The 54837-nt window shown below is 70.3% G+C and carries 58 protein-coding genes and 1 pseudogene (2 of these 59 cut by a window edge); 32 read left to right on the forward strand and 27 right to left on the reverse strand.

All coding sequences use genetic code 11. The features are described 5' to 3' along the window. The 4 genes in view from KBX34_RS09410 to KBX34_RS09425 are tightly spaced (at most 6 nt apart) and all read right to left on the reverse strand, a layout consistent with a single transcriptional unit that may run on beyond the window. On the reverse strand, positions 1 to 52 hold the 5' portion of the coding sequence (locus KBX34_RS09410; RefSeq protein ID WP_088947004.1) for an aromatic ring-hydroxylating dioxygenase subunit alpha. Its footprint begins 1214 nt before the window's first position; 52 of the gene's 1266 nt are visible here — the first part of the coding sequence; it begins with the start codon at positions 50 to 52; its stop codon lies off the left edge, out of view. 6 nt (positions 53 to 58) lie between these two features. After that, complete coding sequence (locus KBX34_RS09415; protein WP_210793353.1) at positions 59 to 1048, reverse strand: dienelactone hydrolase family protein; 990 nt, start codon at positions 1046 to 1048, stop codon at positions 59 to 61. Beyond that, positions 1045 to 1851: an oxidoreductase gene (locus KBX34_RS09420; RefSeq protein ID WP_210793354.1), complete on the reverse strand. Its 807-nt coding sequence runs from the start codon at positions 1849 to 1851 to the stop codon at positions 1045 to 1047. The genes KBX34_RS09415 and KBX34_RS09420 overlap by 4 nt, the downstream gene beginning before the upstream one ends. A gap of 2 nt (positions 1852 to 1853) precedes the next feature. Further along, positions 1854 to 3494, reverse strand: a complete 1641-nt coding sequence (locus tag KBX34_RS09425; protein WP_210924479.1) for a nitrilase-related carbon-nitrogen hydrolase — start codon at positions 3492 to 3494, stop codon at positions 1854 to 1856. Between KBX34_RS09425 and KBX34_RS09430 the strand changes: the two genes are divergently transcribed. Further along, the gene (locus KBX34_RS09430; RefSeq protein WP_255509111.1) at positions 3487 to 3849 is read left to right on the forward strand and encodes a Dabb family protein; all 363 of its coding nucleotides are present in this window, start codon (positions 3487 to 3489) and stop codon (positions 3847 to 3849) included. The genes KBX34_RS09425 and KBX34_RS09430 overlap by 8 nt on opposite strands. A 29-nt stretch (positions 3850 to 3878) precedes the next feature. On the opposite strand, the gene KBX34_RS09435 is transcribed toward KBX34_RS09430, so the two are convergent. The 6 genes from KBX34_RS09435 to KBX34_RS09460 are packed head-to-tail and all read right to left on the reverse strand — an operon-like array spanning position 3879 to position 11196. Then, positions 3879 to 5348 (reverse strand): aldehyde dehydrogenase family protein, encoded by a 1470-nt coding sequence (locus KBX34_RS09435; RefSeq protein WP_210924480.1) that lies wholly within the window; start codon positions 5346 to 5348, stop codon positions 3879 to 3881. After that, positions 5345 to 6550 carry an NAD(P)/FAD-dependent oxidoreductase gene (locus KBX34_RS09440; RefSeq protein WP_247671631.1) on the reverse strand — a complete coding sequence of 402 codons (1206 nt, stop codon included), beginning with the start codon at positions 6548 to 6550 and terminating at the stop codon, positions 5345 to 5347. The genes KBX34_RS09435 and KBX34_RS09440 overlap by 4 nt, the downstream gene beginning before the upstream one ends. After that, entirely contained in the window at positions 6550 to 7473 is a 924-nt protein-coding gene (locus KBX34_RS09445) for an oxaloacetate decarboxylase (protein WP_210924482.1), read from the reverse strand. Before KBX34_RS09445 ends, KBX34_RS09440 begins: the two co-directional genes overlap by 1 nt. Continuing rightward, positions 7470 to 8963, reverse strand: a complete 1494-nt coding sequence (locus KBX34_RS09450; protein ID WP_307871360.1) for an aldehyde dehydrogenase family protein — start codon at positions 8961 to 8963, stop codon at positions 7470 to 7472. Before KBX34_RS09450 ends, KBX34_RS09445 begins: the two co-directional genes overlap by 4 nt. Further along, positions 8960 to 10237 carry an acyl-CoA dehydrogenase family protein gene (locus KBX34_RS09455; protein ID WP_141908508.1) on the reverse strand — a complete coding sequence of 426 codons (1278 nt, stop codon included), beginning with the start codon at positions 10235 to 10237 and terminating at the stop codon, positions 8960 to 8962. Before KBX34_RS09455 ends, KBX34_RS09450 begins: the two co-directional genes overlap by 4 nt. A 5-nt stretch (positions 10238 to 10242) precedes the next feature. Continuing rightward, positions 10243 to 11196, reverse strand: coding sequence for a flavin reductase (locus KBX34_RS09460; RefSeq protein WP_210924486.1), 954 nt, complete (start codon positions 11194 to 11196; stop codon positions 10243 to 10245). A 205-nt stretch (positions 11197 to 11401) separates the two neighbouring features. Between KBX34_RS09460 and KBX34_RS09465 the strand changes: the two genes are divergently transcribed. Next, the gene (locus KBX34_RS09465; protein WP_210793360.1) at positions 11402 to 12220 is read left to right on the forward strand and encodes an IclR family transcriptional regulator; all 819 of its coding nucleotides are present in this window, start codon (positions 11402 to 11404) and stop codon (positions 12218 to 12220) included. Positions 12221 to 12234: 14 nt separating this feature from the next. Here KBX34_RS09465 and KBX34_RS09470 read toward each other — a convergent pair whose 3' ends face one another. Next, positions 12235 to 12942 carry a hypothetical protein gene (locus tag KBX34_RS09470; RefSeq protein ID WP_210924488.1) on the reverse strand — a complete coding sequence of 236 codons (708 nt, stop codon included), beginning with the start codon at positions 12940 to 12942 and terminating at the stop codon, positions 12235 to 12237. Between the two features lie 102 nt (positions 12943 to 13044). On the opposite strand from KBX34_RS09470, the gene KBX34_RS09475 reads away from it, so the two are divergent. Further along, positions 13045 to 13887: a CoA ester lyase gene (locus KBX34_RS09475; protein ID WP_210924489.1), complete on the forward strand. Its 843-nt coding sequence runs from the start codon at positions 13045 to 13047 to the stop codon at positions 13885 to 13887. Between the two features lie 98 nt (positions 13888 to 13985). Here KBX34_RS09475 and KBX34_RS09480 read toward each other — a convergent pair whose 3' ends face one another. Further along, positions 13986 to 14852, reverse strand: a complete 867-nt coding sequence (locus tag KBX34_RS09480; RefSeq protein ID WP_157743911.1) for a DUF4437 domain-containing protein — start codon at positions 14850 to 14852, stop codon at positions 13986 to 13988. A 216-nt stretch (positions 14853 to 15068) separates the two neighbouring features. Here KBX34_RS09480 and KBX34_RS09485 point away from each other — a divergent pair, with 216 nt between their 5' ends. The 13 genes from KBX34_RS09485 to KBX34_RS09545 are packed head-to-tail and all read left to right on the forward strand — an operon-like array spanning position 15069 to position 27240. Beyond that, positions 15069 to 15743 carry an isochorismatase family protein gene (locus KBX34_RS09485; RefSeq protein ID WP_210924491.1) on the forward strand — a complete coding sequence of 225 codons (675 nt, stop codon included), beginning with the start codon at positions 15069 to 15071 and terminating at the stop codon, positions 15741 to 15743. 39 nt (positions 15744 to 15782) lie between these two features. After that, complete coding sequence (locus KBX34_RS09490; protein WP_210924493.1) at positions 15783 to 16580, forward strand: SDR family oxidoreductase; 798 nt, start codon at positions 15783 to 15785, stop codon at positions 16578 to 16580. Between the two features lie 46 nt (positions 16581 to 16626). After that, a complete protein-coding gene (locus KBX34_RS09495) occupies positions 16627 to 18168 on the forward strand; it encodes a class I adenylate-forming enzyme family protein (protein ID WP_307871361.1) in 1542 nt (513 codons plus the stop codon). Next, positions 18168 to 18707 (forward strand): MaoC family dehydratase, encoded by a 540-nt coding sequence (locus KBX34_RS09500; RefSeq protein WP_088947019.1) that lies wholly within the window; start codon positions 18168 to 18170, stop codon positions 18705 to 18707. Before KBX34_RS09495 ends, KBX34_RS09500 begins: the two co-directional genes overlap by 1 nt. Continuing rightward, positions 18704 to 19738, forward strand: coding sequence for an LLM class flavin-dependent oxidoreductase (locus KBX34_RS09505; RefSeq protein ID WP_088947020.1), 1035 nt, complete (start codon positions 18704 to 18706; stop codon positions 19736 to 19738). Before KBX34_RS09500 ends, KBX34_RS09505 begins: the two co-directional genes overlap by 4 nt. Further along, the gene (locus KBX34_RS09510; RefSeq protein ID WP_210924494.1) at positions 19735 to 20994 is read left to right on the forward strand and encodes a CaiB/BaiF CoA-transferase family protein; all 1260 of its coding nucleotides are present in this window, start codon (positions 19735 to 19737) and stop codon (positions 20992 to 20994) included. Before KBX34_RS09505 ends, KBX34_RS09510 begins: the two co-directional genes overlap by 4 nt. Further along, positions 20991 to 22385, forward strand: a complete 1395-nt coding sequence (locus KBX34_RS09515; RefSeq protein ID WP_210924495.1) for an MmgE/PrpD family protein — start codon at positions 20991 to 20993, stop codon at positions 22383 to 22385. Before KBX34_RS09510 ends, KBX34_RS09515 begins: the two co-directional genes overlap by 4 nt. Beyond that, entirely contained in the window at positions 22382 to 23617 is a 1236-nt protein-coding gene (locus KBX34_RS34215; RefSeq protein WP_210924496.1) for a RidA family protein, read from the forward strand. Before KBX34_RS09515 ends, KBX34_RS34215 begins: the two co-directional genes overlap by 4 nt. Further along, on the forward strand, positions 23614 to 24114 hold the full coding sequence (locus KBX34_RS09525; RefSeq protein ID WP_210924497.1) for a MaoC family dehydratase N-terminal domain-containing protein: 501 nt from the start codon (positions 23614 to 23616) through the stop codon (positions 24112 to 24114). Before KBX34_RS34215 ends, KBX34_RS09525 begins: the two co-directional genes overlap by 4 nt. Continuing rightward, complete coding sequence (locus KBX34_RS09530) at positions 24111 to 24554, forward strand: MaoC/PaaZ C-terminal domain-containing protein (protein ID WP_210924498.1); 444 nt, start codon at positions 24111 to 24113, stop codon at positions 24552 to 24554. Before KBX34_RS09525 ends, KBX34_RS09530 begins: the two co-directional genes overlap by 4 nt. Before the next feature lie 5 nt (positions 24555 to 24559). Further along, positions 24560 to 25693 (forward strand): acetyl-CoA acetyltransferase, encoded by a 1134-nt coding sequence (locus tag KBX34_RS09535; RefSeq protein ID WP_307871362.1) that lies wholly within the window; start codon positions 24560 to 24562, stop codon positions 25691 to 25693. Continuing rightward, positions 25693 to 26070, forward strand: coding sequence for a Zn-ribbon domain-containing OB-fold protein (locus KBX34_RS09540; protein ID WP_088951569.1), 378 nt, complete (start codon positions 25693 to 25695; stop codon positions 26068 to 26070). The genes KBX34_RS09535 and KBX34_RS09540 overlap by 1 nt, the downstream gene beginning before the upstream one ends. A gap of 12 nt (positions 26071 to 26082) precedes the next feature. Continuing rightward, positions 26083 to 27240 carry an acyl-CoA dehydrogenase family protein gene (locus KBX34_RS09545; RefSeq protein WP_210924501.1) on the forward strand — a complete coding sequence of 386 codons (1158 nt, stop codon included), beginning with the start codon at positions 26083 to 26085 and terminating at the stop codon, positions 27238 to 27240. A gap of 147 nt (positions 27241 to 27387) precedes the next feature. On the opposite strand, the gene KBX34_RS09550 is transcribed toward KBX34_RS09545, so the two are convergent. Further along, positions 27388 to 28035: an alpha/beta fold hydrolase gene (locus KBX34_RS09550; RefSeq protein WP_247671652.1), complete on the reverse strand. Its 648-nt coding sequence runs from the start codon at positions 28033 to 28035 to the stop codon at positions 27388 to 27390. Beyond that, complete coding sequence (locus KBX34_RS33470) at positions 27941 to 29236, reverse strand: YbfB/YjiJ family MFS transporter (RefSeq protein ID WP_247671633.1); 1296 nt, start codon at positions 29234 to 29236, stop codon at positions 27941 to 27943. The genes KBX34_RS09550 and KBX34_RS33470 overlap by 95 nt, the downstream gene beginning before the upstream one ends. A gap of 79 nt (positions 29237 to 29315) precedes the next feature. Between KBX34_RS33470 and KBX34_RS09555 the strand changes: the two genes are divergently transcribed. Then, positions 29316 to 29960, forward strand: a complete 645-nt coding sequence (locus KBX34_RS09555; protein WP_210924504.1) for a TetR/AcrR family transcriptional regulator — start codon at positions 29316 to 29318, stop codon at positions 29958 to 29960. Here KBX34_RS09555 and KBX34_RS09560 read toward each other — a convergent pair. After that, positions 29957 to 30307, reverse strand: coding sequence for a YrdB family protein (locus tag KBX34_RS09560; RefSeq protein ID WP_210924505.1), 351 nt, complete (start codon positions 30305 to 30307; stop codon positions 29957 to 29959). The genes KBX34_RS09555 and KBX34_RS09560 overlap by 4 nt on opposite strands. A gap of 303 nt (positions 30308 to 30610) precedes the next feature. Then, positions 30611 to 31102 (reverse strand): MarR family winged helix-turn-helix transcriptional regulator, encoded by a 492-nt coding sequence (locus KBX34_RS09565; RefSeq protein ID WP_210924506.1) that lies wholly within the window; start codon positions 31100 to 31102, stop codon positions 30611 to 30613. A 71-nt stretch (positions 31103 to 31173) separates the two neighbouring features. Between KBX34_RS09565 and KBX34_RS09570 the strand changes: the two genes are divergently transcribed. Genes KBX34_RS09570 through KBX34_RS33995 form a run of 3 tightly spaced genes read left to right on the forward strand, consistent with a single transcriptional unit; the run spans position 31174 to position 33120 of the window. After that, positions 31174 to 31767 carry a disulfide bond formation protein DsbA gene (locus tag KBX34_RS09570; RefSeq protein WP_374223672.1) on the forward strand — a complete coding sequence of 198 codons (594 nt, stop codon included), beginning with the start codon at positions 31174 to 31176 and terminating at the stop codon, positions 31765 to 31767. Continuing rightward, positions 31748 to 32998 (forward strand): MFS transporter, encoded by a 1251-nt coding sequence (locus KBX34_RS09575; protein WP_210924508.1) that lies wholly within the window; start codon positions 31748 to 31750, stop codon positions 32996 to 32998. Before KBX34_RS09570 ends, KBX34_RS09575 begins: the two co-directional genes overlap by 20 nt. Beyond that, entirely contained in the window at positions 32995 to 33120 is a 126-nt protein-coding gene (locus tag KBX34_RS33995) for a hypothetical protein (RefSeq protein WP_282102602.1), read from the forward strand. Before KBX34_RS09575 ends, KBX34_RS33995 begins: the two co-directional genes overlap by 4 nt. Positions 33121 to 33316: 196 nt before the next feature. Here KBX34_RS33995 and KBX34_RS09580 read toward each other — a convergent pair whose 3' ends face one another. Further along, complete coding sequence (locus tag KBX34_RS09580; protein ID WP_210924509.1) at positions 33317 to 34096, reverse strand: aminoglycoside phosphotransferase; 780 nt, start codon at positions 34094 to 34096, stop codon at positions 33317 to 33319. 112 nt (positions 34097 to 34208) lie between these two features. Here KBX34_RS09580 and KBX34_RS09585 point away from each other — a divergent pair, with 112 nt between their 5' ends. Continuing rightward, a complete protein-coding gene (locus KBX34_RS09585; RefSeq protein ID WP_210924510.1) occupies positions 34209 to 35243 on the forward strand; it encodes a questin oxidase family protein in 1035 nt (344 codons plus the stop codon). Between the two features lie 5 nt (positions 35244 to 35248). Here KBX34_RS09585 and KBX34_RS09590 read toward each other — a convergent pair whose 3' ends face one another. Then, a complete protein-coding gene (locus KBX34_RS09590; RefSeq protein WP_197699598.1) occupies positions 35249 to 35683 on the reverse strand; it encodes a MarR family winged helix-turn-helix transcriptional regulator in 435 nt (144 codons plus the stop codon). 71 nt (positions 35684 to 35754) lie between these two features. On the opposite strand from KBX34_RS09590, the gene KBX34_RS09595 reads away from it, so the two are divergent. Then, positions 35755 to 36849 (forward strand): bifunctional NAD(P)H-dependent oxidoreductase/GNAT family N-acetyltransferase, encoded by a 1095-nt coding sequence (locus tag KBX34_RS09595; RefSeq protein WP_210924512.1) that lies wholly within the window; start codon positions 35755 to 35757, stop codon positions 36847 to 36849. 16 nt (positions 36850 to 36865) lie between these two features. Here the strand turns inward: KBX34_RS09595 and KBX34_RS09600 are convergent, their stop codons facing one another. Continuing rightward, a complete protein-coding gene (locus KBX34_RS09600; protein WP_247671634.1) occupies positions 36866 to 37198 on the reverse strand; it encodes a hypothetical protein in 333 nt (110 codons plus the stop codon). Positions 37199 to 37700: 502 nt separating this feature from the next. Here KBX34_RS09600 and KBX34_RS34220 point away from each other — a divergent pair. Next, positions 37701 to 38213 (forward strand): PH domain-containing protein, encoded by a 513-nt coding sequence (locus KBX34_RS34220; RefSeq protein WP_210924514.1) that lies wholly within the window; start codon positions 37701 to 37703, stop codon positions 38211 to 38213. A 468-nt stretch (positions 38214 to 38681) separates the two neighbouring features. Next, positions 38682 to 39917, forward strand: coding sequence for a low temperature requirement protein A (locus tag KBX34_RS09610; protein ID WP_210924516.1), 1236 nt, complete (start codon positions 38682 to 38684; stop codon positions 39915 to 39917). Positions 39918 to 39947: 30 nt separating this feature from the next. Here the strand turns inward: KBX34_RS09610 and KBX34_RS09615 are convergent, their stop codons facing one another. Then, positions 39948 to 40556: a TetR/AcrR family transcriptional regulator gene (locus KBX34_RS09615; protein ID WP_210924518.1), complete on the reverse strand. Its 609-nt coding sequence runs from the start codon at positions 40554 to 40556 to the stop codon at positions 39948 to 39950. A gap of 123 nt (positions 40557 to 40679) precedes the next feature. Between KBX34_RS09615 and KBX34_RS09620 the strand changes: the two genes are divergently transcribed. The 7 genes from KBX34_RS09620 (at position 40680) to KBX34_RS09650 (ending at position 47878) form a co-directional block, all read left to right on the forward strand. Then, complete coding sequence (locus tag KBX34_RS09620) at positions 40680 to 41297, forward strand: hypothetical protein (protein WP_247671635.1); 618 nt, start codon at positions 40680 to 40682, stop codon at positions 41295 to 41297. 1 nt (position 41298) lies between these two features. Continuing rightward, a complete protein-coding gene (locus KBX34_RS09625; protein WP_210924520.1) occupies positions 41299 to 42720 on the forward strand; it encodes an NAD(P)/FAD-dependent oxidoreductase in 1422 nt (473 codons plus the stop codon). 118 nt (positions 42721 to 42838) lie between these two features. Next, on the forward strand, positions 42839 to 43162 hold the full coding sequence (locus KBX34_RS09630; RefSeq protein WP_282102606.1) for an alpha/beta hydrolase: 324 nt from the start codon (positions 42839 to 42841) through the stop codon (positions 43160 to 43162). Positions 43163 to 43229: 67 nt separating this feature from the next. Beyond that, on the forward strand, positions 43230 to 43613 hold the full coding sequence (locus KBX34_RS09635; RefSeq protein ID WP_210924522.1) for a VOC family protein: 384 nt from the start codon (positions 43230 to 43232) through the stop codon (positions 43611 to 43613). 380 nt (positions 43614 to 43993) lie between these two features. Further along, entirely contained in the window at positions 43994 to 45541 is a 1548-nt protein-coding gene (locus KBX34_RS09640; RefSeq protein ID WP_247671637.1) for an RICIN domain-containing protein, read from the forward strand. A gap of 341 nt (positions 45542 to 45882) precedes the next feature. Next, the gene (locus KBX34_RS09645; protein WP_247671638.1) at positions 45883 to 46827 is read left to right on the forward strand and encodes a mechanosensitive ion channel family protein; all 945 of its coding nucleotides are present in this window, start codon (positions 45883 to 45885) and stop codon (positions 46825 to 46827) included. 442 nt (positions 46828 to 47269) lie between these two features. After that, on the forward strand, positions 47270 to 47878 hold the full coding sequence (locus tag KBX34_RS09650) for a DUF1345 domain-containing protein (protein ID WP_307871363.1): 609 nt from the start codon (positions 47270 to 47272) through the stop codon (positions 47876 to 47878). On the opposite strand, the pseudogene KBX34_RS09655 reads toward KBX34_RS09650, so the two are convergent. The 7 genes and pseudogenes from KBX34_RS09655 to KBX34_RS09685 all read right to left on the reverse strand — a co-directional run bounded on the left by KBX34_RS09655 (position 47861) and on the right by KBX34_RS09685 (position 54244). After that, positions 47861 to 48711: pseudogene (locus KBX34_RS09655) on the reverse strand (IS5 family transposase). The gene KBX34_RS09650 and the pseudogene KBX34_RS09655 overlap by 18 nt on opposite strands. Positions 48712 to 48903: 192 nt before the next feature. Continuing rightward, positions 48904 to 49749, reverse strand: coding sequence for a hypothetical protein (locus tag KBX34_RS09660; protein ID WP_210924527.1), 846 nt, complete (start codon positions 49747 to 49749; stop codon positions 48904 to 48906). Positions 49750 to 49908: 159 nt separating this feature from the next. After that, the gene (locus KBX34_RS09665; protein ID WP_088947045.1) at positions 49909 to 50316 is read right to left on the reverse strand and encodes a DUF2267 domain-containing protein; all 408 of its coding nucleotides are present in this window, start codon (positions 50314 to 50316) and stop codon (positions 49909 to 49911) included. Positions 50317 to 50388: 72 nt separating this feature from the next. Next, positions 50389 to 51018, reverse strand: coding sequence for a TMEM175 family protein (locus tag KBX34_RS09670; RefSeq protein WP_088947046.1), 630 nt, complete (start codon positions 51016 to 51018; stop codon positions 50389 to 50391). A 190-nt stretch (positions 51019 to 51208) separates the two neighbouring features. Continuing rightward, positions 51209 to 52384 (reverse strand): zinc-dependent alcohol dehydrogenase, encoded by a 1176-nt coding sequence (locus KBX34_RS09675; RefSeq protein ID WP_210924529.1) that lies wholly within the window; start codon positions 52382 to 52384, stop codon positions 51209 to 51211. Continuing rightward, a complete protein-coding gene (locus KBX34_RS33480) occupies positions 52381 to 53292 on the reverse strand; it encodes an SRPBCC family protein (RefSeq protein WP_231927284.1) in 912 nt (303 codons plus the stop codon). Before KBX34_RS33480 ends, KBX34_RS09675 begins: the two co-directional genes overlap by 4 nt. Before the next feature lie 370 nt (positions 53293 to 53662). Further along, positions 53663 to 54244: a type 1 glutamine amidotransferase domain-containing protein gene (locus KBX34_RS09685; protein WP_210924532.1), complete on the reverse strand. Its 582-nt coding sequence runs from the start codon at positions 54242 to 54244 to the stop codon at positions 53663 to 53665. Positions 54245 to 54523: 279 nt separating this feature from the next. On the opposite strand from KBX34_RS09685, the gene KBX34_RS09690 reads away from it, so the two are divergent. Continuing rightward, positions 54524 to 54837, forward strand: partial view of an aldo/keto reductase gene (locus KBX34_RS09690; RefSeq protein ID WP_247671639.1) — the beginning only. It continues 484 nt past the right edge of the window; 314 of the gene's 798 nt are visible here — the first part of the coding sequence; it begins with the start codon at positions 54524 to 54526; the stop codon falls past the right edge of the window.

Raw genomic sequence — 54837 nt, forward strand, 5'->3', positions numbered from 1 at the left:
TGGTGGTGACCCGGTCGGAGAACTCGACCGCGTACCAGAAGTTCTTGAGCATGGTGGCTTACCTCCGACGGAACGAGGCGATCGAAGAGGTGGTGCCGAGCTGTGCCAGCAATCGGTCGAAGCCGTCGGCCGGTTCGCCGCGAAGGTGGACGGCGAGGAACCCGGACAGCAGGTCGACCAGGAGCGCGCGGGTGGCTTCCGGCTCGGCGGTCGCCTCCTCGTCGAGGAAGGCGCGCGCCGAGGTGGGATCGAGCGGGTGCACGATGCTGAAGTGGTTGGCGCCGGCCAGCCGCACCAGCAGGTTGGTGCCGCCCGCGTCGGGCAGCGCCTCGTCGAAGGTGCGGGTGATCGGGTCGGCGCGGGTGGACGTGTCCTCGCCGTACCGGTCGGCCGAGCCGTTGATCACGCCGTCGTGGGTGCCGGCGAGCAGCATGACCGGGCAGTCCACCTGGGCTGGCAGCACGGTGCCGGCCGGCCAACCGAGCATGGTCGCCACCATGGTGTGCGCCCCGTAGCTGGCAACCGCACGGACCTCGGGCAGGAACCGCGCCGACTGCAGCGCGACCGTACCGCCGGCCGAGTGACCCACCAGCGCCACCCGGTCGAGGTCGAGCAACCCGTCGAGCGGCCCGGTGAGCTGCGCCAGCGCGTCGAGCACCGGGCGCAGCGAGGGGCTGGTCGGTCGGCTGCCGTAGCCGTCCGGTCGGGCCGCGTCCAGGTCGACGCCGGGAGTGATCCCGTGCAGGCCGGCGAAGAGCACTCCGACCCAGTCGTAGGTCACCGCGACGACGCCCCGGGCGGCCAGTTCCATTGCCAGCCAGCGGTAGGCGTCCTGCCCGACGTTGACGCCGGAGACCAGCAGGGCCACCGGGTACGGGGCACCGGCCGGGTCGGCCGCGAGGACCCCGCTGAGCCGCTCGGCGTCCGAGCCGGTGGGCCGGGCCGGGTAGTAGACCCGCAGGTGCGCGGTGTCGAACGGTGCCGGCGCGCCGGGGACGCGTACGGCCCACCAGACCGACCGGACACCGCCTTCCTGGCCACCGCTCATGCCGACGGCCGGGGGAGTTCGCGGTCGCCGCCCCAGAGCGCGCGGACGAGTTGGTTGGTGGTCTCCTCGCCGAAGTAGCGCACGCCCATCACGTTCGCCGGGTCGCGGTCGGCGATATTGCGGCGGATCCGCAGATCGGTCTCGGCGAGCGCGGCCCGCTCCTCGGCCGGCACCGGTTCGGCCTCGTCGACCCAGCGCAGCCAGCGGTCGACGTGGGCGTGGGTCACCTGGCTGACCTTCTCGATGTTCTCCGGGCTGCGGTCGAAGGAGTAGCAGTATGCCGTCGGTGACAGGCTGGCCCGGATGAACCCGGCCCGGCTGATGAAGTAGTCGAACGCCGGGTCGTTGCGCAGTTGCAGCCACTCTTCGTTGGCCGGCTCGTAGTACCGGTCGTAGTAGTCGCCGTCCTCGACCATGTTGACCCGGGGCACCGAGTCGACGTAGAACCAGCCGCCGGGCCAGACCAGCAGGGCCAATCCCAGGTGCGGCACCCTGACCTGCGGGCCCAGCCAGCACGTCAGGTGCAGGTTGGCGAAGCTGGCACCCGGGTTGCCCAGCCAGGAGTGCACGAGCCAGTCGACCTCGGGTCCGGTGTACGCGGCGAGCGAGCCGCCCGGTCCGTTCGGGTAGTCCCCGTAGTTTTCCAGCGCCTCGGTGGACGGGTCGCGGGTCAGCGTGAACCGTGCGGTGATCTTGTCCTTCAGCTCATTCAGGAGTGCCTGGTAGCGGTGGAACGTCTCGTGGACGTCGACAGTGGGGGAGTCGTCGAGCATCTCCTCGACGTGTTTCAAGGTGTCGGCCACGGTCAGCGCCTTTCGGTAAGGGCCTGGACGAGCCGCCACGGGCGGCCGTCGACGAGGTCGGTGCGGCGGGAGACGAGCCTGTTCGCCGCCTGCGCCGGCGCCACGACGGCATGCGTGACGGGCCGGTCGGCGGCGATGTCGGTGCGCAGCGGGCTGCTGATCCGGCCGGTGAACGGCCCGGACCAGGTGGTCCAGAGGGTGAAGTCGGCGCTGAGGGCGAAGACCGCGGCGCCGGTGCCGAGCGGCCCGGCGGCGATCACGTTGAGCCGGTTCTCCGCAGCCCGCTCCGGCAGGCCCAGCGCCAGCTCCCAGGTCTCGCGCGGGGTGAACGGCACGGCGACCACATCGGCGTCGGCGAGCGCGGCGAGCCGGAACGTCTCCGGGAAGATCGCGTCGTCGCCGACCACGATCGCCAGCCGCCCCCAGGGCAGGTCGAAGGTGCGCAGCGCGTCTCCGGGCCGCGCGGCGTCGCGGGCCGCGCCGGCCCGATGCAGTTGTGGCTGCTCGCCGAGCACGCCATCCGGGCCGATGAGCAGCCCGACCGGGCCGTCGGCGGTGCGGGCGGTGGCCACCGCGTACCCGTTGGTGCCACGCAGTGTCGGTGTCAGCGCCGCGGCCACCTCGGCCGGCCCGACGTGCGTGCCGAGGGCGTTCTCGGCGAGCACGGCGAGCAGCGCGCCCTCGGCGACCGCCTTGGCGAGCAGGTCGGCAGCCTCGCCCGGGTCCCGCGGCCGGACCACGGCGACCGGCAGGCTCGACGCGCTGGGCGGCCGACGGCGGCCGGTCGGCACGTCCCCGAGCGGGCCGTAGAGCTCCGGCCGGCGGGCCGCGAGGATGTCGCTGCCGTCCGGGCGGTGCTTGTCGTCGGCGTGCTCTGGAGCGATGTCGGCGATGACGACGGCCTCACCGGTACGCGGCCCCTTGGCCAGCACCGTGCCGTCCGGTGCGACGATCTGCGACTCGCCGGCCCCGTGCAGCCACTGCTCCGGCACGCCCAGGCCGCGGCTCATGGCCGGCAGATGCTCGGCGGGCAGCAGCGGGCCGACCTTGTTGGCGGCGATCACCCAGGCCCGGTTCTCCGCGGCCCGCACCGGAATGTGCAGCGCGGCCTCATCGGTGGCGAACGAGTTCAGGCTGTTGAGCAGCACCTGCGCGCCGCGCAGCGTGAGCCCGCGGGTGGTCTCGGGAATGACGCCCTCCATGCAGGCGTACATGCCGAGCCGGCCGATCGGGGTGTCGAGCACCGGTCCGACCTCGGTCGCCGGGTCGAGGTGGTCGTTCTCGGCACCCATCAGGACCTGCTTGTCGCAGCTGCCGAGCAGCGCCCCGTCCGGGCCGAAGAGGAAGTTGGTGCCGCCGGTGCGTCCGTCGGGATAGGCGTGCGTGACATTGATCTTGAGATACACCCGGTGCTCGGCAGCGCTCGCGGAGATCGCGGTGAGGAAATCGTCGCCCGGCCGGGTGGCCAGGGCGTGCGCCTGGGCGCGGTCGGTGTACCAGGCCAGATGGTTGCAGAACTCGGGTAGCACCACGAGCTGTGCGCCCTGTCGGGCGGCGTCGGTGACCAGGCGCAGGCAGGTGGCCAGATTGGCCCCGATGTCCTGGCCGGCCTCGAACTGTACGGCGGCAACCCTGATGGTCATTCCCGCTCCGGTTCCCCTGGCGAAACGCTGTTTCCAGAACATACACTCGGGCGACGCCGGGGAACAGGGGGAAGAACAGGTGTTTACGCACGTGGTACTCATGAAGTTCGACGATGCGGCCGATGCTGCCAAGGCGAGGTCGCTGCTGGAAGGTCTGGCCAGCTCAATTGATGAGATCGCGACGCTGACCGTCGCCCTGGACACGCTGCGGACCCCGGTCTCCTACGACCTGTGCATGATCAGCACACACACCGACGTGGACGCGTTGCGCGCCTACCAGTCCCACCCCGCCCACCTGGAGGTGGCGGGCTGGCTCAAGCCGCGCCTCGCGGCCCGCGTCGTCGTCGACTACTGACGGCAGCGCTCGACCGACGCGGCCCGGCCTCAGCCCGGGTACGCGTTGGCGGGCAGCCCGGCGCCACCCGGCCGGAACGGGCCGGGCGCGTGCACGACGCAGGTCTGCGCGTACTCGGCCAGCCCCTCCTCGGCATACTCACGGCCGTAGCCGGAGCGCTTCACCCCACCGAACGGCGCCCGCAGCGACAGCCCGGTGCGGTTGTGCGTGTTGACGAAGACGAAGCCCGCCTCGACCCGACGGGCCAGCGCGAACGCCCGCTCCTCGTCGGCCGACCAGACCGAGCCTCCAAGGCCCAGCTCGTCGGCGTTGACCCGGGCCAGCAGTTCCTCCTCGTCGTCGTAGAGCAGCAGCGGCACCGTCGGCCCGAACTGCTCCCCGGTGATCACCTCGGCGTCGTCCGGCGCGTCCAGCACGAGCGTCGGGGCCACGAAGTACCCGCCGGCCAGGTCGGTGCCACCGTCGACAGTGCCCAGCGGCAGCGCCGTGGCACCCCGGGCGACGGCCGCCGCGACGATCCGCTCGATCCGGGCGACGGCACCGGCCGAGATTACCGGGCCCATGCTCACCCCCGGCGTGAGCGCGTCACCGACGCGCAGCACCTCCGCCGCGGCGGCCCGGTACGCCGCCACGAACTCGTCGCGGCGGTCGCGGTGCACATACAGGCGCTTGGCGGCCATGCACACCTGGCCGCTGGTGGCGAAACTCGCCAGGACCAGCCGGCGCATCGGCTCGGTGCCCAGGTCGGCGTCCGGCAGGAAGATCGCCGCGTCGTTGCCGCCCAGCTCCAGCACGACCGGTGTGGTCTGGGTGGCCGCGGTCGCCGCCACCTGCCGGGCCGCCACGCCGCCGCCGGTGAACGCCACCTTGCGCACCAGCGGGTGCCCGACCAACGCCGCACCGGCGGCGGCGTCGCCGTGGACGACCGCCAGCGTCCCGTCGGGCAGCGCCCCGGCGAGCAGGCGCAGCACCTCCGAGACCGCCAGCGGGGCCAGCGGCGAGGGCTTGACCACCACAGCGTTGCCGGCGGCGAGGGCCGGGGCCACCTTGAGCAGGGTGAGGATGATCGGCGCGTTCCACGGCGTGATCGCGGCGACCACACCGTACGGCCGGGGCAGCCGCAGCAGCCGACCGGCCGCGTCGTCGATCTCCCGATCCGCGTACGCCGCCGGGGCGTGCTCGACGACCCAGCGCAGGTACGTGTCGGCGAACCCGACCTCGCCGCGGCAGTCGGCGAGCACCTTGCCCGACTCCCGGGCCAGCAGCTCGGCCAACGGTTCGAGCCGCCCGGCGATCGCGTCGGCGCCAGCGGCCAGCGCAGCGAGTCGCCGCGCGATGCCGGTGGCCGCCCAACTGCGCTGCGCGGCGTCGGCCCGGCGGACCAGGGCGTCCACCCGCTCGGGCCCGCTGACACCGACAGTGCCGACCAGCTCGCTGGTCCTGGACGGGTTCTCCCGCTCGATCACCGCGCCGCGCGGGCCGTCGCCGGGTGCCGTCATGCCCGGGCCGCCGGCTGCCCGGCGTCGGGGCGCAGCGAGGCAATCATGGAGCTGCGCAGCAGGTACGCCCGGGCCGCCGCCGGATCCTCGGCCAGCGCGCGCAGGCCGGCCAGCTGCGCGGACCGCACCTGCGGATCGGTGGCCCGCATCCGGCGGTAGTTCTGGTCGGAGACCTCCTGCACGTAGGTCAGGGCGATCCGGCGCCGCTCGTCGGCCACCGCCGTCACCGCCCGGTCCAGCTCCCCGCCGTCCGGTGCCGGGCGGCCCGAGGCCAGCACCTGCGCGTAGGCGACCGCGTCGTGGATACCCGAGTTCATGCCCAGCCCACCGAGCGGGTTGTTGACGTGCGCGGCGTCGCCGGCCAGCAGCACCCGCCCCTGCCGGAACGTCGCGGCGACCCGCTGGTGCACCCGGTACAAACTGGCGTGCGCCACCCGCCACGGCCGGCCCGGATCGGCGATCGCCCGCAGCCGCCCGTCGAGCCGGTCCAGCTCGTGCGCGTCAGGGGTGTCCTCGGGGGTGGGCAGCAGCACCCGCCAGTGGTCCGGCGTGCGCAGCAGCACCGACCACTCGACCGGGTCGAAGACGTAGTTGACGTACGCCAGCGGGCCGAGCAGCGCCGGCAGGTCCTCGTCGGTGGAGGCCACCAGGAACCGTTCGGGGTAGGTGATCCCGTCGAACGGCAACTCCAGCGCCCGCCGTACCGCCGAACTGGCGCCGTCGGCCGCGATCAGCCAGTCGCCGGCCACCTCCCGGCCGTCCTCGGCGACCGCGACCACACCGCCGTCGGCCTGATCCGCGGCCTGTCGTACCGAGTCGACCGGCCAACCGAAGCGGACCCGGGCCGTCGGCTGCCGGGCCAGGTGCGCCAGCAGGATCACGCACAGCTTGGACTGCTCGCACTGCACCCGGTACGGGAACGGGGTGTCCTCGGCGAGCACCGAGAGGTCCAGCTCCGCGATCAGTCCCTCCCGGCGATCCCGGTAGGCGAACGTCGGCGCCACCAGCCCGCGTGCCAACAGGTCCGCGCCGACCCCCAACGCGTCGAGCATCTCCAGCGTCGGCGGGTGGAACGTGGAGGCACGGGACTCGGCGGCGAGGTCGTCACCGGCCTCCAGCACTGTCACCTCGCAGCCCCGGCGGGCCAACGCGAGCGCCGCGGTCAGCCCGACCGGCCCCGCTCCGGCGATCAGCACGTGCATCAGGCGTACCTCCGATCGAGAGTCAGCGCATCGTCCTGGCCGACCAGCGCGGTGAACGACGACCAGGCGAGCCGGGGCACCGCGTCGGCGTGACCGTGCCGGCCGATCGCGGCATAGGCGGCGGCAGCCGCGCGCAGCGCGGCCAGCATCGGCGCGACCGGGTGCAGCACGACCCGGACCCCGAGCGCGCCGAGCGCGTCGTCGGGCGGGAAGGCGCGTACACCAGCCGCCTCCGAGCGATTCACCACCAGGGGTACGCCGGGCAGCGCGGTACGCACCGCCGCCAACTCCTCGGCGGTGTCCACACCCTCCAGGAAGACCGCGTCGGCGCCGGCGTCGGCGAACCGGCCGGCCCGCTCGATCGCCTCGTCGAGGCCGGCCACCGAGTAGGCGTCGGTGCGGGCGATCAGCACCAGGCCGGTGCCCGCCTCGGCGATCGCCCGGATCTTCGCCGTCGCACCCGCGATGTCCAACAGCTCCTTGCCGTCCAGGTGGCCGCAGCGCTTCGGGCTGACCTGGTCCTCCAGGTGCAGCCCGGCGACGCCGGCCGCCGCGTACCGCTGGGCGGTCCAGACCGCGTGCAGCGGATTGCCGTAGCCGGTGTCCGCGTCGGCGATCAGCGGCACGCCGGCCAGCGCCGGGACGAGCCGGGCGGCCCGCTCCGCGACGTGTGTGCCGTGCAGGTATCCCAGGTCGGGAAGGCCCAGCTCGACCGCGGCGCAGACCGCACCGGACAGGTGCACGACGCGGTGCCCGGCCCCGGCGGCCAGCGCGGCGGTGAGCGGGTCGTGTACGCCGGGGGCGTGCACCGGCGAGGTGCCGCCCAGCAGCGCCCGCAGCACGTCGGCCGGGCGTGCGGTCGCCGCGCCGCCGGCCGTGAGCGGGGGCGGAGCCTGCGCCGGGGCGGTCTCGCCCGGGGTCATGACCGGCCGTGCAGCGCGAAGCCGCCTTCGACGCCGACGACCCGCGGGTTGGTGAAGAACCGCAGGGTCTCGGCGGTGCCCTCCTCGCCGTACCCGGACAGCCCGAACGCCGGGCGCGGGCTGAACAGGTGCAGGCTGAGCACCGAGGAGCCGTTGACCTTGACCTCACCGGCCCGGATCCGGCGGGCCACGGCCAGCGCGGCCTCCTCGTCCGCGCCGAGCACGTACGCCTCCAGCCCGTACGACGTGCCGTTGGCCAGCGCCACCGCCTCGTCGACGGTGGCGTACGGGTGCACCGCTGCCACGGGCCCGAAGATCTCGTCGCCGGTGTGCGCGGCGGCGACGCCGGTGACCAGCGTCGGGGCGAGGAAGTTCCCGCCGGCCAGCGGCCCGGCCGCCGGCAGCGTGGTGCCGGTGACCGCGGTTCCGCCGTGCGCCAGCAGGTCGTCGCGGGCGGCCACCACCCGGGCCAGGTGCCGGGAGTGCACCAGCGGACCGAGGTCGGTCGCGGGGTCCAACGGCGCGCCGGCGACCAGGCCGGCGAGCCGGTCGGCGATCGCGGCGACGATCTCGTCGTGCCGGTCGGCGGGCACGATCAGCCGACCCAGCGCCCGGCACCACTGCCCGTTGAGGGTGCTGAGCAGGTCGACCGCGGCCCGGGCGACATCGGCGACGTCGGCGTCGGGGAGCACGACCAGCGGGTTGTTGCCACCGAGCTCGAGCTGCACCGGCTTGATGTCGTAGGCGCAGGCTGCCGCGACCGCCCGCCCGGCGGCGAGCCCGCCGGTGAAGGAGACCGCCCGGATCCGGGGATCGCCGACCACTGCCGCACCGGCCTCGGCCCCGCCGTGCACGAGCTGGAACACCCCGGCCGGCACGCCAGAGGCGGCGAGCGTGGCCCCGACGACGGCGGCGAGCCGTTGGCTGCCGTGCGGGGCGTACTCGCTGGGCTTGAGGATCGTGGGGCAGCCCGCGGCGAGCGCGTTCGCGACCTTGTGCGCGGCCATCGGCGCGGGCGCGTTCCACGGCACCACACAGGCGGCCGGACCCCAGGGCAGTCGTTCGGCGTACGCGATCCGGCCGTCCTCGCGCTGGAACTCCTGGCTCTGCGGGCCCTGCCGTAGCTGGGCGGCGGCCAGCCGGAACGAGCCGCCGAGGATCACGCCCAGCGGTGTGGTCTGCCGGATCGGCACGCCGGTGGTCGCCGACTCCAGCGCGCAGATCTCGGCCGCGACGCCCTCGACCGCCTCGGCGACGGCGTCCAGTACGTCGGCGCGATCAGGGGCCGGTAGCACGGCCCAGCTCCCGGCCTCGTGCGCCGCCGACGCGGCGGCGACGGCGGCCTCGATCCGGTGCGACGGCGTGCCGGCAGCGGGCCGCCGCACCGCACCGGTCGCCGGATCCTCCAGGTCGAACCCGAGCGGTGCGTCGCTGGGCGTCCAGACCCCGTCGACCAGGTCGGCGAGATCGGGCAGGTCCGGCTGGGTCACCCGGCCACCGCCGCGAACAGGTCGTTGGACCGGTCGCTGGTCACCGAACTGGCCGCCTCCAACCGGCCGCGCTCCGGCGGGAACGTCATCACCAGTCCCATCGCCAGATCGCGCAGCGCCCGGCCGACGGACCCGTTCATGGTGGCGCCGGACGTGCCGGACGCCTTGAGCGCGCCGACCGCCACGTCGAAGCACGCCTCGCAGATCGAGCCCTTGGCCAACCGCCACTGCCGGTAGACCTCGGCGTGCGGGCGTAGCGGCGGCTCACTGGTCTCCAGCAGCAACTGGCGGCGCAGCCAGAGGTACGCGGTCTCCAACCGTTCCGTCATGTTGCCGATGATCACCTGGTGCATGGGGCTCTCCGCAATCGGCCGACCGGTGTCGGCGAAGGTCTTCTGGGTGAGACTGGTCAGCGTGTCGTCGTAGACACTCTGCGCCGCACCGACATAGACCGCCGTGATGGCCAGCTGGTTGCCGACGAAGCTGCCCCGACTGCACTGCAACATCTTCACGAAAGCGCCGGGCACGGTGAGCGCCTCGTCGGCCGGAATGAAGACGTCGTCGAGCCGGATGCCGTGGTTGGCCGAGCCGCGCATGCCGATGCCGTCCCAGGCCGGCCGTGAGGCGACCCCGGCGGCATCGCGGGGGACCAGGAACAGGGCCAGTCCGTCCGCCGTCTCGTGCCCGGCGAGCCGGGCGGTGACCAGGTAGGTGTCGGCGACGCCGGTGGCGCAGCCGAACGACTTCTCGCCGGTGAGCGACCAGCCGTCGACGCCGTCGCGGCTCGCCGGCGTGGCGGTGGTGGAGATGGCGATGTTGGCCGACGAACTCTTCACCGCCTCGCTGGCGAAGTTGGCCAGCCACACCCCACCAGCCATCCGGGTCAGCACCTTCTCGGCGAAGGCCTGCACGGCGGGGACGTCGGCGTCGTCGAAGAGGCCGCGCTCGATGGCCTCCAGCGGCAGCAGGCCCCGGGAGGCGCTGGTGTTGTGGAAGAAGAAGGCCAAGGCCGTCGACGGGCACGCGCTGCCCATGGCGAAGGTGGCGGCGGCGAGGTCACGCAGGCCACCGCCGAGACCGCCGTACTCCTGCGGAACCACCAGGCCGAGTAGCCCGGCATCGCGCAGCAGCGCGACGTGCGCGGCGGGGAACACCCCGTCGGCGTCGGCCTGCGCGGCGGCGGCCCGCAACGCGGGCAGCACCTTCTCCACTCGGGCCGCGCGATCCTGCTCGGCCGGGGTGAGGTCGTCGATGAGCCGTCCGCCGGTGGACATGTGGGTCACTCCTCTGGTTTGTTGGCGGGGAGCCGGGGACAGGACACCCCGAGTTGCCGGGCGAGAAAGACCAGGTCGCGGGTGCGCAGGGCGCTCGCTCGACCGCTGAGGGTGGTGTCGAAGCCGGTGACGCCGCTCTTCATCGCGACCATGGCGTTGACCAGGCCGAGCCCGCGCTGGGGCCGCAGCCGCACCCGGAGTGAGGCGCGGCGGGCGCGTACCGTGGCGTCGGCGAGCACGGCCCGCACCTGCACCGGGCTTGCGTCGGCCTCCTCGACCAGGGTGACGGCGGTGTGCCCGGCACGCAGCAACTGGTCCAGCTCGGCGAGGGTGGCATCCTCGCCGCCGGGCCGGAAGGCGTCGGCGATCATCGGGCCGGGGGTTGCCCGCACCGTGAAGCCGGCCGTCACCAGGGTGTTCGCGCGCAGGCGGGAGAGTCGGCCCCCGATCGCGATGTCGATCTTCTCCGGCAGCGGGTCGGCGAGCTGACTCCACGCGCTGGAGTGGAACAGCAGCGGGGCACCGACCCGGGGGGTGCTGGCCGCGAGCACCTCGCCGACGAAGATCGTGTGGTCGCCGCCGGGATAGGCGTGCACGACCCGGCAGTCCAGCCAGGCGGTCGCGTTGGCCAGGACCGGGCAGCCGGTCTCGGCGTGCGCCCAGTCCAGCCCGGCGAAGCGGTCGGTGACGTCGGGACGCATGCCGGCGAAGCGCTGGCCGATGCCGGCCTGGCCCTTGCCGAGAAAGCTGATCGCGAAGACGCCGGCCCGCTCCACCAGGGCGTGGCTGGGAAGGTGGACGCCCAGGCAGACGGAGACCAGCGGCGGGTTGAGGCTGACCGACGAGAACGAGCTCGCGGTCATGCCGTGCCGCTGGCCGTCGATGACCGTGGTCACGACACCGACGCCACTGGGCCACTGGGCGAGGGCCGAGCGGAACGTGATGCTGTCGACCGACACTGGCAGGTTCTCCGTTTCGCATGAGGAAACGTCGTTACCAGAAACGTAACGAGGGGTGGTGGCCCGTGTCAACCGCCGATCGGTCCGGGCGCCTCGCCGCCGAAAATCGGTGACCCGCTCAGGACACGGTGTTTCGCTAGGTGAAATCGAGCGCCCTACACTGCTCTGGAGACGGACGCACGAACAGCGCTGTGGAGGCCCAACCATGCCCAGTCGGACATCGGAGGCGAAGGCACCGGCCGCGGAGGACGGCGAGGGCCAGTCCCGCTCGATCGCGGCGGTCGAGCGGGCGATGGACGTGCTGCTCTACTTCGGGCGCAGTGGGCGCCCGGACCTGGGCGTCACCGAGATCGCGACCGCGCTGGACCTGACCAAGGCCGCCGTGCACCGTATCCTCACGGCGCTGCGCAGCCGGGAGCTGATCACCGTCGACCCGAGCACCCGTCGCTACGCGCTGGGCCACGCGGCCGTCACGCTCGGCCGGGCCTACCTGGCCCGCACCGACCTGCGCGCGATGGCCGGCCCGGAGCTGCGCGGGCTGGCGGCCGAGACGGGCGAGACCGCCACGCTGTCGCTGCGCCGGGGCGACACCCGGCTGTACGTCGACCAGGTGGTGCCCGAGCAGGAGCTGCGGCTGGACGTCAACATCGGCATCCCGTACCCGCTGCATGCCGGCAGCTCGTCCAAGGCGTTCCTGGCCTTCGTCGACGACGACGAGCTCGACGTCTACCTGGAGCGGCACCGGCTCGACGAGATCACCGACCGCACCATCACCGACCCGGCGAAGCTGCGCAAGGAGTTGGCCGCCATCCGTAAGCGCGGCTACGCCACCTCGCGCGGCGAACGCCAGCCCGGCGCGACGTCGATCGCCGCACCGGTCTACGACCACGACGGGCACGTGGTGGCGGTCGTCAGCGTGGCCGGGCCGGTGGGGCGGTTCAAGCCGGACTCGCCCGAGCTGGCGAAGTCGCTGCTGAAGGCGACCGGCCGGATCTCCGCTCAGCTCGGCTACAGCGGCGCCTGACCGACCTGCCCGGGTCACAGCGCCGCGAGCGGCTTCAGCACGCCGAGCGCCGCAGCCGCCAGCACGCTGCCCCAGATGCCCCACACGTAGGGTAGGCAGCCGTCGATCGCCCGCCGCATCGCGTGCTCCACCTCCGGCGTGGAGCCTGTCGTCATCAGCGCGCCGAAGGCCGGCCCGAACGGGCGCAGGGTGAGCCGGATGCCCAGTCCGCAGGCGATCGCGATGCTGTAGAGCAGGATCTTGCCGCCCAGCCACCGCGGGTTGGTGTCCACCCCGAACGGTGCGGCGGCGAAGAGCGTGTAGAGGGCGGTCCCGGCCAGGCCGGCGATCAGCACGATCCGGACCGTCCAGTCCGCCCGGCGTACCCACCGACGGTGGCCCGGGCGGTGGTGGTCGGAGATCGTGGCGGCCAGCCACGCCGCCGCGAACACCCAGACCAGTGCGACGATCGGCCAGCCGAACGGGTTGATCCCGAAGACCCGCGCGCCGTGCGGGTCCAGCGCCATCAGCGTGACGCCGCTGGGCAGGAAGAGCACCAGGCAGATCTTGGGCCCCAGGTCGAGCCCGCCCATGATCTTCAGCGCGGTGGCCCGGGCGGCCGGCGTGAGGTCGGGCTTGAGGACGAACCGGCTCGACCAGAAGACCCCGAGATCCCCGCCCAGCCAGAAGACGAAGAGCACGATGTGCAGCAGAATCCACCAGCCGTGCGGGTGCGGTCCCATGGGGCCTCCTTGACGTCTCGACCACTGATGGAAACACTGTATCCGTAGCCGAAACAATGGCCGCATCGCCGGAGCATTGTCGAACGGAAGGGCGCGAAGCCGTTGAGGTCGTACCTGTACGTGCCCGGGGACGCGCCCGACAAGCTGGCCAAGGCGGCGGGGCGCGGCGCGGACGCGGTGATCGTCGACCTGGAGGACGCGGTGCCGCAGGCCGGCAAGGACGCCGCCCGCTCGGCGGTCGCCGCCTTCCTGCGCTCCGCACCACCCGGGGTCGCCTGGTGGGTGCGGATCAACCCGGGCCGGTTGGGCCACGTCGACGCGGCGACCGTCGTGGGGTCGGGGCTCGCCGGGCTCTGTGTGGCGAAGGCCGAGTCCGCCGCCGAACTGGTCGCCCTGGACGAGGTGCTCGGCGCGGCCGAGTCGGCGGCCGGGTCGCCGGTGGGCACGACCCCCATGGTGCCGCTGCTGGAGTCGGCGGCGGCCGTGGTCGCGGCCCTCGACATCGCCCGCGCACCCCGGGTACGGCGACTGCAACTCGGCGAGGCGGACCTGCGCGCCGACCTCGGTGTCACGCTCGGGCCGGACGAGCGGGAACTGCTCTTCGTCCGCTCGCAGGTGGTGCTGGCCAGCGCGGCGGTCGGCATCGAGCCTCCGGTGGGGCCGGTCAGCACCGACTTTCGGGACCTGGTCTCGCTGCGCGAGTCGACGATGGCGCTGCGGCGGCTCGGCTTCGTCGGCCGGGCCTGTATCCACCCTGCGCAGGTCGCGGTGGTGAACGAGGTGTTCACCCCCGCACCCGACGAGGTGGCGACGGCGGCGGACCTGGTGGCCCGCTTCGACGCGGCGGTCCGCGACGGCGTGGGAGTCTGCCTCGACGCACAGGGCCGGCTGGTGGACGAGGCGGTGGTCCGCTCCGCCCGGCGCCTGCTCGCCCTGGCCGTGTAGACGCCCGCCCGGGACCCGGGCACTCACCGGCACGCGCGGCTGCGTGTGACCGGGGTGTGACGCGGCGGTGGTCGTGGCCGCGGCACACCCCGTCGCCATCACATCCCGTCGCCGGACCAGGGGCCACGCGAACGGGACCGCACCGGCAGGGTGGAGATGACCGGCGCCTCGTCGTGCTCGTGGTAGTTGGTCGCCGTGCCGCCCCACTTGACCCACTCGTCGGTGGTGTACCAGTTGATCAGCTCGCCGTCCGACCGGATGATCCAGTCGATGTCGGTCTCGGCGACGAAGTGGCCGTGCTTCACCCCGGCCGGCCGGAAGCAGTAGGTGCCCTCGTCGATGTCGCCGAAGTTGTACGCCATCTTCCCGCCGAGCGTGTAGAACTCCTCGTAGCAGGGGTGGTGGGCCAGCCGGTGGTCGCTCCAGCCCTTGTGGGCCCGGATCAGGCGGGTGTAGAAGTTGGTCACCGGGTCGCGGTGCAGCAGCTTGATGTAGAGCGGGGTGATCGGCCCGACCGTCGGGGCGGCGGTCCACTCCATGTCGTTGGAATCCACCACCGTCACCTCGCCGACGGCGGACTCCCACCGCGCTGAGGCCGGGCTCCACTGTGCTTTCCCGACGTCGAAACCGCAGTCGCCGTACTCGCGCCAGTGCAGCACCGACGAGCCCTCGCGGATCTTGATCCAGTCCATCGGCACGCCCCGGGGCACCTGAAGATAGCCGCCCGGGCCGATCTCCTGACCGCCGTAGATCAGCGAGCCGGACCGCACGAAGAACTCGGTGTCGGCGTGCGGCACGCCGGGCCCGCGCCCCCAGTCGCTGTCGAACCGCAACGCCAGCGAGGACGATCCGTCCTCCTCGTCTGTGGAGAGCCGGCGTTCGTGGACCCCGCCCTCGCCGTGCGGCAGCTCCCCGACGTGCCAGATGTAGTCATTCTCGTGAATCAGTTCGACGTGCGCTCGCACCCGCTGCTCCTCACTTCGCGTTTCAGGGTCTTCCCGGCGGCGTCTGCGGGCGGCGCCCCCAGCCGGAGGTGCAGGGCGCCAGGCAGGCGGCGATGGTGAGATCGGCGCCGTCCGGGACCAGCATGGCTGCAATGGAAACACTGTTTCCACGGACACGGCAAGCCCCGCAATGTTCCCCCTAGCGAAACGGTGTATCCAGCGCATACGATGCGTCGAATGAATGGTGCCGAGCTGTCCGCCACCCCCGGCGGCACCGCGCGCGGCGGCAGGCTCGATGCCGACTACGCCGGTGCCGGGTTCGCCCGTCGGCTCGGCTGGGGCACCCGGCCCGCGCTCGTGCTGGTCGACCCCGTCGCCGCGTACGCCGTACCCTCGTCGCCGCTGTTCCTGGCCACCGCGGAGGCCGCGCTGGCCGCGATGGCCGCGCTGGTGGCGGCGGCCCATGCGGCCGGGGTTCCGGTGGCTTTCACCGCGGTGCGGTACGCCGACGAGTCCTGCGCCGAAGCACCCCTGTTCGCCGCGAAGGTGCCGGCGCTGACCACGTTCGCCGCCGGCAACCCACTCGGCGACTTCCCGACCCAGATCACGCCCGCCCCGGGCGATCACATCGTGTACAAGCACTACGCCAGCGCCTTCGCCGGAACCGCCCTGGCCGCCTGGCTCACCGCGGCCGGCGTCGACACGGTGGTGCTCGGCGGCTTCTCCACCAGCGGCTGCGTCCGCGCGTCGGCGGTGGACGCCCTGCAACACGGGTTCCGCCCGATGGTGGTGCGCGAGGCGTGCGCCGACCGCGATCCCGGCCCGCACGAGGCCAACCTCTTCGACCTCGACGCCAAGTATGCCGACGTGGTGCCGCTGGCCGACGCGGTCGCCCGGTTGGCCGGCCACTGACCGGACCCGTTCTCCCGACTCGAGTGGGCAGGAGCAGTCATGCGTAAGGCAGTCATCACCGGCAGCACCAGGGGGATCGGCTTCGCGCTCGCCCGCGAGCTGCTCTCGCGGGGCCACTCCGTCGTCGTCTCCGGGCGCTCGCGGACGGCCGTGGACGACGCCGTCGCACGGCTGCGCCCACGGGCCCTCACGGCAGCGACGGTCCACGGGTTCGCCGTGGACGTCACCGACGCCGAGCAGGTCGAGCGGATGTGGAGCGCCGCGGTCGACGCGCTGGGCGGCGTCGACCTGTGGATCAACAACGCCGGTGTCGCCAACACCACCCGGCCGATCGTCGACACCGCGCCGGAGGACGTCCGGACGATGGTCACCACGAACATGCTCGGCACCGTGTACGGGTCGCAGGTCGCCGTCCGCGGCATGCTCACCGCCGGCGGCGGCCAGGTCTTCAACGTGCTCGGCGGGGGCAGCGACGGCCGGATTCGCCCCGGCATGGGGGTCTACGCGGCCACCAAGCGTGGTCTGGACTCCTTCACCCGGGCGCTGGCCAAGGAGGTCACCGGTACCGGCGTGCGGATCGGACAGATCCGCCCCGGCATCCTCATCACCGAGGGGTGGCTGCGCGAAGCCGCCGCCGCGCCGGAGCAGGTGGCGCGGCAGCGCAGGTGGCTGAACATCCTCTGCGACCACGTCGACGACGTCGCGCCGTACCTGGTCGAAGGAATGCTGACCAGCACCAGGAACGGCGACGCGATCGCGTGGCTCACCACCGGCCGGATGACCCGCAAGGTCCTCATCCCCGGCAAGCGGGACGTACTCGCCCGCTACGGACTCTGACCGGGGCCGTCGTGCACATCAATGACTCAGGGAAGGACGGCACCGGGTGAAGGGTGTGCAGCTCAACATGGCCGCCGGGATCCGCGAGTTCGGCCGGGCCACGCCGGGCCGGGTCGCGGTCGTCGACGGCGACCACGCCGTGACGTTCGGCGCGCTCGACGAGCGCTCCAACCGGCTCGCGTCCGCGACGCTCGCGCACGGCATCGCCCCCGGTGAGCGGATCGCGGTGCTGAGCAACAACCGCTACGAGTACTTCGAGATATCGGCGGCGATGGCCAAGGCCGGCATCCCGACCGTGCCGCTGAACACGAAGAACAACAGCTCGGACAACGCCTACATCCTCGCCCACTCCCGGGCGAGGGGGATCATCCTGGCCGACGAGCTGGCCGGCAACGTCGACGGCCTGCTCGACGACCTGCCGCTCGTGCTCAGCTTCGCCGGCGAGGTAGGCCAGCGGTACGAGACGTTCCTGGGACAGGGCCGCGCGGTCGATCCGCAGATCCCCGTCGACGAACTCGACCCGTTCTGCATCACCTACACGTCCGGCACGACCGGGCGGCCCAAGGGCGTCCTGCTGACCCACCGCGGACGGGTCCTCACCGCGTTCGGAGTCGGGCTGGACTACGGGCTCGGCCCCAACCGCAGCACGATCGCCGTCGCACCGATGTACCACGGCGCGGGGTTCGCGTTCGCCTACACCGCCCCGATGCTCGGCGGCTCGTGCAGCGTGCTGCCGACCTGGGATCCGGAGCGGCTGTTGGACCTGATGGTCTCCAGTCGCGCCTCCACGGTGTTCCTGGTGCCCACGCACGCCCAGCACCTCCGCCGGTTCTGCGAGGAGCCGGCCGCCCGGTACGACCTGTCGGCGCTGCGGACGCTCTACTTCAACGCCGCCGCGTTGCCGGTCGCGCTGAAGGAGTGGGTGATCGCCGCGTTCCCCGGCGTCGACGTGCACGAGCTGTACGGCTCGACCGAGTGCTCCATCGTCACCAACCTGCGCCCCGAGTTCGCACTGGAACGGGCCGGCAGCGTCGGGCATCCCTGGTTCTGGAACGAGATCCGGCTCAAGGACGACGACGGCAACGAGGTAGGGCCGGGTGAGCCCGGCGAGCTGTTCGCCCGCTCGCCGCTGCTGCTGGCCGGGTACCTCGACGACGAGGAGGCCACCCGGGCCGGATACGACGCCGACGGGTTCTTCTCCGTCGGCGACGTGGCCGTGCGCGACGAGGAGGGCTTCATCACCATCTTCGACCGGAAGAACGACATGATCATCGCGGGCGGGGTCAACATCTTCCCGCGTGAGATCGAGGAGGTCATCGCCCGCCACCAGCCGGTCGACGAGGTCGCCGTCATCGGCGTGCCCGACGAGGTGTACGGCGAGCGCATCGCCGCGTTCGTGGTGGGCCGCCCAGGGACGCGGATCGACGTCGGAGCCCTGGAGGGCCACGTCCGGCAGCACGTGGCGCGTTACAAGGTGCCCCGCGAGTGGCACGTCGTCGACGCGTTGCCGCGCAACCCGAGCGGCAAGATCCTCAAGCGGACGATCCGCGACGGGTACCTCGCGCGTTGTCAGAAGGAGATTGACTGATGGGGCTCAAGCAAGGCTGGACCGGGCGGTTCTTCGAGGACTTCGAAATCGGAGACGTCTACCAGCATCCGCTGGGACGCACCGTCACGGAGACCGACAACACCTGGTTCACGCTGCTGACCATGAACACCAACGAGATGCACTTCAACGCCGAGTACGCCGCACGGTCGGAGTTCGGCAAGCCGCTCGTGGTGTCGACGCTCACGGTGGCCATCGCGGTCGGGCAGAGCGTCACCGACCTGACCCAGAACGCGTTCGCGAACCTCGGCTGGGACGAGATCCGGATGACCCACCCGGTGTTCGCCGGTGACACGCTCTACAGCGAGTCACTTGTGCTGGAGAAGCGCGAGTCCGCGTCCCGCCCGCATGCCGGCATCGTCACGGTGCGCACCCGCACGCTGAACCAGCACGGCGACGAGGTCTGCTCCTTCAAGCGCACGTTCTATGTGTACCGCCGGGGCGCCGAACAGCTGGAAAACCTCTTCCCGGTGGGGAAGTCCCCACTCTCCCTCGACGGCGACAGCAAGGAAACGGCATGAGGCTCACGTACCAGCCGTGGGGGGAGACGCTAGCGGAGCTGGCCGACGCCGGGCGCCGGGCGGAACGCGCGGGCGCCGAGGTGCTGTGGGCCTCGGAGCTGCACCGGAGCGCGACCGGCACGGCCGCGGCCCTGGCCGGGGCGACGTCGACCGCACGGATCGGCACCTCGATCGTCCTGGCGTTCACCCGCAGCCCGATGATCACCGCGCTGGAGGCGCTCGACCTGGACGAGCTGTCCGGTGGCCGGTTCGTGATCGGCCTCGGCTCCGGGGTGCGCCGGCTCAACGAGCAATGGCACAACGTGCCGTTCGGCAAGCCGGTCGGTCACCTGCGCGAGACGGTCTACAACATCCGGCTGTTCTGGGACGCCTGCACCACCGGCGCCGAGATCCGCGCCGACGGCGAGTTCGAGCCGATGCACATCCGCGGTTACGAGCGGCCGTACGCCGTTCCGGAGCGGCCGATCCCGGTGTACCTGGCCGCGATGGGCCCGCTGATGACCCGGCTGGCCGGTGAGATCGGCGACGGCTGGATCAGCCACGAGCTGTGCTCACCGGGATACCTGCGGGAGCACATCCTGCCCGACCTCACGCTCGGCATCGACCGCGCGGACGGCAAGACGCGCCACGACGTCGACGTCGTCGTCTCCGCGTGCTGCTCGGTGGCCGCCGACCCCGCGCTCGCCCGCCGCCGCGCCGCCGGTGTGGTCGGCTTCTACGCCACGGTCCGCACCTACGCCGACTTCTTCGCGTTCCACGGCCTCGCCGAGGACCAGCAGGCCGTCATCGACGCGTTCCGGGCCGGTGCCGGCGCGGACCACCTCGCGGGCAGCGTCAGCGACCGGATGGTCGACGCGCTCACCATGGCCGGCACCCGCGACGACGTCGCCGCCCGGATCGCGGCCTATGACGGCATCGCCGACACCGTGAAGCTGAGCCCGCCGACCCACGGGCTGCCGGCCGTCGAGATCCGCGCGGCCCAGGACGAGATCATCGCGCTGATCGGTGAGCTGACGGGAGCGACCACGTGAGACCGCTGGAGGACCTGCGCATCATCGCGGTCGAGCAGTACGGTGCCGGGCCGTTCGGCAGCGTGCACCTGGCCGACCTCGGCGCCGAGGTCATCAAGATCGAGGACCCGCGGGCCGGCGGCGACGTCGGCAGGTACGTGCCGCCGTACGCCGAGGACGAGGACTCGCTCTTCTTCGAGACGTTCAACCGCAACAAGCGCAGCGTCTCTCTCGATCTGGCTACCGCCGCCGGGCGCGGCGTCTTCGAACAACTCGTCGCGGTCTCCGACGTCGTCTACTCCAACCTGCGCGGGGACGTGCCGGAGAAGCTGCGCATCCGGTACGACGACCTCAAGCACCTCAACCCGCGCATCGTGTGCGTGTCGCTGACCGGGTTCGGGATGACCGGGCCGCGCAAGCAGGAACCCGGCTACGACTACGTGTTGCAGGGTCTCGCCGGCTGGATGGAGCTGACCGGTGAGCCGGACGGGCCGCCCACCAAGTCCGGACTGTCACTGGTGGACTACTCGGGCGGCTTCGTGGCCGCGATCTCGCTGCTGGCCGGGGTGCACGCCGCCCGCCGCGACGGCGTCGGGATGGACTGCGACGTCAGCCTCTACGACACCGCGGTGTCGATGCTGACCTATCCCGCGACGTGGCACCTGAACGCCGGGTTCCAGCCGGTCCGCACACACCACTCGGCCCACCCGTCGCTCGTGCCGTTCCAGGCGTTCGAGGCCAAGGACGGCTGGATGGTCGTCGGCTGCGCGAAGGAGAAGTTCTGGGCCCGGCTGTGCCAGATCGTCGGCCACCCGGAGTGGGCCGAGGCCGGTTCGCCGTACGCGACCTTCGCCAGCCGGCGGGAGCAGAGCAGCGACCTGGTTCCCCGGTTGGAGGCGATCTTCCGGCAGAAGACCGTCGACGACTGGCTCGCGCAGCTCTACGCCGGGTCGATCCCGTGCGGCCCGATCAACGACGTCGGCGCGGCCCTGGCGGACGAGCACACCGCCGCCCGGAACCTCGTGGTCACCACCGACCACCCCCGCTACGGCGAGGTACGGCAGCTAGCGTCCCCGGTGCGGGTCGGCGACGAGACGCCCACCTACCGCCGGGCACCGCAGCGCAACGAGGACCTCGCACTCGTCACCGAGGAGATCCTGGGCCTGGACGCGCAGCAGGTGGTGGCGCTGCGGGCGGCCGGCGCGTTCGGCGATGCCGAGCCGGCACACGGCGCGAACACCCCCGACAGCCTCGACACCACGGCCACGTCACGATGATCGCCGAGGAGCTTGCCGAGTGGGGCACGGGCCACGTCGAAGTGCCGGCCGCGGTCCGTGCCGCAGCGCTGCGGCACCTGCTCGACGGGGTCGGAACGGCGCTGGGTGGGCTGCGCGCCAGCCCGATGACGGGCGAGCCCGGTGGGCGGTCGTCGATACCGGCCGTCGTCGTCGCCCGGGGACTGGGCGGGCCGCCGGAGGCGACGATCATCGGGTCGCGGGGCCGGGTCGGTGCGCCGGCCGCCGCGCTCGCCAACGGCACCCTCGTGCACGCACTGGACTTCGACGACACCCACGCCGGCGGCCTCGTGCACGCCACAGCCGTGGTGCTGCCGGCCGCGTTCGCCGTCGGCGAGCAGGTCGGCGCGCCCGGCCGGGCCGTGCTCGAGGCCGCCGTCGTCGGCTACGAAACCGTGTGCCGGGTCGCCGCCGCCGCGTCGCACGGCTTCCACGCCCGCGGGCTGCACGCCACGATGGTGGCCGGCGTGTTCTCCTCGGCGATCGTCGCGTCCCGGCTGCTCGGTCTCGACGCCGCGCGGACGACCGACGCGCTCGGCATCGCCGGCAGCCAGGCCGGCGGGCTCCTGGCGTTCCTGCACAGTGGAGCCTCGACGAAGCAGCTGCACCCGGGATTCGCCGGGCAGGCCGGCATCCTCGCCGCCCGGCTGGCCGTGGCCGGGGCCGGCGGCCCCGCGAACGTCCTCGACGGCCCGCACGGTGTCTACGACGCACTGGCCGCCGGCGCGGTCGACCTCGCGTCCATCACCGCCGGCCTCGGCACACGCTGGGAGACCACCCGGATCGGCATCAAGCCGTACCCGGCGTGCCAACTCTCCCACGCCGCGATCGACGCGGTCCGCGACGCGGTGCGCCGCGGCGGTGTCCGTTCCGGCGACGTCGCAGCGATCGACGTCGACGTTCACCCCGACTCGGTGCCCACGGTCTGCGACACCCGGCGGGACCTGGCGCGACCGGCGTCGCCGTACGCGGCGAAGTTCTCGCTGCCGTGGAGCATCGCCGCCGCCGTCGTCGACGGTGACCTGACCACCGCAACGTACGAGCCGGACTCGCTCGGCCGACCCGAGGTGGAACGCGTTGCCCGGCTGGTGCGTTGGCACGTTGCCCCCACCGGCGGCCCCGCGGCCGACGCGCCCGGCACCGCCCGCATCACGCTCGTCGACGGCTCGGCCGTTCCCGGCAGCGTGCCACGCAGCGCGGGCGGCCCGGACAACCCGCTGACCGACGAGCAGCTCGTCGCGAAGTTCCACGGCAACGCCGGTGGCCACACCACAGACGTCATCGACCTGCTGTCCCGTCTCGACGAGCTGGACACCATCGAACCGCTCATGGCGGCGCTGGCCGCCGCCGGTACAGGCAGGGACCACCCGTGACACCACACGCCATCAAACCGCCCTCCTTCCGCTGGTTCCCGTACGACGGCTTCACGTTCTGCCTCGGCCTCGCCGAGGGCGACGCGGCCTGGACCTCCGGCCACACCTCCGCCGCGTTCGACGAGGCCGTCGGCAGGATGACGGTCACCGGGGACATGGCGGCGCAGGCGCGCACCGCGTACGAGAAGGTGCTGACGATCCTGGCGGCCGCCGGGTTCGGGCCGCAGGACGTCACCCGAATCACCGAGAACGTGACGGTCGCCGGGCTCGCCGAGTACGAGGCGGCCGCGGCGGTCCGGCGGGAGGTCTTCGGCGACCACGAGCCCGTGCTGCGGACGGTCGTCGTCGAGCGGCTCGTGCGGCGTACCGCGCTGCTGGAGGTCGAGCTGCACGCGGTCCGCGGCGGCGGCGAGGTGCTGGCCGCCAGCGAGCCCCGGCCGGCCGGCACCTGGCAGGCCTCCACCGTGCGGGCCGGCCACGACGGTGCGGTGTACCTACCGACGATGGTCCCGGTCGACGCCACCGGCACCGTGGTCCACCCGGGTGACTTCGCCGCGCAGTACGCCTACTGCCTGGACCGGGCGGGCGACCTGCTCACGGCGGTCGGGCTGTCCCTCGACGCGGTCGTCACGACCTACGACTACTCGACGCCGGAGACCCGCGACGTGTACCGCCGGACGCACCGCGTGCGGCGGGAACGCCTCGGCGGCGCCGGCGTGTACCCGGGCGCGGGCGGCATCCTGATGAGCCGGCTGCACCACCCGGACGCGCTCGTCGCGATCGACGTCACCGCCTCCCGGCACCCCCTGGAACTGGTCAACCCCGGCTGGTCCCGCTACGACACGCTCACCTACGCCCCCGGGGTCAGGGCCGGCCGGACCCTGTACATGTCCGGGTTCGCGGCGCTGGACATGCAGACGCAGCAGGCCCTGCACCCCGACGACATCGTGGCGCAGGCCGAGGCGACGTACGGCGCGATCCTGCACCTGCTGCGCCACGCCGGCCTCGGACCGGAGCACCTGTTGGAGACGACCGAATACTGCGTCGAGTCCGCGCTGTCGGCGTACCGGGGCGTGGCCGGCGTGCGGGAACGGCTGCTCAGCCCGCCCTGGCCGGCGTCGACCGGAGCGATCTGCAAGGCCCTGCTGCGCCCCGAGTTCCTGCTCGAGGTGTTCCCGACGGCGCTGTACCCGGTATCAGCGCCACGCGGCGTGGCGGAGGTGACGGCATGAGCCTGCTGACCGACGACCTGCGTGCACTGCTGGGCACGAGGAAGGTCTACACCGCGCCGGAACCGCTCGGCGCCGCGGCCGGCCGGTACTTCGGCATGGCCGTCGGCGACGACAACCCGCTCTACTCCGACCCCGAGTTCGCCCGCGCGCAGGGCCTGCCGGGCGTGACCGCCCCACCGACGCTCATCTGCGAGACCAACCAGTACGCGAACCTCCCGATGGACAGCGACGGCTATGCCGGGCACTCCTGGCACCTCGACCTCCCCGGTACCCGCCAGGTCCGCGGCGGCAACAGCTACACGTTCCACCGCCGCGTACGCCCCGACGACGTCATCACCGCGAGCTGGGAGATCCACGACCTGACCGAGAAGCGGGCCCGCACCGGCGCGGACATGCTCGTGGTCTTCTCGCGCGCGACGTACACCAACCAGGACGGCGAACTGCTCGCCGTCAACGAGGAGACGATCATCCTGGTCGGCCTGGACGGTGCCGCATGACACCTCCGGTGCCACCGAACGTCGGGGCTGCGCTGCCCACGCTGGAGCGCACCATCACGCTCACCGACATGGTCGCCTACGCCGGCGCCACCTGGGACTGGTACCGCCTGCACTTCGACACCGAGTTCGTGGCGGCCGCGCGGGTCCCGGGCCCGGTCGTGGACGGGCAGGTGTTCGGGGCGCTCTTCGTCGAGCTGCTGCAGGACGCGCTCGGTCCGCGCTGCTTCGTGCACGAGCTGTCGTTCACGTTCCGGAACCTGATGTTCGCGGGCGAGACCGTGCGGTGCGAGGCGACAGTGGTCGAGGCCGGCGCCGACCGCGTCCGGGTCGAACTCTCCGCCACGATCCTGGCCAGCGAGTACGGCCCGCAACGGCCCGCCGCCCGCCCTGCCCACGCGACGGTCCTGCTGGGCACGGCCGACGGGCCGGGCGCGCAGTGACCGGCGTGGCGATCGTGGGCGCGGCCGAGTGCGACCTCGGCAGCACCGGGAAGTCCACGCTCACGCTTCAGACCCAGGCCGTCACCCGGGCGCTCGCCGACGCTGGGCTGACCCTCGCCGACGTCGACGGACTGGCCACCACCGGAGTGTCCCGTTTCTCCACCACACAGCTCGCCGAGTATCTCGGGCAGCAGCCCCGCTGGGTCGACTCGACGTTCGTCGGCGGGTCGGCCGCCGAGATGATGGTCGCCCGCGCCACGCAGGCCATCGAAGCCGGCCAGGCGTCCACAGTGGTCATCAGCTTCGCGTCGAACCAGCGCTCCGCGCGCTCGCGCAGTCTCGGCGGGATCGTCGAGGAGCACATCCCGGAGGCCCAGTTCGAGGCGCCGTACGGCCCGTTGTACCCGCTGTCGTACTACGCGATGGCGGCGCAGCAGTACTTCCACCGGTACGGCGGCACGCGGGAGAAGTTGGCCGAGATCGCGGTCGCCGCCAGGGAGTGGGCGCTGCTCAACCCGGCCGCGTTCCGCTACGGCGCCGGGCCGCTGACCGTCGACGACGTGCTCGCCGCGCCGATGGTCTCCAGCCCGCTGACCGTCGCCGACTGCTGCCTGGTGACCGACGGCGGCGGAGCGGTCGTGCTCACCACGCTCGACCGGGCCCGCGACCTGCGGCACCCGCCGGTACGGGTCCTCGGGTACGGCGAACGGTCGACGAACACGTCGATGACCGCTGTCGAGGACCTGACGGTCACCGGCGCGCGCGAGTCCGGCCGGGAGGCGTTCGCCCGGGCTGGCATCACACCGGCTGACGTGGACGTGCTGGAGGTGTACGACTCGTTCACCATCACGGCCGCGCTCAGCATCGAGGCACTGGGCTTCTGCGGACCGGGGGAGGTGCTCGACTTCATCTCCGACGGCCGGATCCGTCCCGGCGGTGAGTTGGCGCTGGACACCTCCGGCGGTGGCCTGTCGTACTGCCATCCCGGTCAGTACGGGGTGCTGCTGCTGGTGGAGGCGGTCCGCCAACTGCGCGGCGAGGCGGGAGCCCGGCAGGTGCCCGACGCCAGGGTGGCCGTGGCGCACGGCACCGGCGGGATCCTGTCCACGCACGCGACGGTCGTGCTGGGGGTGCGGTGATGCACGTGCCGCCACCCGACGACGTGACGGCCGGCTGGTGGGACGCCACCCGGGAGCACCGCTACACGCTGCAGACCTGCGGGTCCTGCGGGCACGTCCAGCATCCGCCGCGTGCGCTGTGCACCGCCTGCTCGTCGATGGTGGATCTCGGGTTCGTCGAGGCGTCCGGCCACGGCGTCGTGGACACGTTCACCGTGGTGCACCGGGCACCCGTGCCGGGGGCTGCCGTGCCGTACACGATCGCCCGGGTCCGGCTCACCGAGGGACCACTCGTGCTGTCCACCCTCGAAGGGCAGGACTGGCGGATCGGTGACCCGGTCCGTGTCGGTTGGCTCGACCTCGACGACGGCCGGGCGCTGCCGGTCTTCCACCGCTGACGGAGGCTACCCATGGACTTCACGCTCACCGAGGAGCAGCAGGACTTCCGCGCCCTGCTCCGCACGTTCGTCGACCGGGAGATCATCCCGGTCGCGCGGGAGTGGGAGCAGACCGGGCGGTACCCGACGGAGATCGTGCGGGGGATGGCCGAGATGGGGCTGTTCGGCATCACCGTGCCGGAACAGTACGGCGGCCTCGACCTCGACCCGGTCTCGTTCGCGCTGGTGTTCGAGGAACTCGCCCGCGGCTGGATGGGCATCGCCGGCATCCTCGGCAGCCACTCCCTGGCCTGCCGGATGATCGCCATACACGGCACCGAGGAGCAGAAGCAGGCCTACCTGCCCGATTTCGCCACCGGCGCCCGGCGGAGCGGCATCGGCCTCACCGAGCCGGACGCCGGCACCGACCTGCAGGGCATCCGCACCACCGCCCGTCTCGACGGCGACCACTACGTCGTCAACGGCACCAAAATGTGGATCACCAACGCGCGGTACGCCGACCCACTGCCGGTGCTGGTCAAGACCGACCCGCACGCCACGCCCGCGCACACCGGCATGAGCGTGCTGCTCGTCGACGCGACGCTGGACGGCTTCCAGGTCCTGCGGGACATCCCGAAGCTCGGCTACAAGGGCACCGAGTCCTGCGAGATCCTCCTCGACAACGTGCGGGTACCGAAGGACCGGTTGCTCGGTGGCGTCGAGGGCGTCGGCCTCAAGCAGGCGTTGTCCGCCCTGGAGTGGGGCCGGGTCAACATCGCCGCGCGGTCGGTCGGCATCGCGCAGCGCGCCCACGACGAGGCGCTGGCGTACGCCCAGCAGCGCAAGGCGTTCGGCAAGCACATCGCCGAGTTCCAGGCGATCCAGCTCAAGCTCGCCACCATCGCGATCCAGCTCCAGGCCGCCCGCCTGATGGCGTACTGGGCGGCCGACGCGGTCCGGCGCGGTCGCGCCGACGGGCAGACCGGGATGGCCAAGGTGTTCTGCTCGGAGGTGGCCCTCGAGGCCGCGATCGACGCGATGAAGGTGCACGGCGGCTACGGCTACTCCACCGAGTTCGAGGTCGAGCGCCTCTACCGGGACTCGATCCTGATGAGCATCGGCGAGGGCACGAACGACATCCTGCGGACCGTCGTCGCGAAGGCGCTCGTACGCGGCGACCTGACGGTCTGACACTCCCACCAGGGCGTTCGTCGTGCCCGGCCGACGACCGCCGAGGCGCGGAGCGGCGGTATGGGGGTCGTGGCGGAGTGGGCCCGGTGGCCCACTCCGGGCGGGAGGATCGGTGACGGACCTTCCGCAGTGGGCCACCGGGCGTGCTCAGCGGGACGCGGCAACGTCGACCAGGATCTTCGTCAGCTCCTCCGGGGTGTCACGCATGAGATTGTGTCCACCGGCGAGAGCATGGGTGGTCCAGCCTGGCTCCGCGCGGAGCTTCTGGTAGATCGTGGTGAACGGGGACTGGTCGGCCCACCCGGCGGCGTAGACGTAGTCCCGGCGGCGGATTTGTCCCGGGTCGCCGGTGAGTCGGAGTGGCTGGAGCACCGAGGCGATCGGGTGCGACGTCGCCCGAGCGTCGAAGAACGGCAGTGATCGGGATGCGCAGCCAGTCTCGTCCACCTCCAGATACCACCTCCGCTCCTGGTCGGACACCAGTGACCAGCAAGAGTCGCCGTCGGCGGGTACCACGGCGTCCAGGTAAACCAGCGAGTCGATCCGGTCCGGTGCCCGGTCGGCGGCGCCCGTGATGACCATCCCGCCGTAGCTGTGCCCGACCAGCACCGTGTCGTGTAGGTTCTCGCCTTCGAGGAGGGCGACAACGTCCTGGATGTGCGTGTCGAGGTTGACCGTGCCGTGCAGCAGGTGGCTGCGTTCACTCACGCCGGTCAACGTCAGCGGGTGGACGGTGTGTCCCAGGTCGCGCAGCCGCCGGGTGACGTGCTCGAAGCACCAGCCACCGTGGCACATCCCTGGGATGAGTAGGAAGTTTGACATCGGGCTTGCTCCTTCGGTTGATTCTGAGGATGGCGTCCACTGTGGTAAGTCGTCCGAGGAGGGCGCTCAACGCTGCGGCGGCGCACAGGACAGCGGTCCACCCGAGTGTGGCCGCGGTGGAGGTGTGGTCGGCGACCAGACCGGCGAGCCACGGACCAGCGGTCTGACCGGCGGCGAACACGGCGGTGAAGACGGCGAGCGTGGCGGTCCAGTCAGCGGTCGGAGTGTGAGCCCTGATGAGGGCGGTGACCGCGGCCGGCACGCCCATGAAGGTCCCCCCATAAATGAGCGCGGAGGCCAGGACGACCGGTGTCGCGGATGACGTCAACGCCAGTGCCGCTCCGCCGCTCAGGACGGTCAGCAGGATGGCCAGGGCGCGGGTGCCGGGCCACCTGGCGATCGGGCGAGTCCAGACGGCGGGTGCCGCCGCCACTGCCGTTCCGAGCACCGACCAGGTGAGCATCACCTGCAACACGGAGCTGTGCCGTTCGACCAGATAGGCGGAGAGAAAGGTGATGTAGGTGATGTAGCCGGCGGCGAACAGCAGGTAAGCCAGGGCCGCGGGCAGGAGTGGCCGAAGCCGGGCGCGGCCGACCTCAAGCCGCCGGGCACCGTCGCAACTGACCACGGTCCAGCTCACCCCGGTCGCTACGGCGGCGGCAGCACCGAGAGTCACCCAGGCGAGCCGCCAGTGCACGCCGAGCAGGGGTATGGCCAAGCCACTGACCACGATGCCCAGCCCAGCGCCGGCGAAGTAGACGGTGAGGGGAGTAGCCGAGGCGGCGTCTGCGGCGAGGCGGGACGCGATCACACTGCCTGCGACGAACACCACCGCTCCGGCCGCGCCGGACAGCGTTCGGAGAACCAACAGCACAAGGTAATCGCCGCTGACCGCGGTCGCCACCAGCGACGCGGCGGTCAGCACCATGCCAGCGCGGAACGCGGTGGCGGCACCGACTCGGCGTACCAGCCCGTTCGTGAGCAGCGCGCCCAGCAGGTAGCCGAGCCCGTTCGCTGTCCCCATTCCGCCGGCAGCGGCCAGCGTCCAGTTCAGGTCGTCGCGCATGGCCGGCAGCAGCATCCCGTAGGCGAAGCGTGCCAAGCCGAGCGCGGCGGCGGTGCCCAGGGCCAGCCGTGCGGCGCGCCACACACTCGCGGGCGCGGTCGACGTCATGACCCCCCAATCATCGAACCGATCGGTACGAACTCGGCGATGGTAGCAGTAGAAGGAACCGGTCGGTACCATCTCTGTTATGCCAGTTCCCAAAGGTTCGACGATCGACCCGGAGCGCACCCGCGCCGGCATCATCGAGGCCGCCGCCCCACTGCTGTACGAGCGGGGCCTCGACGGCATCGGCGTCGCCGAACTGTGCGCCAGGATCGGCGTGTCGAAGGAAACCCTCTACCGATACTTCGGCACCAAGGACGGTCTCATCCAGGCGGTGCTGGAGGCCCGCAGCGAGCGGGTGACGGCCTGGATCGCCGGAGCCGCAGCCGCAGCCGGGGACGATCCCCGCGAGCAGCTCGCCGCCGTCTTCGACGAACTTCAACGGTGGTACGAGGAACCCACCTTCCGTGGCTGCGCGATGCAGAACGCGGCCGCTCAACACCAGGTCGAGGCGGTACGGACGGTCACCGCCCGCCATCTGGACCGCCGCCTCGGCCTGCTGACCGCGATCGCTGAGCGCGCTGGCGCAGCCGACCCGGACGCTCTCGGGCGACAATTGCTCCTGTTGGTCGAGGGCGCAACCCTGATCGCCGCCCACCACGACCGGACCGGTGCTGGCCACCACGCCAAGCAGGCCGCCCTCGCACTGCTGCCCGCCAACCGGCCGAGCCGGGCCGCCCGGGCCACGCCCGACGCAAAGCCAAATGACGTTGAAGTATCAGCGGATTAATTATCGCCGACCGACTTGACAGTCAGTGCAATGGCAATGTTGATTACCACAATTACTGCGAACGAAGTAGCGAGCGCACGATTTCCAAGCGCATGCAGGGCCAGCGTGGCCGAACCGAATACGAGCGCTTTTACCACGAGCACACCAATGAGTGGCAATGCAATTGTCGCCTTGGGTGAAGCAAACAGCCCCCATGTGATCGCCGCCAACAGGGGCGCTCCGACGGCGAGCGCGACCTTGACCGGGACGGCCGAGTCAGTCTTGAGGCCCCAGTAGCCGAGAACGGCCAGTGCTGCAAGTTCAAGAAGAAAGGCCAGCAGGTCGTTGACATGTCGCAGGAAGTTCATCCCAATTCCTCGTTCAAAGTCGATTGTCGCAGGCTTCAGGAGCCAAGAACGGGTGACCTGGCGCGCCTTTCTTGTCTCCGATGTCCGCCCGGCCACACAGGGCAACACAAGCTATCCAGCACGTTGTTCAGGTCGGCGTTGAAACATAGGTCAGGAATACGCAAGCCCAGGGCCCCGGGTGCGCCTCCACGTATGCGCCACGGGCAGAAGTACCTACGGTCGACGTCTCCCTGAGGGGAGACCGGCCGCGTCGCGTCGAGGGCGGGACTTCTTGGCCGTGGCAGCGGGCGGCGTGTCGAAAACTCAGGAACCAACGACCCGGGTCAACGTCGCCAGCAGGCGCTCGAGCTCCCTGCGGTCGGCGTCGGGCAGCTCGCGGAGAATGGCCGCCTCGTTGGCCAGGTGCTGCTCGATGAGGCGGTCGGTCAACGCCGCGCCGGCCGGGGTCAGCCCCACCACTCTGCCCCGAGCGTCGCTGTCGGAGACCGAACGCGACACGAGGCCCCGGGCGATGAGCCGGTCGACTCGCTTGGTCACCGCCCCGGTGGTGACGAGCATCCGTTGGCTCAACTGCCCGGCCGTGAGTGTGTACGGCGGGCCTTCCCGGCGCAGAGCCGCCAGCACGTCGAACTCGCCGTTTCCCAGATCCGCCTCGGCGAACGGCGGCCGTAGGGCCGCGTCGAGCACTTCGGCCAGCCGCTGGATCCGCCCGATGATCAGCAATGGGTCGGGGTCGAGCTCGGGACGTTCACGACGCCACTGGGCGACGATGCTGCCGACGCGGTCCTCATTCATGCTTGCATCTTACCTTCCATGGAAGGTAATTTCCTTCCGTGGAAGGTAAATTTGATCGTACGTCGGTCCCGGTGGTCACGGCCTACGTGGACCCGTCCTGCCCGTTCGCCTGGATCACCTCCCGATGGCTCATGGAAGTGGGGAGGCTGCGTCCGATCGACCTGCGGTTCGAGGTGATGAGCCTTTCGGTCCTCAACGAAGACCGCGAGCTGGAGCCCTGGTACCGCGCCTTCAACGACCGCGCGTGGGGGCCGGCGCGGGTGTGCGTGGCAGCGGCGGTGCACCACAGCCCGGCGGCCCTCGCCCGCCTCTACCCGGCGCTCGGCCGCCGCATCCACGACGAGGGCGACAAGGACTTCGCCGCCGTCGTCCCGGCGGCCCTGGCCGAGGCAGGCCTGCCCGCCGACCTCGCCGACGCCGCCCACCGCAGCGACCTCGACCCGCAGATGCGCGCCGGCACCGCCAAGGCCCGGCAACTCGTCGGCGAGGACCTCGGTACCCCGACCGTCGTGATCGACGGCGTCGCCTTCTTCGGCCCCGTGCTGACCTCCATCCCCCGCGGCGAGGAGGCCCTGCGGGTCTTCGACGGCGCCCGCATGCTCGCCGGCTGCCGGGCCTTCTCCGAACTCAAGCGGGCCCGCTCCGATGGCCTCAGCTTCGCCTAGCCCGGCCGCGCTCACCGCGGCCCCTCACCGGCGGCCAACCACCACCCTCATCCGGGCACAGCTCGTCACCGCCGTGGGCGACGGCTGCTTCTACGTGATCTTCGTCGTCTACCTGGTGCAGGTCGGCCACCTGAGACCGGCGCAGGTCGGCGGCCTCCTGACCGTCGCGTGGGGGGCCGGCTTCCTCCTCACCCATCCCCTCGGAGCCTTGGGCGACAGGATCGGACTGCGACGGGTGACCATCCTGCTGTCGGCGGCCACCGCAGCCGCCCTGCTGACATTGGCGTCGGCACCGACACCCTGGTTGGTCTCGTCCGCCTGCGTCGCGTACGCGATCGCCCAGAGCGGGGCCGGCGCGACCCGGCAGGCCCTGCTGGTCTCCCTGGTGCCGTCCACCGAACTGGTCGCGGTGCGAGCAGGTATCCAGACCGCGGTCAACGCCGGGATCGGGCTAGGCGCCACTGCCGGAGGGCTGGCGCTCCTCGCTGGTACCCCCACCGTCTACCGCGCCGCCCTGGTCGGTGACGCGGCGCTCTTTGCCGTGAGCGCGATCATGCTCACCCGGCTGCCGCCCGTCGCACGGGCCCCCGTACGGACGGGCCACGGATGGGACGCCCCGCGGGACACCCGCTACGTCGTGGTAGCAGCGCTCAACGCGGTGCTGTACCTGTACATGCCGATGCTCAGCGTGTTGCTGCCCCTCTACCTGACCAGCCGCACGGCGGCGCCGTCCTGGATCGTGGCGGCGGTCTTCGTCGTCAACACCCTCGGCGTCCTCGGCTGGCAGCGCCGGACGGCCCGACGCGTGACCACCCTGGCCGAGGCGACCCGGGCGATCCGCCTCGCCGGCCTCGCGCTCTGCGTAGCCTGCGTGCTCTTCTCGACGGCGACCGCCACCACCGACCCTGCCGTCACCACGGGTCTCCTCCTCGCCGCCGTGGCTGTGCAGGTGGCCGGCGAGCTGCGACTGGCCGCCGGTTCGTGGTGCGTCGGATTCGCGTTGGCCGATCCAACCCGCCCCGGGCAGTGGCAGGGCGTGTACTCCAGCGGCGTCCCGCTGGCCCGTGCCGTCGGGCCGGCCGCCCTGACCGCGCTGGTTATGGTCTGGTCCGGTCCGGGGTGGCTCGTTCTCGGGCTCGTCTTCCTGGCCACCGGGCTCACCACGACTCTCGCCGTCACCTGGGCCGCGCACCGCCGGCCCTTCCAGACACTCGACCCGGAAGCCACATGACCACTTCGACACCGACCCTTCAGGAGAAGGCCCGGCGGCTGCGTACGCTGCATGATGAGTCGAGGATCCTGGTGCTTGGTATCGAAATCGCGTACCACGGGAAGGTCGTCGGCGTCGGCTGACCGATGAAGATCATCTAGGTGTCCATGGCCGCAACGAAGATCGTCGCGTAGGCGACAGTCTGTCGCATGTTCCGGTACGCGTTGTCCTGCAAGCGGGAACCGACGTGCGGTAGGCCTCCATCGCGGCAGCCATACCTGGGCGCCAGGTGTGCCAACATGCCCTATCGAGGACGCCGACGGTGAGGTCCATCCACGTTCACACCGAAGAGGTCCGGTGGTCCGCCCACTCGCCGGTCCACACTGCGAGGTCGTGTACCCAGGTTTCGGTGCTCTGCCTGGACTTGGCGGCCCACTTCGTTGCGTTCCTTGACGCGAAGCCGTCCAGGACCTGACGGTCAGTCGCTGTCCATGCGGGAAGCTGGATGAGCCACTGTTCTGCCTGTTCGGCGCTGTGACCGCTGCCGATCAACCATGGAACGAGCAACGCGAGTTCGACCCATGCCGCGGCCTTGGTTGCCCACGCCCAGTCCACGATCCGTAGGCCGAATGGCGTCACGATCAGGTTGGCCGGGTTGAGGTCGGAATGGATGAGTGTTTCGCCGTCCATCGCGGGGTGCGTGAATCCGAGCCGGGCTGCTGGGGTGAACCACGTCTTGCCGGGCGCCGGCGTCTCTTGAAGTGCTGTCAGTGTGGCTAGGAGCAGATCGAGGTCCGGGCTGCCGGGGGACAGGTCGGGGTGGGGGCCGGCAAGGTGCTCGGTCCCCACCACCAGCCAGCCATCGGATTCGAAATGCCACAGGACTGCGGGCGGGTGCCGGTCGATGGTCCGGGTTGCCGCCAGTTCGTAGCGCAGCGACCGCACGCTCAACTCACCGGAGGCCGCCTTGACGAAGACCTGTCCGGCCGGTCCGGTGACTGTCGAGGCGATCTCAGCATGGTCGCCGCCGGGCGCCGGGACGACGTCGAAGGTTCCGCCGACCCGTTCGGCGATGCCTGCCGTGACACTCTCCGGCAGGGTGGTCCAGTCGCTACGCATCGGTCTCCTCCCCTGCCGCATGGCGAGGTCCGGCGAACAGCGGGACTCGACCTCGGCACTCGGGCACCTATCGCTTGACTTCAACCGGACTTCAGTTTGAAGACTCCACTGCATGACGAGTTTCGTCCTCGACGAGGCGTACGAACGGGTGCGCCACACTGGTCCGGAGCGCAACGGTTGGCTGTCCAACCACGCCCCGATGGCGGTCGAGGCCCTGGCCTACCGCGGCCACGAGCAGGCAGTGCACCGATGGATTGATGGTTACGCGGACAGGCTGGAAGAGCGGCCACGTGGTATTCGGCCCATCCCAGGTGACGAGTGGCGCGACCCGCTCGGCGACCCGGTTCGTACCGGAGACTGGCTGAACTATTTCGACCGCGAGTTGGCCGGCGAACCCTGGCGGGAGGTGTTGGTCCGGTGGTGGCCGCGCCTGCTACCTGGCATAGCCGCCGGCGCGACCCACGGCGTCATCCGGGTCGGCCACGCCGTACGTGCGTTGCTCGACGAGGAGACCCAGCCGCGCGTCGCCGAACTCGGTCAGGGGCTGGCCTACTGGGCCGCCCGGTGGCAGCCCCTCGCGCCACCTGGCGCCGGGCCGTACCCGACAACCGACGCCCGGTCCGCGCTCGACGCGGTGCCCCGCGTACCCGACCAGCGGTCCGGCATTCGAGCCCGCCTCGCCCAACTGGCCGACCTGAGCCGGTGGCCTTCCGCAGCCGGCGCGGTGCCCGGAAACAACACGGACGACGTGCCGACACGGCTCGCGGGGATCGTCGACGCCGCGGTGGTCCGGCACGGCACCCACGGGTACGCGAGCCCTGTCATGCTCGTCCACGCCGCGACCGCGCCGAACGCGGTCCTGCGTGCGTTGCCGGCTCTACCGCAGGCGCTCTGGGTGCCGAGCCTCGCCGCCGCCTGGGCGGCAACAGCTGCCGTTGCCGCCGCCTACGCCCCGGCCGAGGCGCGGCCCGCCCCGTCCGCTGGCACCAACCTGAGCCTCGATGAGGTCATGCGCCGCGCAACAGACAGCGGAGACGCGCACGCGATCAAGTTCATTGATGCCGTGAGCGACACGTACACCCGATCCGGAGATTCCGCGCTGCTCGCCATCGCCGCGCAATCCGTCGAGCAGATCGCCGCCGACTAGTGCCGTCAGTCAGGCAGGTCGGAGATCCGGGTCGAAAGTTTGCGCAGCACCTCGAGCTCGTCGGGGCTTAGATGATCGAGGAAGCGCGCGCGTACGGAAACGACATGGTGTGGGGCAGCTTCATCCAGCACCCTGAAGCCGTCGTCGGTCAGGTGCAGGATGCAGCCCCGCGCGTCCTGTAGGTCGGGCTCCTTGTCGATGAGACCGCGCGCCTCCATTCGGGTCGCGTGGTGGGACAGTCGGCTGCGCGACCACTCCATCTTGTGGGCGAGGTCCTTGAGCGCCCACCGGCGGTTCGGCTTCTCCGACAGCGTGCTCAGCACCTCGTAGTCGGCCGGCGACAGCCCTGAGTCGCGGGCCAGGTCCCGGTTGAGCCGCGCCGGCAGCGTCGTCAGCAGGCGCCGGAAAGCGCGCCAGGCGTGTTCCTCGTCCTCGCTCAACCAGGCAGTGTCCACGCGGTCACACTACATCTCGTTGACACGTCATCGAAAGCTCGGTTATGTTCGTTGACATGTCATTGAAAGCGCAGACTGCCCAACTGAACGTCCTGGTCATCGTCGCGAGCACCCGCCCCGGACGGCTGGGACCAGCAATCGCCGACTGGTTCGTCCAGGCGACCCTCCCGACAGCCGCAGCGGCCCGGATCGCTCTCGACGTCGCGGACCTGGCCGACATCGGGCTGCCGCTGCTCGACGAGCCCGAGCATCCCTCCAGCGGCATCTACGTCCACGAGCACACTCGCGCGTGGAGCCAGCGGGTTGCCGCAGCTGACGCATTCGTGGTGGTGACACCCGAGTACAACTACGGCATGCCAGCGGTGTTGAAGAACGCTCTGGACTTCCTCTACCACGAGTGGGCGTGGAAGCCGGTGGGATTCGTCAGCTACGGCAACACCTCGGCCGGCACCCGCTCGGTGCAGATGACGAAGCAGGTCGTCACCACCTTGAAGATGATGCCCATCGGTGCCACCGTCGCCCTCCGCATCGCCGACAGCACCCAGGACGGGCAGGTTCTCCGTTCCGCGGGACTCGACGACACGGCTCGCAGGATGCTGCTTGAGTTGACCCGGGTGGCCTCAGCGATGCGGCCCCTGCGCACCGAACCGGACAGTGACGTCACCAACGTGCCCGGCCCGGTCGAAGGACTACGGCTGACCATCGTCCAGCCGGACGACCTCGCCGAGCTGCTCGTCCTCCAGCGGTGCTGCTGGGTGCAGGAGGCCCTCGCGAACGACACGCTCGACCTGTCGCCGCTCCGGGAAACCCTCGACGAACTGCGCGAATCGACGTCGACATGGCAGCTGTGGTGCGTACGTCGACACGGACGCCTCGTCGCGGCGGTCCGAGCCCAGGCACGCGGCCGTGGGTGGTTGATCGGTCGCCTCATGGTGGCTCCCGACCAGGCCGGAAACGGCATCGGCTCCTGGCTTCTCTCATACGCCGAACAGCAGGCCCCCGAGGAAACCACGCACTACGAGCTGTTCACCGGCCACCGCAGCACGAGCAACATCAAGATGTACGAACGCGCCGGCTACGCCCTCACCTACGCTGACGACACCCCGGATGGCAGCGTCCACCTCATCAAACAGAGGCAACCGACCGCCTGACCCAAATCGCCGGTTGTCAGCGGTTACCTCGGCGCGCAGGGCCGCCATACAGGTGGACGCGGTTGTCGACATCGTGGTCCGGTTCGCCATGCAGGAAGCGATCGTGTGCGACACGGCCGTTGCTGACACGAACCACCCAGTCCTCGTAGTACCAGCTGGGGTCGCACGCGCACTGGGTGAACCGGAACCGGAAATTGGCTCGATACCGGCCGACCTGTCCGTGGGCGAGGGTGAACAGGCGGGCCGACACTCCCGGTGGGGGGAACGCCGCCGCGCCGGGCAGGCGCTCGACGGTCACCGCCGGGCCGTCGGAGGTGAGCCACAGATTGAGGTTGCGGGCGATGCTCACGTCACCGGTCAGTACGTCGCTACGACGTACGTAGCCGCCGGCCTCATCGGCCAGGACGTCGTGGACTACGACGTCGCCTTCTGGGAGTGGCGCCGAGAGTGCCAGTGGGCGGTTGAGCCCTCGACGGGCGTTGGCCTGTGGAGCGCCCCGCCCTGCCGCGCTCCATCGCACGCGTACCCGCTGAATGACGATCACGCCCAAACCATGACCCACTGAACACACGTCTCGCCAACCGGTATCCGCTCATGCCGCTGCGCTGCGGCACTCGGCGAGCAGACGAGGTGATGTCCCACTGTGCTGTTCCCTTGCCGGCAGTGAATGATCAGCCCGACCCGAACCGTAAGAGCTGAACTATCGCAGGGAGATCCCGCGTCGTGGAGACGGCGGCGAACCCGGCCGAGGGCTGGGCACGGCGCGGATAGATGATGGTGTTGCTGCCGGTGCTCGTGGGCGGAGCCTGTGGCGCTTGACGTAATCGCGGCCAGACAGATAGGGGTCGGGAGTGCCGATCGATCTGCAGGAAGTGCGGGTGTGGCGACTGGGTGTCGCGTTGAGGATCTTCAGCGGCCTGCTGTTGGGTGTTGTAGCCGTTGGGGTGCTGGTGTTCTCCGCCTACCAGGCTTCTGCACCCGACGGCGATCTGCGTCCGGTGCTCGCCATCGCCGTGCCTTACGGCCTCCTGGGATTCGTGTTGTGGCGGAACATATTCCATCCTCGACTGTCCGCAGGTCCCGAAGGACTGATCCTGCACAGCCAGTGGCGTACGTTCCACGTGCCGTGGTCAGCCGTTGTGCGGTGCGACCCGGGCTATCACGGAATCGCCATCACCTGCGCCGACGGCAGTCGGGTAATGGCTCCCGCCCCGCAGAAGTCGAACCTGAGCCGCTGGCTCGGACGTGCGACCCGGGCGGACGACGTCGCTGACTACCTCGAACAGCGCGCCCGAGAACACCAACGGCAGTCGAGGCGAGTGGCGTCCCGGGTGAGTGACGACGGACCGGGCAACAACACGTGACAGACCCTTTAGGGCGGAACGGGTGTGTCGTACCTCCGGTGTTCCTCCTCACCTGATCGATCGAGGCGACCGGACCGCAGATGTGCTTCGGTGTGCTCGTGACTCGCACAAGGCTGGTTAGATGGGTGACCCCCGAAAGGGCGGAGTCGGTTCTGCTCATGGTCGCCGGGCTGGCTGGCTGGCTGGTGTGGAAAGCCGGTGCACCCATGTGGGCGGGCCTGGTCCTGTCACTCGGCGTCGCCCTGTTGGTCCGATGGATGCGGCAACGAGGACACATCGAACGCGCTCTCGTCCGATGGCTCCACCGTCACGAGGAGCCATCTGGGGTATAGATCAACACGGTGCCCGATCTGACAGCTCAGCTGGATCAGGAGCGGCTCGCCCGCTCTATCCGGTTCGGGCGGACCCGGACGCAACTCTTCTGTCGGCCGGATCGTTGGTGCGACAAGGGGAGGACGGGGGCGGACGATGGCGGCGGAACGCGGCGCCGCACTGCTGCGCCCTCCGACGAGTTCGGGCCGCGCGACCTTCCTCGAACTCTTCTTCGATCTGGCCTTCGTAGTGGCCCTCACCCGGGTCTCGCAACGATTCGCCGGCCTGAGCGATGACACCGGTTGGGCCCTCGTCGAGGGGTTCGGTCGTACGCTGCTGCTCTTCTTGGCCCTCTGGCTGATCTGGTCGCACACAGCCTGGATCACCAGTCGCTACGAACCAGAGCAACCGATCATCCAGGCCGTCGTGGTCGGCACCATGTTCGCCGGCCTGGTCATGGCGGTGGCGTTGCCCCGGGCCATGGAGGAACGGGCGCTGCCGTTCGCGGTCGCGTACCTGATGGTGATGGTGGTGCGGCCGCTGGTGATCGCGGCCGCGCTGCGTGGCCATCCGCGACGACTGGTGCCGTTTCGGCTTGCCGTGTGGGCTTCGGCGAGTGCGCCACTGTGGCTGGCCGGCGCATTCGGGCCGGATCGACTTCGCCTGCCGCTGTGGGCTGCCGCCCTTACTGTCGACTACGTCGCCTGGGCCCTGGGTTGGCCGTTGCCGTGGCTCGGGGCCTCAGAGGTGGGCCGCTGGCGGATCGCCGGCACGCATCTCGCCGACCGTTACCAGCAGATGTTTCTCATCGCACTCGGTGAGTCGATTCTGGTCATCGGCGTGGTCTTCAGCGGGACGGACTACTCCGCGGTGCGGGCGGCCGCCTTCGCGGTCGCGTTCGCCATCAGCGCGCTGATCTGGCGGATCTACTTCCACCGCGCCGGCTTGCTGTTGGCCGAGGCGTTGGAACGGTCGGCCATGCCCGGCCGGCTGGGCGCGTCGTCGGAACGGACGCATCTGCTGATCGTGTTCAGCGTGCTCGTCACCTCGGTCGGCTACGAGCTGGTGATCCACAATCCGTTCGGGTCGCCGCGTCCCGGTTGGCTTCTGTTCGTGGTGGGCGGTCCGATGCTCTTCCTTGTCGCCCGTATGCGGCTGGAGTACGAGATCTTTGGCCGGGTTTCGCCTTCCCGGGTGACCGGAGTGCTGGCCCTGCTGCTGTTCACGCCGGCATTGGCCCGCTGGGCACCGATGGTCGGGTTGAGCGTGGTGGCCGCAGTGCTGGTCCTGGTGGCGCTACTCGACAGCCTGCGGAGCCGGGGCCGACCACTGGAGGGTTCCGCCTCGCCGATCGGGCGAGAGGCATCCGGCGAGCGTGACTCCGAGGCGTGACCGCGCGACTTTGCGCGCCAATCAGGCGTACTAAGGCGCCGACTCGGCCGACTGGCGCTCGGTATTGATCCGGAGCAGTCCTTCGACCCCGCTGAGGAAGGTCTCGGACACCAACGCGGGGTCGAAAAGGCACCCGGCCGCCATGGCGCCGTCGCGAAGCATGACGAAGTGGCGTGCGGCGGCATCCGCCGTTTCCTCGTGGACCTGCGCCATCTGCGTGGTGAGCGTGTCCAGGAACCATTGCCGGTGGGCGATGATCTCCTGGTGCACGGGATGGTCGGTGTCGGGATACTCGGCCGCTGCGTTCAGGAAGGCGCATCCGCGGAACCCGGGGGACTGGATGTTTCCAGCGATGGAGCCAGCAACGGCCAGGAGGCGGTCGACCGGCGTGGAGTCGGCGGCGATGGCCGCCTCGACCGTGCCGCGCTCCATGCGGTGGATCTCCCGCAGGTACGCCAGAATGAGGTCGTCCTTGCTGGGGAAGTGCCGGTAAAAGGTGGCCCGGGTCACTTTCGCCTCAGCAATGATCCGGTCAACGCCCACGGCGTGGATGCCCTCGGCGTAGAAGATCCTGGTTGCCGTGGTGAGGAGCCGGAGCCGCGCCTCAGAAGGCCGCGTGCCAGGTTCGGTGCGGAGCATCCCACCATCTTAGCGATAGAACGTTCGGTCTGACTCTGCGCGCGGCCGAAGGCTTGTGGTGGCGGCCCCTCGGCGGATTAGTGGGTAGAACGGTCTGTCTTGACAGACAGGCGGGGGCTCGTCATGCTTGAGGCACGACAGAACGTTCGTTCTCGTCAAGCCTTCACCGAAAGGGTCACCGTGACCGCCACTGCTGCCTCCCCCGGTATCTCCCAGCCCGCCTCCGCCTTGCGGCGGCTGTACTTCACCCGCTTCGCGTTCGCCATCGTGTGGGCACTCGTGACTATCGCCACCGCCAAGGAGATCGGCCCGCTCACGGTGGCACTCTTCGTGCTCTACCCGCTGTTCGACGTGGGCGCCGCCATCTACGACCTTCGTTCGACGCGGCTCGCCGGCTCGCCGGCCCTGCTGTACGTGAACATCGCGGTCAGCCTGATAACCGCCGTCGGCGTGGGCGTCGCCAGCGCGTCCGGCATCCCCGCCGTTCTGCGGGTGTGGGGCGCCTGGGCGATCGTGGCCGGACTGGTCCAGTTGATTGTGGGTGTCACTCGTCGGAAGATGGGTGGCCAGTGGCCGATGATCATCAGTGGCGGTATCTCGGTTCTGGCTGGTGGGTCCTTCATCGCCGGTGCGTCCGCGGCTGACCCGTCGCTGACCAACGCGGCTGGCTACGCCATCCCCGGTGCCATCTTCTTCCTCATCGCGGCCGTCCGTCTCGGCCGTGCCGGCAGGAGCAACTGACATGACCGCCTTCGAGTACGACGTCGTCGTGATCGGTGCCGGTCCGGTTGGGGAGAACGTCGCTGACCGGGTCGTGCAGGGCGGCCTGACCGCCGCCATCGTCGAGCGGGAGTTGGTCGGCGGGGAGTGCTCGTACTGGGCCTGCATGCCGACCAAGGCGTTGCTGCGTAGCGCGTCCGCGTTGCGGGCGGCTCGCCAACTGCCGGGAGCGCGGGAAGCGGTGACGGGACACCTGGACGCCGCGGCGGTGCTCGGACGCCGGGACTCCTTCGCGTCGCAGTGGAAGGACGACGGGCAGGTGTCCTGGCTTGAGTCGGCGGGGATCGCGCTGCACCGCGGGCAGGGGCGAATCCGTTCGGCCCGGGTCGTCCAGGTGACTGGGGTTGACGGCGTGACGGTCACGCTGACCGCGCGGCACGCGGTGGTCGTCGCGACCGGGAGTAGCGCTCTGCTGCCGGATATTCCAGGCCTGCGGGAGGCGGCGCCGTGGTCCAGTCGCGAGGCCGCCTCGGCCGCCTCGGTGCCCCGCCGGCTCGCGATCATCGGTGGTGGCGTGGTGGCGGCCGAGATGGCGACCGCGTTCGGCGCTCTGGGATCTTCGGTGACGGTGCTGGCCCGTGACGGTGTGCTGCCGTCGGCAGAGCCGTTTGCGGGGGAGTTGGTCACGGAGTCGTTGCGCGAGGCCGGTGCGTCGGTACGCCTCGGCGCGAATGCCGTCTCCGTCAGCCGCGGCGACAGCGGAACCGTCCACGTCGACACGGCCGACGGTGAGCAGGTTGAAGCCGACGAGGTACTGGTGGCAGTCGGTCGTATCCCGAACACCCAGGACATCGGACTGGAGAACGTTGGGCTAGCGCCGGGTGTCTGGCTGGCGGTCGACGACACGCTGCGCGTCGTCGGCGGCGGGGGATGGTTGTACGCCGCCGGTGATGTGAACCGGCGAGTGCTGCTGACCCATCAGGGCAAGTATCAGGCGCGCGCGGCGGGCGACGTGATCGTGGCCCGGGCGAGGGGTGAGAAGGTCGAGGACGGTCAGTGGGGCCGCCATGCCGTGACGGCTGATGAGCGTGCGGTGCCGCAGGTGATCTTCACCGACCCGGAGGTCGCGTCGGTCGGGCTGACCGCAGCTGCGGCCGCGGCGGCCGGGCTGCGGATCCGGGTCGTGGATTACGACCTGGGCTCTGTCGCCGGATCGTCCCTGCACGCCGATGGCTACAAGGGGCACGCCCGAATGGTCATCGACGAGGATCGAAAGGTGATCATCGGCTTCACCCTCGCCGGCCCGGACGTCGCGGAACTGATCCATGCCGCGACCATCGCCGTCGTCGGCGAGGTTCCGCTGGACCGGCTGTGGCACGCGGTTCCGGCATACCCGACCGTCAGCGAGGTCTGGCTACGGCTGCTGGAGACATACGGCCGGTGACGGTGCAACCAGGCGCTCGCCCCGCGTCGTCGAGTTGTACAGCTGGCATTCCAGATCTCGCTGACAGAGGTCTGAATCGCCTTGAATACTGGGTGCTGCACCGTTCCCACAGCCGAAACTGCGCGCCGGTACGACGAAATTCCCTGCGGTTTTCGCCGCCGACGTCGACCCCGACACCGCTGAGCTGATGGCGGTGACGCAGCGGCCGCCCACCGAGGCCGCCCAGACGGAGAGCGTGACCAGGGCCGCCTGGAAGACGATCCGGTCCTGGACCCTGATCACCACCCAGGACATGGGGATTCCGCCGGACCTCCAGCGCTTCCTGGCCAAGCGGGCCGGCTCCACGACGGTTGAGATTGAGGCGTCCCACGCCGTGGCGGTCTCTCAACCCGGCCCGGTCGCAGACCTCATCGACACCGCCGCCCGCGCCACCACGCGCTAGGTGTTCGTTCCGACTGGTCGGACTGCGCTGGCCGTGCCTGCTGGGAGCAACAGGGTACGTTGGCGCGGTGGGCACTCTTTGGACCCTGGGCTGTGACGCCGACGATCCCCAGCGGATTGCTGCTTTCTGGGCGTTGGCCCTCGGCTATGTCAATGAACCCGGCTTTGACGAGCCCGACAACGCGTCCATCGTCGACCCGGACGGCCGGGGCCCCGCCATTGCGTTTCTCAAGGTGCCTGAGGGCAAGTCTGCCAAGAATCGCATGCACATCGACATCCGAGTCGCCGGTCCGAGCGCCGGTGACATGGCCGAGCGCACCCTGTTGATCCGACAGAAAGTGCCCAATCTGGTTGCCGCCGGTGCGACGGTGGTCCGCGAGGAGTGGTACGGCGACGTCCTCGGGCACGTCGTCATGCTCGACCCCGAGGGCAACGAGTTCTGCGTCGCTTGAGGCGATGATCGGGGCCCATCCGCAACCGGGTCTGTCTCGTCGGTCAGCAGCAGCCGGAATACCTCATCCGGGCGGCGGCCGGGAAACGGGCAGGGCTTGATGTCGCCTCGCCGCACCCGTCCCGCGCTCGACCGCATGCCATGGGAGAAGGACGGGACGAAAGCCAGGTTGTCATCGGTGGTCAGTCGCTTGCCAGCCACCCACAGCCATCGGTCCTGCCGTGCCAGCCTGTTCCCCACCACCATCATGTGATTGACACACGTTGATGTCGAGGGTCAGACTCTTCATGCGAGAGAGCGCTCTCCGTGTTCGTTCCGGTACCTCCTCCGCCACCGCCGGTCCGCGGTCGACATGCGGCCGGGAGCTGGAAGGAATGCGCAATGAATCGTCTACCAGGGACGCTCGGCATCGCCGCCGCGGTGCTTGCCACGCTCAGTCTCCCGCCGACCGTCAGCTTCGCCGACTCAGGTTCTGCTCCGTCCGCGCCGACCGCTTCGCCCGCCCTCGACATGGATCCCGCGATGGTCGCCGCCATGCGACGGGATCTGCACCTCACCGACGTCCAGATCGCCAATCGGGTGCGGGTCGAAGCCACCGCGCCGGCCGTCGAGCGGCGGCTGCGCGAGCGGCTCGGCCCGTCGTTCGCCGGCGCCTGGATCCCGGAGGGCGGTGACCGTCTGACCGTCGCGGTCACCGACACCTCTGCCATCACCGTGGTACGCGGGCAGGGCGCGGACGCGACAGTGGTTTCTCGCAGCGAGAAGCAGCTCAACGCCACGCTGGCGGCGCTCGACCAGCATGGGGCCAGGGCCGGCGGAAGCGTCCACGGCTGGTACGTCGACGTTCTCACCAACCGCGTCGTCGTGCGGGTGCAACCCGGCGGTGAGTCGGCCGCCAGGTCGTTCGCCCGGTCCAGCGGCGTCGCCGGCGACGCCATCGCCGTCGTCGAGGCCCCCGAAGCGCCCCGGCCGCTGTACGACATCCGCGGTGGCGACCAGTACGTCATCAACGGCAACACACTCTGCTCGGTCGGCTTCGCGGTCGTCGGCGGTTTCGTCAGCGCCGGGCACTGTGGCGGCGTCGGCAGCGCCACCCTCGGCTACAACAACGCCGCACAGGGCAGCTTCGCCGGTTCGTCATTCCCGGGCAACGACTACGCGTGGATCCGGACCAACAGTTCCTGGACGCCCCAGCCGTGGGTCAACAACTACTCCGGCGGCAACGTGACCGTTGCCGGTTCGCAGGACGCCGCGATCGGCAGTTCGGTGTGCCGCTCAGGGCGTACGACCGGTTGGCGTTGCGGCACGATTCTGGGCCGCAACGAGACGATCAACTATGCCCAGGGCGCCGTCTCCGGCCTGACCCGCAGCAACGCCTGCGCCGAGCCCGGGGACTCCGGCGGCTCATGGATCTCGGGAAACCAGGCGCAGGGTGTGACCTCGGGTGGGTCCGGCAACTGCAGTTCCGGAGCAACAATATGGTTCCAGCCGGTCAACGAGATCCTGGGCACGTACGGGCTCAGTCTGGTCACCACCGGCGGTGGCGGGAGCACCCGCCTGATCAGTAACTGGAACAACAAGTGCATCGACGTGCCGTCGGCCAACTTCTCCGACGGCGTACCGCTGCAGACCTGGGGATGCAATGGCACCGCCGCCCAGGCGTGGACCTTCAGCGGCGGGGTGCTGCGGTCTGCGAACAACAAGTGCATGGACGTCGCCGGCGGCTCTACGGCCAACGGTGCGGTCGTCCAGCTCTGGTCCTGTAATGGCACCGGCGCCCAGCAGTTCGTTCTGTCGGCGGCCGGTGATCTGGTGAACCCTCAGGCCAACAAGTGCGTCGACATCGACGGCTGGAACGGTAGCGACGGCGCACGGCTGATCATCTGGGACTGCGCCGGCACCGCCAACCAGAAGTGGCGCCAAGGCTGACCGGTGCGCTGCAACCGCGGGGCCAACCGTCAAACGGTTGGCCTCGTTGCCACCTGGTCGCGCGGCACCACGGTCTGGCTGGTTTGTGACGGAGGTGGGGAGGGCTGAACGCCCTTCACAGTCACCGATGACGAGTGACCCGGGAATCTGGCATGCAGGTCAGCGATGGTCGCCGATGTTCGCTGCCTACGATCGGACCGGGTGGCACCCTGGGCACGTGGACAGGGCAGGGAGCCGGGGGAGGCTGACATCGGGACTACGGTGAACGGCCTCTGATGCGCACCGCGTTGATCGTAGGAGCCACGCTGGCGACGGCGGTGGTCGTAGACCTGATCTCTGGCATGCTCATTCGCCGCGTAGCCCGTGGCCACTACCAGTGGCTGCTGGAGCCGCTGCGGCAAGCCTGCCGCCGCCCGGCGGCAGCGGTCCTGCTGGTCGGGGCGCTGTATTACGCGCTGCCGGTGGGGCCGGCAGGGTGGCAGCGGGACCTGCGGCACGCCGTCCAGGTGGTCCTGATCATCCTCAGCGCATGGCTGGTGAACAGGGCGTTGCACGTCGCTGAAGCGGTCGCATTCAGCCGACTTCCGGGCGACGCGGTCACCAGCCGGCGGGTCCGGCGGGCCCGGACGCAGATTCGCCCGGTACGGCGGCTCACCGTCGCCGTGGTCACGATCGTCGCGGTCGGCCTGATCCTGATCACCTTCCGGCCGGTACGCCTCTTCGGCATCTCCGTGCTGACGTCGGCAGGAGTAGTCGGCGCTTTGATCGGCCTCTCTGCCCGAACCGCGCTCGGCAACGCGTTCGCCGGCGTCCAGGTCGCCTTCGCCGACGGTCTGCATGTCGGCGACGTGCTGGTGGTGGACGGCGAATGGGGCCGAGTCGAAGAGGTGAAGCTGACCAACGTGGTGATCCGACTCTGGGACGAGCGGATGCTCATCCTGCCGACCACGTACTTCACCGAGCGGCCGTTTCAGAACTGGACCCGGAACGAGTCCAGGGTCGTCGGCAAAATCCAGATCCATGTCGACCACACCGCCGACCTCAACGACCTGCGCCGGGAGGCGCGCCGGCTGGTCGAATCCTCACCGTTGTGGGATCGCGGCCAGTGGGTGCTCCAGATGGTCGACTCCACCCCTCAGACGGCGGTCATCCAGGTGCAGGCCTCAGCTGCCGACGGCGCCAGCGCCTGGGACCTGCGCTGCGACCTGCGCGAGGGACTCGTCGCGTACCTGCGCGACCATCATCCCCAGTGGCTGCCCCGCACGCGCAGTCAGTACCAACCCTGACCGGCAGGCGGCTACGAGCCGCCCGCGCCCGCTAATGGCCCTTCTTGGGTTGATCAAGGACGGCTGTGCTGCGGGCGGGGGTGGCGGCGCGTCGCTGCTCCAGACAGCGGGTCCCGGTAAGAACAGCAGCCAACCAGAAACGACCGCCGAGGTTTGGCCCGTCGCGCTCGCCCGAGGCGCGGTGCCGGAGTTGGTCCGGTCCAAGGTGACCGGGCTGGTCTGCGAGCGGTCCGAGGAGCTGCCGGACGCGCCGCACACCGCCACCTGCGAATGGAGGGCTGAGCGCCACGGCCCTCATATGCGCGTCGCGGCACCGCAACGAGGTTGAGAAGGGACACATCACCATCGGCGAGCCTCCACGATTCCAGGATGTTCACAACCTGATCCGGTAATCGCTTCGGGTATTCCCTGCATGATCCGTTCGAGCTGGAACGCTGAACAGGTGGAGCAGCAATCGGGACCACCGGCGCGGGGACGGCTGCTGTCGGTCAGGCGTGCCCTGTGGTCGTTAGCGGTCGGTGTCGTCGCAGGAACCGCCACCGCGCTGGTCGGGGCGCCGGAGTTGACGCCGCTGGTGATCTGGACGATCGCGGCGGGCACGATCCTCGTCTGGGTGTGGCGGGCCTGCTGGTGGGCGAGCCCAACGCGCACCGAGCAGCTTGCCGAGGCGGAGCAGCAGTCCCGCTCCACCGATGCGGCGATCCTGGTCGCGTCTGCCATCAGCCTCATCGCCGTGGCCGAGGCGCTCGTCCGCGCCTCGAACCAGCAGGACGTGGTGGCTGTGACGCTGGTGATCCTCAGCGTCGTCGCGGTGGTCCTGGCGTGGGCGCTGGTGAATACGGTCTTCGCATTCAAGTACGCCCGGATGTACTTCCGCGACGATGGCGGCATCGACTTCAAGCGGGAAGATCCGCCGGCGTACGCCGACTTCGCGTACGCCGCGTTCACGATCGGCATGTCCTACGCTCCGGGCGAGACCGAACCGACAAGCAACCGCGTGCGCCGGGTCGCGCTAGGGCGTGTCTTCAAAGGCTCACAACCATTGGAGTAGCGCGGCGATAGTGACTGTGGCCTGGAACGAGGTCGCGGTCTTGTCGTAGCGGGTCGCCACGCTGCGGCACTGCTTGAGCCGGTTGAAGCACCGTTCGACGACGTTGCGCCGTTTGTAGAGCTGCTTGTCGAACGCCGGTGGTCGGCCGCCACGGCTGCCGCGTCGGTAGCGGTTGGCCTGCTGGTCGGCGCGCTCAGGGATCGTGTGTCCGACGCCGCGCCGGCGCAGGTCAGCCCGGATGGCCTTGGAGCTGTAGCCCTTGTCGGCGATGACATGGTCGGGCCGGACCCGAGGTCGGCCGGGTCCGGCCCGCTCGACCCGGATCGCTGCCATGACGTGCGTGAAGCGGCTGCAGTCGTTGACGTTGCCGCCGGTAAGCACGAACGCCAGGGTCCGACCCAGGCCGTCGCAGGCGAGGTGAATCTTGGTGGTCAGTCCACCTCGACTTCGACCGAGGGCGTGATCTTGTGGTTCGTCCGATTCGCAGGCCCCCCTTTAGCGCCCGCAGCGTGCTGGTGGGCACGCACGATCGTGGAGTCCACCGACACCAGCCAGTCAATGTCCCCGGCAGCGTCCGCGTCGGCCTGGACCCCGGCCAGCATCCGCTCGAACGTGCCATCAAGGGCCCACCTGCGGAAACGGGTATAGATCGACTGCCACGACCCGTAGCGGACGGGCACATCACGCCACGCCGCCCCGGCCCGGATCTTCCACACGATCCCGTTGAGGACCCGCCGGTCATCGACCCGAGGCCGACCACCGGTCACCACCGACGGCAGATACCGCGATAGCGCATCCCACTCGACGTCAGACAACTCGTAGCGACGACCCACGCCCTACATCATCCGACAACAAAAATCCTTTGAAGACACCGCCTAGGGCATGCGCTGCTCTCCTACACCTTCGGAACTGGCATCCTGGCCGTCGCCGTCAACCTGGTCACCAACCTGGGCCAACAGTGACTCCGCGGAGCATGCAGTGCGTGACCGGGCCAGTTGGTGTGCCACCACCCCGGGGGACGTCGATCAGCTCTGCGGCTGTTGCCCCTGCGGTCCCGCTAGCCGCGTCGTGACCTGCCTCAGCGGCTGACTACTGTTGACGATCCTCTTCATCCGTTGCCACCCCGCTCGGGCCGGAGACCTGCCGAGCACGTTGCCGAGACCCCCCACACCGCCACCAGCCGCCGTCCCGCTGCTCTGAGCCAGTTGCTGGGTGCCCTGTCCGAGTTGCTGGGTGGCCTGTCCGAGTTGTTGACCCAACTGCTGGGTGGCCTGCTGCAGCGTCTGCGACAGCGGCCCATCCGGCCCCAGCGCCTGCTGCGCTGTCTGCCCGACCTGGTTCACGGCCGTGTCCACCGTCTTCACCACCGACTCGATGATCTGAGGGTTGCGCTCGATTGTGCGGAGGGCGCTGTCGAGAATGCCCCTGAGCTCATCGAGCCGAACCTCAAGCATCGCCTCGGCCTCGACGCCCTTGATGTCGATCTTCACCGTGCCGAGATGCGCCTGAACGCCCACGTCGAGCTGGAGCAGGCTGCCCAGCCGGGCTCTCAGAGAGACAGAGGCGTCCAGATTGTCGACCTCGACGTAGATCTGTTCGACCTTGACCTGCGGAATCTGGAGGACGACGTCTGGGTCTGACATCGTCTTGCTGCTGTGCCCGCCAGCCGGCTGAGGAAGGCCGTGCTCAGCGCTCTTCGGGACGACGGGGCGTTCGCCGTGCTTGGCACCCGTTGGCCCGCCGGCGGCACCGAGGTTCTGGCCGCGACCGGCGGATTTCGCGCCTTCCTCGCCGTCGCGCCGCCCACCAACCTGCTCACGCGGTTGCCCGGGCGACTCCCCGTGCGTGTCCCGGCTCTCCGGTTCGGTCATCCCGCACTCCTCGGGCCTCGCCTGACGTCCCGACCAGATGGAGCCCCACCATCGGTACGTCGCTCCGATCCTCGGCCCATCCCTTGGTGTGAAAGGCCAACCCCGCCTTGCTGATCCTGGTGATCAGCCTGAGCCTCACCGCAGCGAGGGTGTGGTGGCCTAGGTGCCGATCCGCCGGGGCTGGAGCTGTCCCGACCCTGGCCCGGTCAACTGCCAGAACTCCTGCGGCAACTGGTCGACAAAGTCCCCGTACTCCTTCGCGCTGGCAGCCTCACGGAGGGTGTCCAGCACGGCCCGCGCTCCGTCGGTGGCCACCTGGCGATCCACCCCTGCCCGGGACTGCACCCGTTCCAAGAATTCGGTGAAGCCGAACCGTTCCGGATCTTCGGTGGGCCTGGACACCAGGCCTTTCAGCTCCTCGGGGAGCTGGGAAGCGAGGTCCCTTGCCTGGCCACCAGTGATCCGTTTTGCCACAGTCTCGAGCGTGGCGCGAGTGATCGGTTCCGCCTGCCCCGGTGGAACCTTGGGTCGTGCTGCCACAGACTGAATGAACTCGCTGTAGTTCACCTCGGATCCCCTCTCGAGCCGGATTGCGGCGGGTACCCGCCCTTGCCGGGGTGAAACGGCGTTCGCACACCCTCAGGGTGGTGGCGGAGGGCGGTGGATGATCCTGCGGGTCACCCGCAACTGGTACAGGCCGGCACTGGTGATGGCATAAAAGACGGGAAGGATGAGGAAGATGACGAGGCCGATCAAGGGGGCCACCAGGTAGCCGACAATTCCTGCGAGGACGTACAGGAAGACCCCGGCGAGGGCCCGGAACCGCTCGACGTGAAAGAAGCCGTCCTTGGCCTGCTCCTTCAGCAGATCGGGGTTCCGGGCCAGGTAGTGGTAGAACGCCAGCCACGTCGCGCACAGCAACGCGCCGATCAGCGCGTAGAAGGCGATGGCTACACGCTGGTCCGCGTTGTTGTGCTCCTGCAGCGCGTGCGACACGACAATCGTCGGAAACGGCAGCAGCGCCGTGCTGAACAGCACGAAGAGGTTCATCCAGTGCAGGCCGCGATCGACCTGCCGGATGCGGTTGAACGCCGCCTTGTGGTTGAGCCAGACGACGGCCACGTACGAATAGGACGCGAGATAGGCGACGTACGATGGCCATTGGTCGAGTAGGCCAGACAGGAGGCGGCCAGGAGGAACGTCCGGCACCCGGAGGTCCAGGACCAGCAACGTGATGATGATGGCGAAGATCGCATCGCTGAACGCCACGGCACGGCTGGTGTCCGATCGGGTGCCTAGGTCCGTGTCTGGCCCGCTCACCGAGTGCGCCTTCCCAGGGTCGTCCGCGGCAAACAGCTGGGCAGCCCCGTTGCGAATGCCCCGCGCCCGCAGGCCGATGTCTCCGGATACGCCGCATCCGGCCACCGGGCGCGCCGCGGTGGCCGGATGCGGGTGGTGGTCAAGGTTTGAGGACGACCTTCTCGCAGTGGTCCTGCTTGTTCTTGAAGATCTCGAAGCCGCGTTCTGCCTGGTCGAGCGGCAGGGTGTGGGTGATGACCCGGGTCGGGTCGATCTCCCCGCGTTCGATGCGCTGCAGCAGCGGCTTCATGTAGCGCTGTACGTGGCATTGACCGGTACGCAGGGTCAGCGCCCGGTTCATCCACGCCCCGGCCGGGAACTTGTCGAGGAAGCCGCCGTACACGCCGATCACCGACACGATGCCGCCGCTGCGGCACGACAGGATCGCCTGCCGCAGTGCGTGCGGGCGCTCGGTCTCCGAGCGGACTGCCTGCTTGACCCGGTCGTAGGCGTGCACGTGCGCGCTGCCGTGGCTGGCTTCCATGCCGACCGCGTCGATGCACTTGTCCGGTCCCCGCCCACCGGTCAGCTCCAGCAGCCGGGACCGCACGTCCACCTCCTCGAAGTTCACTGTCGTGTGGCCCGCCCGTTCGGCCATCTGTAGCCGGTAGGGCTCCTTGTCGATGGCGATGACCTTCGCGGCGCCGAGCGCGCGGGCACTGTCCATCGCGAACTGGCCGACCGGACCGGCGCCCCACACCGCCACCACGTCGGTGGACTGGATGTCGCACATTTCGGCACCCATGTAGCCGGTGGGCAGGATGTCGGAGAGGAACAGCACCTGTTCGTCGGTCAGGTCGGACTCGATCTTCAGCGGACCGACGTCGGCGAACGGCACCCGCGCGTACTGTGCCTGACCGCCCGCGAAGCCGCCGGTCAGATGCGAATAGCCGAAGATTCCGGAGACCGGGTGACCGAACATCTTCTCCGCGATCCCGGCGTTGGGGTTGGAGTTCTCGCAGCAGGAGTACAGCTCGGCGGCGCAGGCGCCGCACGCACCGCAGGCGATGGGGAACGGCACGACGACCCGGTCCCCGACGCGCAGCCGACCCGGATCGACGCCCCGGCCGACCTCGATCACCTCGCCCATGAACTCGTGACCCATGACGTCGCCGTCCTGCATCGTGGGCACGTACCCATCGAGCAGGTGCAGGTCCGAGCCGCAGATCGCGGTGGAAGTGATCCGTACGATGGCATCGCGCTCGTTCAGGATCTTCGGGTCCGGCACGTCGCGGACCTTGACCTTGTTGCGGCCGGCCCAGGTGTTCGCCCTCACGCGTCCGCCCCCTTGGCCAGCTCGGCATCCGACAGCGGTTGCGCCGGACGCTGCGGGAACTCCTTGCGAGCCCGCTTGCCCCACGGGGCACCGTCGGAACGAACCACCTGGCCGGTCTCCAGCACCTGCTTGAGCCGCCGCAGGTCGTCGTCGAGCTGTTGGTGTGGTTCCTCGCCGAAGTACCTGGCGACCGCCTTGCCGATCGCGCCGCCCGGGATGTCGTACGACAGAACGACGTGCACCTCGGTGCTCACACCATCCGGGGCGGGGACGAAGCGGACCGTACCGGCGTTCGGCACATCCGCGTTCCCGGTCGACCGCCACGCGATCTTCTCGCCGGGTGCCTCGTCAACGATCTCCGCGTCCCACTCGACGTTCTTGCCGAACGGAGCGCTGGCGGACCAGTGGCTCGTGCGATCACCGGTGGTGCGGATCTCCTCAAGGTGGGCCATGAACGTCGGGAGGTTGCCCAGGTCGCGCCAGAACGCGTAGACCTTGGGTGGGGTTTTGCGGATGGTTGTCGTGGCCGTCAGCTCCATGGATCCTCCTTCGCGTAAGCCTTGTACCGCCCCGCTCCTTTTCGCCCGGGTGGCTTGCACGGCGGTCAGCAGGTCCACCACCGTGATCCCGACGACGGCGCCAGTGACACCGACGAGACGACGACGGCGGCGCCCGCCACGGCGGGCGATGGCCACCCCGAGAGAGGCCAGGTCCATCGCGTCGCCCAGGACCCGGGTCCACGCCCAGATGCTCTTCCGTCGGCTCGTCAGAAGCCCGGCCGCATGTACCAACTCCCGCGCCCCGACCAGCGGCACCACCGTCCGTGACGTCGGGGAGTCGTCCACTCCGCTGATCCGCCGTACCGTGTCCGGTGCCGCGAGCTGTGCCACGCCCAGACCGAGACTCATCCAGCCGAGCCCGCGCCCGCGCCGCTGAACCTCGTCCTGCCTGGCCTTCACTGCATCTCGGGTTGCTAGTTGAGTCACGGGTAGCCTCCGCATCCGGTCGCACCGGCCGCGCATTCCGGTTCACGACGGTCCGGGCCGCGACCCCTAGGCGCCCGGATACCCCTCGGAAACCACCTCAACCCGCCCATCGGCCGCAGTACGCAGACGATCCCTGTCCCGCTGCTCAGCACGGCGTCACGGCACCGGCTGATCGTCGCTTTGCACCGGTTCAAGCCGCTGCTCGGCGGGAGCGGCGGCCTTTCGGGCGGCGGGATAAACGCCGCTACGGGCTCAGGACCGGCCTGGTGCTTCCGGCCCTGAGCCCCGCTTGTCAGGCCGTCGCCATCTGGCGGACGTCTTCGCCCTGGGCGAACTCCTCGACCATCGTCGCGCAGAAGGCCGGAAGGTCGCTGGGGCTGCGGCTGGTGACGAGGCCGTTGTCGACCCGCACCTGTTCGTCGACCCAGTTCCCGCCGGCGTTACGGATGTCTGTGCGCAGGCTGGGGAATGAGGTGAGAGTCCGGCCGTTGACCATGCCGGTCTCGACCAGCGACCAGGGGCCGTGGCAGATCGCGGCTACCGGCTTCTGTTGTTGGAAGAACGCCCGGACGAAGTCCATCGCCTGTGGGTTCATCCGGAGCCGGTCGGGGTTGACCGTCCCGCCCGGCAGCAACAGGGCGTCGTAGTCGGCCGCGTTGACGTCGTTCACGGTGCGGTCTACCCGATAGCGGTTGGCCGGGTTGATGTCCTGGTTCATCGACTGGATCTCGCCCGATTGCAACGAGATCAGATGGACCTCGGCTCCCGCCTGCTCCGCGGCGGCTCGGGACTGGGTGTATTCCACGTCCTCCACTCCGTCGGCGGCGAGGCAAGCGATTAGCTTCCCGGTCAGTGGCTGCTGGCTCTGCGCCATCTCTGCGGCCTTTCCTTCGCGGCACCGCCCGGTCGGCGGCGCGTCGCTGGATCGCGGTCGCCTTCCCGGTGTGGGGGACGGGCAAACAGGCCAGCGAAGCCCGCTCGAGGGTGGACAATTCCCCACCTGCCCGCCGCACGACCAGTGGCTGTGCGAAGAAGGCACGCGCTACGCGCGTGTGCTGGCTGTCGCAGCGGGTACCGAAGACAACCCACTGGCACCCGGAAGGCCGACATGAACCTTGCTGCCGACTCGATCGAGTTGCCGTCCGGCCAGACCATGCCCGTGCTCGGCCAGGGCACCTGGTACCTCGGCGAGCACCGTGCAAGGCGCCAGGACGAACTGGCCGCCCTGCGCACCGGGCTAGATCTGGGCATGACCATGATCGACACTGCGGAGATGTACGGTGACGGCGCTTCCGAGGAACTCGTCGGCGAGGCGATCGTCGGACGGCGCGCCGATGCCTTTCTGGTCGACAAGGTGCTGCCGTCCAACGCCAGCCGACGGGGAACCGTGCAAGCCTGCCGCCGCAGCCTGCAACGACTCGGCGTCGACCACATCGACCTCTACCTGCTGCACTGGCGCGGCACGCA

The organism is Micromonospora sp. M61 (assembly GCF_018070245.1).
In the GTDB taxonomy this organism is placed as follows: domain Bacteria; phylum Actinomycetota; class Actinomycetes; order Mycobacteriales; family Micromonosporaceae; genus Micromonospora; species Micromonospora zamorensis.

Excerpts from the sequence above, each read along its gene's own strand:
- KBX34_RS09575 (WP_210924508.1), top strand. The coding sequence starts at position 31,748 with ATGGCCTCAGCTTCGCCTAGCCCGGCCGCGCTCACCGCGGCCCCTCAC.
- KBX34_RS09550 (WP_247671652.1), bottom strand. The coding sequence starts at position 28,035 with ATGTGCCACGGTGGCTGGTGCTTCGAGCACGTCACCCGGCGGCTGCGC.
- KBX34_RS09560 (WP_210924505.1), bottom strand. The coding sequence starts at position 30,307 with ATGAACTTCCTGCGACATGTCAACGACCTGCTGGCCTTTCTTCTTGAA.
- KBX34_RS33995 (WP_282102602.1), top strand. The coding sequence starts at position 32,995 with ATGACCACTTCGACACCGACCCTTCAGGAGAAGGCCCGGCGGCTGCGT.
- KBX34_RS09525 (WP_210924497.1), top strand. The coding sequence starts at position 23,614 with ATGAGCCTGCTGACCGACGACCTGCGTGCACTGCTGGGCACGAGGAAG.
- KBX34_RS09640 (WP_247671637.1), top strand. The coding sequence starts at position 43,994 with ATGAATCGTCTACCAGGGACGCTCGGCATCGCCGCCGCGGTGCTTGCC.
- KBX34_RS09505 (WP_088947020.1), top strand. The coding sequence starts at position 18,704 with ATGAGGCTCACGTACCAGCCGTGGGGGGAGACGCTAGCGGAGCTGGCC.
- KBX34_RS09580 (WP_210924509.1), bottom strand. The coding sequence starts at position 34,096 with ATGCGTAGCGACTGGACCACCCTGCCGGAGAGTGTCACGGCAGGCATC.
- KBX34_RS09620 (WP_247671635.1), top strand. The coding sequence starts at position 40,680 with ATGCTTGAGGCACGACAGAACGTTCGTTCTCGTCAAGCCTTCACCGAA.
- KBX34_RS09500 (WP_088947019.1), top strand. The coding sequence starts at position 18,168 with ATGGGGCTCAAGCAAGGCTGGACCGGGCGGTTCTTCGAGGACTTCGAA.
- KBX34_RS09545 (WP_210924501.1), top strand. The coding sequence starts at position 26,083 with ATGGACTTCACGCTCACCGAGGAGCAGCAGGACTTCCGCGCCCTGCTC.
- KBX34_RS33480 (WP_231927284.1), bottom strand. The coding sequence starts at position 53,292 with ATGAGTCTCGGTCTGGGCGTGGCACAGCTCGCGGCACCGGACACGGTA.
- KBX34_RS09430 (WP_255509111.1), top strand. The coding sequence starts at position 3,487 with ATGGTCATTCCCGCTCCGGTTCCCCTGGCGAAACGCTGTTTCCAGAAC.
- KBX34_RS09440 (WP_247671631.1), bottom strand. The coding sequence starts at position 6,550 with ATGCACGTGCTGATCGCCGGAGCGGGGCCGGTCGGGCTGACCGCGGCG.
- KBX34_RS09470 (WP_210924488.1), bottom strand. The coding sequence starts at position 12,942 with ATGGGACCGCACCCGCACGGCTGGTGGATTCTGCTGCACATCGTGCTC.
- KBX34_RS09530 (WP_210924498.1), top strand. The coding sequence starts at position 24,111 with ATGACACCTCCGGTGCCACCGAACGTCGGGGCTGCGCTGCCCACGCTG.
- KBX34_RS09455 (WP_141908508.1), bottom strand. The coding sequence starts at position 10,237 with ATGTCCACCGGCGGACGGCTCATCGACGACCTCACCCCGGCCGAGCAG.
- KBX34_RS09625 (WP_210924520.1), top strand. The coding sequence starts at position 41,299 with ATGACCGCCTTCGAGTACGACGTCGTCGTGATCGGTGCCGGTCCGGTT.
- KBX34_RS09610 (WP_210924516.1), top strand. The coding sequence starts at position 38,682 with ATGGCGGCGGAACGCGGCGCCGCACTGCTGCGCCCTCCGACGAGTTCG.
- KBX34_RS09585 (WP_210924510.1), top strand. The coding sequence starts at position 34,209 with ATGACGAGTTTCGTCCTCGACGAGGCGTACGAACGGGTGCGCCACACT.
- KBX34_RS09415 (WP_210793353.1), bottom strand. The coding sequence starts at position 1,048 with ATGAGCGGTGGCCAGGAAGGCGGTGTCCGGTCGGTCTGGTGGGCCGTA.
- KBX34_RS09565 (WP_210924506.1), bottom strand. The coding sequence starts at position 31,102 with ATGAATGAGGACCGCGTCGGCAGCATCGTCGCCCAGTGGCGTCGTGAA.
- KBX34_RS09645 (WP_247671638.1), top strand. The coding sequence starts at position 45,883 with ATGCTCATTCGCCGCGTAGCCCGTGGCCACTACCAGTGGCTGCTGGAG.
- KBX34_RS09465 (WP_210793360.1), top strand. The coding sequence starts at position 11,402 with ATGCCCAGTCGGACATCGGAGGCGAAGGCACCGGCCGCGGAGGACGGC.
- KBX34_RS09515 (WP_210924495.1), top strand. The coding sequence starts at position 20,991 with ATGATCGCCGAGGAGCTTGCCGAGTGGGGCACGGGCCACGTCGAAGTG.
- KBX34_RS09660 (WP_210924527.1), bottom strand. The coding sequence starts at position 49,749 with ATGACCGAACCGGAGAGCCGGGACACGCACGGGGAGTCGCCCGGGCAA.
- KBX34_RS09685 (WP_210924532.1), bottom strand. The coding sequence starts at position 54,244 with ATGGCGCAGAGCCAGCAGCCACTGACCGGGAAGCTAATCGCTTGCCTC.
- KBX34_RS09435 (WP_210924480.1), bottom strand. The coding sequence starts at position 5,348 with ATGACGGCACCCGGCGACGGCCCGCGCGGCGCGGTGATCGAGCGGGAG.
- KBX34_RS09445 (WP_210924482.1), bottom strand. The coding sequence starts at position 7,473 with ATGACCCCGGGCGAGACCGCCCCGGCGCAGGCTCCGCCCCCGCTCACG.
- KBX34_RS09485 (WP_210924491.1), top strand. The coding sequence starts at position 15,069 with ATGAATGGTGCCGAGCTGTCCGCCACCCCCGGCGGCACCGCGCGCGGC.
- KBX34_RS09490 (WP_210924493.1), top strand. The coding sequence starts at position 15,783 with ATGCGTAAGGCAGTCATCACCGGCAGCACCAGGGGGATCGGCTTCGCG.
- KBX34_RS33470 (WP_247671633.1), bottom strand. The coding sequence starts at position 29,236 with ATGACGTCGACCGCGCCCGCGAGTGTGTGGCGCGCCGCACGGCTGGCC.
- KBX34_RS09615 (WP_210924518.1), bottom strand. The coding sequence starts at position 40,556 with ATGCTCCGCACCGAACCTGGCACGCGGCCTTCTGAGGCGCGGCTCCGG.
- KBX34_RS09540 (WP_088951569.1), top strand. The coding sequence starts at position 25,693 with ATGCACGTGCCGCCACCCGACGACGTGACGGCCGGCTGGTGGGACGCC.
- KBX34_RS09425 (WP_210924479.1), bottom strand. The coding sequence starts at position 3,494 with ATGACCATCAGGGTTGCCGCCGTACAGTTCGAGGCCGGCCAGGACATC.
- KBX34_RS09555 (WP_210924504.1), top strand. The coding sequence starts at position 29,316 with ATGCCAGTTCCCAAAGGTTCGACGATCGACCCGGAGCGCACCCGCGCC.
- KBX34_RS09595 (WP_210924512.1), top strand. The coding sequence starts at position 35,755 with ATGTCATTGAAAGCGCAGACTGCCCAACTGAACGTCCTGGTCATCGTC.